Here is a 42,171-nt window from a genome sequence, read left to right on the forward strand (position 1 = left end):
GGGGGGGGGGAGGATTTTATAGCTATTAGTCTATGAGGTTTTAATACTCGAGGTGGATTTAGAATAGATTTTATTGAGCAATACTTTACCCACTGAAAATGTGAAGGGAATTCTCCTTTCAGTCAGTTGTTAAAGGCAGAAAGCATGGACGTATTAAAAAGTAAGTATTTACATCGCTTAACTAAGATAATAGCAATTTCATTTGCCTTTGTCGTCTGTCTAGCTTCTTTTCCTACTTTCAGTCAGTCTGATTTAAGTGATTTTGATGAACTTGCCAGTGGGGCTAATTTAGCTCGAGTTTCACAAGATGGCAGTGATAGTTCATTAAGCTTATATCAGTCTGGTAGCGCTAATCGTTTTCAATCTCAACAATTCGGTTTTAATAATTCAATAAATGTTAATCAGCAAGGCTCGCATCATATTGCAGGCCTTAGGCAGTCTGGTGCCAATATTGAGGCTGAAATCTTGCAGATGGGTTTTGGAAATGCGGTTGTTTCGTTGCAACGCGGAGAAAATTTATACCTCGATGTGATGCAAACAGGAACTGGGAACCTAGCTTTAATTAAGCAAAGTGGTTACGACAATTCGATAGAGATCCAGCAGCACGGGTCTGGAAACGCAGTGGGTGTACTTCAATGGGGAAACTCACAAGATGTTGTGATCACCCAAAGATAATTTATCTAACTAAACGTATAGGGAAAGACAATAATGAAACATTCAAAATTAGCTTTATTAATTTCAGCTGTACTATTTGCTTCAACTAGTGCGCATGCTAGTGATGGTAACATGGCAACTGTGGACCAAGTTGGTAATGATAATTCTGTCATGATTACGCAGCAAGTCAATAGCGAGTCAAATGCAGCAACAGTATCACAATCTGGTGATGAGAATTCTGCAGAAGTGACTCAAGCTGATACTTCAAATACTGCAGCTTTTATTACTCAAGTGGGTAATGGGAATGAAGGGGCAATCTCTCAGCATAATTCAACCGCTACAGCATCAGCGACTATTGATACTGAAGGTAGTTTGAATAAAGCGAATATAGTGCAGAAATATTACAATGCCCAAGCTGCAGAAGCGGCAGTAAATCAAGTGGGTGACAGTAATATTGCAACTATTACGCAAGAAAATGCCGATGGCGCATCATCGACCATCAATCAGTTAGGTGATGGTGATACTGCAGAAATTAACAATTATGTGTCTGACTTTGCCGATGCCACCATTAATCAGTCTGTTGGCACTGGTAATGATGCCTACATTGAGCAGGATAATTCAGATGGTGCAGAAGCGACCATATCGCAGGCTGGAGCTGGCAATACAGGTAGCATATTTCAGCAAACAAATACGCTAACAGATAATGCTTTGGAAGAGACAGTCGCGGTAATTGATCAATCTGGCGATAATAACTGGGCAGATATTGTACAAACAGGCTTGTCGAATGATGCTGCAGTGATGCAAATGGGCAATGGTAACGAGGCATTTGTTACTCAATCTAATTTGAATAATGAGGCTGATGTTAACCAGTCTGGTGATAGCGGTTTGGCTACTGTGATGCAAAGTGGTGTTAATGGTCAAGCTACTGTGGAGCAATCAGACTTTAACCAAACTACAACCGTAACTCAGTCTGGTGACGGTCAAATGGCATTTGTTAATCAAAGTAATGCCAATAATACTGCCACGGTTACCCAAAGCGATATGAGTAACTTAGCGACAGTCAATCAAGCTGGTAGCGGTGATACTGCAACTGTTGTTCAAGCAGGTATTTCAAACGAGGCATTGGTTACTCAATTGCCTGATAGCGTAACAAATACAGTATCTGTATACCAAACTGGTGATGATAACTATGCTGGTGCAAAAACAGGATATAACGCCAACAACACTATTACTATTACTCAAACCGGTAATAGAAACTCTGTGACTGATAACGACAATGCAACTAATTCTTATGGGACCGGTTTTGGTGCGGGTGCATGGGGAAGCAATAATGTTGTCAATGTGACGCAAACTGGTGATGATAATAGCGCTTATGCCGACGGTGCAAGTACTGGCTCAATGGTTGATATTGTACAGGTAGGCAGCTTGAACGAAGCTATTGGAGAGTCTTGGTTTGGTTCAACTAATGACCTTGATATTAGCCAAACGGGCACAGAGCACTTTGCTGATGTTTATATCATTGGCAGTACAAATGTTGTTGCAGTAACACAAACTGATATGGGCAATACTTCGTCAGTGACCACCTTTGGTGATGGTAACTCTGTGACCATTAATCAAGGCGCAGTGATGATGCCATAGTAGTACAAAAGTATATTTAAAATAATTTAAACACTCTTTTGGCTAATAGTATATGTCAGGTTGGCTTGCTAACCTGACTTTATACAATTTCTACAGGTTTGTTTAAGTAATAACATGGAGTGAAGGGTGATGTTTAAAGTTATCAATTGGATGATCGTTTCTCGTTCGCAATTGCTTGTTGACCTACTTGATTGTCGTTGGCCCCAAGAGTTTTTGGTCAAGCTAGCTAAAGCAACTCCAGCAACTATGAGTACTAAATTAAATTCACATGAAATCTCTTTAGTGGTGTTTGATTTAGCTACCATAGATTTACAACAAGCTTATCAATTACAGCGTTTAATCGAACGCGAACACAGCTCGGTGAAAACGGTATTTATTAATTTCCCCAAACAAGTTGATGCAAAATTTTTGATCCACCCAGCTACAACGTTTGGTGTATTTTACAGTGATGCTGAACTTACCGCTATTAGCAGTGGATTTAACGAAATACTTAAAGGTCGCAGCATTATACCCCATGATTTACATAAATCAGTCACTGGTGATGAAGCTGACGATGATAGTGAGCATTTAACCATACGTGAAAGAGAAGTACTTCAAGCGTTACTGGCTGGCAGTACAAATTTGGATATCGCCAATCAATTGTTTGTCAGCGAGAGTACAATTAAAACTCATTTATATCGCGCTTTCAGAAAAATTGGGGTATCCAGTCGCGGTCAAGCAATAGCTTGGGCACAGACTCACATGCATGAGGTTAGAGTATGAAAAGCATCTTATTGATGTTTTTTCTGTTCATCTTTTCAAGTCATGTCATTGCCGCTGGTAATTCAGTAACAAAACCTTTAGTTACTGAATCAAGGTTATCTACAGAGTCAACACTAGATATTAAATCAACTTTAGTGACTGAACCTTCTTTAAAGCAAATCAGCACTAAAAATAAACCGCCAATAGATCAAAGCCACGCAGAAAAGCTTAAGAATGCCAAAGAGCCAACAACGTCAGCGACAGATAAGAATATTCAAAAAGCTCCCAAAACTAAGCCTATTAATATTAATGATGCCGTCCCTAAGGATGAAGCTGATTTAATTGATGGGTTAATCTTAAACCGTGCGATGACCCGACTCGGCCATCGCTTTTACCGTGAATTTGTCGCGGCATACAGAGATATTGGTGGCGAGTCTAAACATACCGGGCTCACCGTTATTGAACAAGCTACAGCAAGAAGTGGTAGCAAAATATTAATACAACAAAACAGAAAAACCGTTTTTGTGACTTTTGTGTCGCCTATTAGTCGGAATATAGATGACCAAGCCAATTATGCCGCTAAACGCGTTAACTCTGCGGTAGTTAAGCAAAATGAACAAGCCGTTTTAGGAGCGTTGTTTGACCCAGATCTCGCACCTGACGAATTCTAAGCATGGAAAGCCAAAATGAAAAAAATAACATTTACTTCAATATTGCTCATTCTTTCAGTTGATTGCTTTGCCACTCAACTTATTTATCAACCAGTAAACCCAGCCTTTGGTGGCAGCTATTTAAATGGCTCATATCTACTGGCTAATGCAGCTGCGCAAAATGACCATGAAAGTAGTGGTGGCTCAGGTTATGTGGCCCCAACAGCATTAGAACGTCTCTCAAGTTCGTTACAGTCTCGGTTGATGAGCCAACTTTTTAATGATGCCGCCAATGGGGGGGAAGGTTATCTATTAACTGATGATTTTGAAATTAATGTCGTTAATGAAGACGGCTCATTGATTGTTCATATTACCGACGTATTAACCGGTGAAACCACCATTATTGAAGTTGGCGGTATTGTTGATGACAGTGTCGGGGGTTAATAATGAAAAAATTAATTATTAGCTTGTGCCTACTATCTTTAACAGCTTGCTCATCAATTGATGAAGAATTTGAAAATATAGATGCCACTTCAAGTTTAATGCCTAAAGGTGAAACTTATTACGATCTAACCAGTTTACCTTTTCCACAAGGTGCGATGGTTGCTGCAGTATATGATTTTCGCGATCAAACAGGACAATACAAGCCCATTCCATCAAGTAACTTTTCAACGGCAGTGCCACAATCCGGTACGGCATTTTTAGCCCAGTCACTTAATGATTCAGCATGGTTTATACCCGTTGAGCGTGAAGGACTGCAAAACCTATTAACAGAACGTAAAATTTTACGGGCAGGACTTAAAGGTGATGCCAGTAAATTACCGCAACTTAATAGTGCGCAGGTATTAATGGAAGGTGGCATTGTTGCCTATGACACAAATATTAAAACGGGCGGTGCTGGAGCACGGTATTTAGGCATTGGCGCTTCAGGTCAATACCGAGTCGATAGCATTACCGTTAATTTACGCGCTGTGGATATTCGAACTGGCCGATTACTCAGTAGTGTTACCACCACCAAATCGGTGATATCAAAAGAAATTACCGCGGGTGTATTTAAGTTTATTGATGCACAAGATTTGTTAGAGGCTGAAGCGGGTTATACTTCCAATGAGCCTGTGAGTTTATGCGTAGTCGCAGCCATTGAGAGCGCTGTTGTGCATCTTATTGCCGATGGCATTTGGAAAGGGGCTTGGAGGCTAGGGGATGCCACTACAGGTTTGCAAAATACTACCTTGCAAAAGTATTGGTTAGAAGCCCATAAAGAAGCGCAAGTCAGTGCCAGAATTAAGCGTGGCTAATTATCCGTCCTGAATAAATAGCCCCTAATTAACAGTCCCTTATGTTTCAATCACGATAAAGGTGCCAATGGCGCCTTTTATGTTTTCTGGGGGTAAACTTCTAGATACACAGACGCAGCCTTTAAGGCGATAACCACATAAGCAGCTTAGCTTTCATTATGTGGTGATCAAAAAGATGCCTAAGAAGTCTAATTGCATAAGGTTTAAAGGTAACCACCAAGAAATATAGCGCTTTTTTTAGCGACTTCAATGTTAATTGCTGGGGATACTTCAAATAAATCCCCTTTAGCATTGATAACAATGATGTGATAATGCCTAGATAAACTCTAAGTAAGTGAGCGTTGCTATAGTTAATCGAGCTGTCAAAATTGGCTTGATAGTGCCAACAACATTCAACAGTGATTAATAGCAAAGTGTTAAACTTGCTTGGCTTAAGTGACAAATGCAGCAGTAGCTATTATATAGTTAAGCAAGCGCTTAGTTGGCTGCTTGATTAGCGCATTCAACAATGATTTTCACTACTTCGATTATAATAACCAAAAGGATGATCAATCATGGCTGAAGAAACCATTTTCAGTAAAATTATACGCCGAGAAATTCCTGCCGACATTTTGTTTCAGGATGAGCTCGTCACCGCTTTTCGCGATATAAACCCACAGGCACCAACACATATTCTGATTATTCCAAACCATTTGATCCCCACAGCCAATGATGTAAAAGCATCTGACGAACTGGCATTAGGGCGAATGATGACAGTTGCGGCAAAGCTGGCTGATGAAGCGGGTATTGCACAAGATGGTTACCGCTTAATCATGAACTGTAATAAACACGGTGGCCAAGAGGTTTACCATATCCATATGCATCTACTTGGCGGTAAGTCACTTGGGCCAATGCTAAGTCGGTTGGATTAATACTAATAACATGAAAATAAACAGTGATTTTTTTCCGTTAACCGGCGTAGCAAGCCGATTTGTTAATCAGCTTGCCCATTGCCGTCGATTGAATATTAGTGCGTTAGAAGCCAGTGAACATCACGTATTACTGGAGTTGCCTTATAGCCAAGATATCATTGGTGACCCAGATACTGGGGTGATACACGGCGGTGTGGTGACTACGATCATTGATACCGCATCCGGCACTTCTGTTGTATGCGCTATTTTAGAGAAGTATAAATCCTTAGAAATATCGCCAACCTTAGATTTACGGGTTGACTACATGAAACCGGCTGAGCCAAACAAACCGCTGTATGCATTTGCAGAATGTTATCGTTTGTCGGCCAATGTGGCGTTTACCCGTGCGATTGCTTATCAAGACAGTATTGATGATCCTATTGCGCATGCTGTTGGCTCATTTATGCGTATTAGTCCAGAAATGGTGGGTGAAGAGTTTAGACAAGCTTTGATGGGCTGCGCTGATGAAGCAAGTGCAGTCAATTCAGCTGCTAATAACCAGCCTGACACTCAAAGTGTTGAAGTTATGCAGGCAGGCAATGCCAGTTTAACTGTGGGCGATATTAATGTTCATGATGTGGTTAAGCGGGCCATTGATTTAAATGACTATAGTTATTTATTAGAGAAAGTCCCTTATACCCAATTTATCGGGATGAGTGTTGATCGCTTTGGTGATGAAATGGTATTTAAGCTGCCAACTAAAGATGACAACATTGGTAATCCTATTCTGCCAGCCATACATGGCGGGGTTATTGCTGGCTTTATGGAAATGTCGGCGATTGTGCAGTTAATGGTATTTATGCAAGCTAAGAAAGTGCCAAAAATTATCGATTTTTCAATTGATTATTTACGTGCGGGTTTACATCAAGATACGTTTGCTGAATGTAAAATTACTCGTCAAGGACGCCGAGTTGCTAATGTTAGCATTAATTGCTGGCAGAAAAATCGTAAGCAGCTAATTGCTACTGCGAGAGCGCATTTCTTGCTTGATCAGTAGAAGTAACACACAGTTGATGCATAGATGAGCAAGCTGTTTGACACTGAGCCGACCATTTATTTTTAATACTTAAAAAAAGGAATTAATGATGACATTAAGAGTAATAATGATATCGCTAGCGTTAATGCTATCAGCCTGTGCTAATCATACCGCGGGAGTCATGGTTAGCTCTAATAGCGAAGTGAGAGTTGATAATAATTCTTTTGCGAGAAAAGTCGCTGTTGAGCAAGTCAATGTCAGAACGCAAGCGGATTTATTGCAAGGTTCTGCATTAATCATTAGCAAGGTGTCAACGGATTTAAGGTTGCAATATAAGTTTACTTGGTTTGATGTTGGTGGCTTTACCATTGAAGATGAAGCAAGCAGCTGGAAGTCATTAAAGCTACATGGCAAACAACAAATGCAGGTTAGCGCCGTTGCCCCTAATGCCAATGCAAGCCGTTTTGAAGTATATGTAAGAGAAGCATTCTCTAACTAAGTGTATCTTTTAAAATATAAAACACGCTTAATTGCGTGTTTTTTGTTTTATAGGCTTAGCTAATCATAAAAATATCTATGTGATAATTTTTTGTACTTAAATAGTTAATAAAAAGTGCCTGTTAGTGCTGTTGCACAGATGAAGGATAGTTTATAATCCGCCGCGCCAAGGGGTGTTTATCGTGTTGATAAACTGAGATGTCTAAAGACAAACCCTTAGAACCTGATCCGGCTCATACCGGCGTAGGAATAGGCTGCATGCTTTGCCGTAAATGTTAGTCATTAACTCAGTCATAAACCAAGTCGTAAACGAAAAACGACACCAATTTAATAACTGATAATTGTAATGACAGTCATGGATGCACATAACTAATTCACTATGCTTGCCGGATCTCAAAATTATAATTTGAGGTCCTATGTCTGTAATAAAATCTAAATCGCCACTAGCGATTGCCATTCTTGCCGTTTTATCCACTTCCGTTGTCGCTCAAACAGAAAATGTTGAACGCGTGGCGCCCGCTGCTGAAAAAATGGAAGTCATAGTGGTTAACGCTGACTTTAGTAATATAGCGCTAGAAAAAGTGCCATCCAGTGTTACCGTCATCGATAGCCAACAATTGCAAGATGAGGGCGCTCAACATTTTGAAGATGTATTAAACTCTATTGCTAATTTTAACTGGTCTGGCGGCAGCTCTCGGCCAAAGTATTTCCAAATTCGTGGTGTGGGTGAGCAAGAAGAATATCAAGGCGCGCCAAATTCTTCTGTTGGCTTCATTGTTGATGATATCGATTTATCTGGGATCGGCATGGTGTCGAGCATGTACGATATGCAACAGGTTGAAGTTCTTCGTGGCCCACAAGGTACACAATATGGCGCCAATGCGTTAGCGGGTCTTATATACCTTAAAAGTAACGATCCCACCGATGTGTTTGAACATGGCGCACAAGTCTCTCTTGGTGACGATGACTTACAAACCTTCTCCGGTTTTAGCTCTGGCCCAATAACTGACTCTGGTAAGCTACTTTATCGGGTGTCTTTAGAGCAACATTCGCAAAATGGTTACCGCGACAATACTTATCTAGAGCGTGAAGATACCAATGGCCGTGATGAATTCACCGCCCGTGCTAAATTGCGTTGGTATGCTGCAGATGATGTGCAACTGGATTTAACCTTTTTACATGCTAATTTTGATAATGGCTATGATGCCTGGACGTTAGATAATAATGGCTTTGAAACTATTACCGATAAGCCTGGTGTTGATGCGCAAAAGACCACTGGTGCTGGCTTAAAAGCCACATTCAGCAGTTTTGAAAAGTTCGAACTCACCTCGTTAACTTCATTTGCACAAACCGATCATCACCATAATTATGACGGCGATTGGGCCAACCCTGATTACTGGGATTCGAAACAATGCAGCATTTATGATGATGACTGGAACGTGATTGGGACTGAGCCATGTGTTTATGATTACACCTGGGATAAACAGGGTGAGCGTAAAACCGTGTCACAGGAACTTCGTATCAGCTCAAACGAAGCTGGCCGAATTTTTAACGATTCGACTGATTGGTTAATGGGCTTATATGGCATGAACCTTCAAGAGGATAATGACTTATATTCTGAATACAATGGCTGGCCAGATGAAGTGCTGCAATCGGAATATGAAGCGACCAACTATGCTATTTTTGCTCAAACCGATACCCAGTTTAGTAATGGTTATGTATTTTCAGCTGGGGTTCGTTTAGAGCGCCGAGAAAGTGAATATTCAGACAGTAATGGTGATAAATTCTCACCTAGCGAAAACATGTGGGGTGGTCATTTAGCGCTATCTAAACCCATAAACCAAGACCATAATACCTATCTGCGTATTGCTCGCGGTTACAAAGCGGGTGGCTTTAACATGAGTTTGCCAGCTGAATTAGCCGATAAAAAAGAGTTTGATACTGAAATCTTATATAACTACGAGTTAGGGCTCAAATCTTCGTGGTTACAAGGTCAATTAGATACCAACTTGGCATTCTTCTATATGGATCGACGCGATCAGCAAGTGGCGGCATCACAACAAGACCCTGATGATCAGCAGCGCTTCATTCTATTTACCGAAAATGCAGGTAGTGCTGAAAACTACGGCGCCGAAATCGACTTTACCTACTATGCCACCGATAACATTCAATTCTACGGTAGTGCAGGTTGGTTAGAAGCCACCTATGGTGATTATCAATACAAGGATAAATATGGCAATGTCGTAGATTTAACAGGTCGAGAGCAAGCCCATGCGCCAAAATTTACTTATAGCGCAGGCATGAGCTATGTCAGTGATTCTGGCTGGTTTACCAATTTAAATGCTAGCGGTAAAAGTGATTTTTACTACTCTGATAGTAACGAATCAAAGTCAGACGCTTATACTATTTTCAATGCTCGAGTGGGTTATGAAACACAAATGTGGTCAGCGTATTTATGGGGCCGCAACTTATTTGACGAGCAATATGGCACCAGAGGCTTCTACTTTGGTAATGAACCAGACTTAGATTGGGCCGATAAGCAATATGTACGTTTCGGCGATCCACGTCAGCTAGGTATTACCTTAAACGTCAAGTTTATGTAGCTTGACTGCAAACTATGTTAATTAAAGGGGGCTGTTAACCTGTTGGGTTACAGTTGATTTATTTAATAATAACAATACTTAACACTAAATTGCCGTCATGTTTTGAAAAGTTTTTTACCTTAAACTTTGATAGACTATGACGGTATTTTTATCACGATTAAGGAATTTCCATGAAATTGACTGCCGAAATCAGCATGTATCCATTTAATGAAAACTATTTAGACCCGATAAAGTGGTTTATTGGCCGAGTAGATAGCTACCCTAATATTGAACGTAAAACCAATGCGATGGCGACTCAGGTGTGCGGTGAATACGCAGATGTGATGGCCATGCTAGCAACCGAAATGGAAGCGGCCCATCAAAAATGGGGCAAAGCAGTATTTGTATGTAAATTTATTGGTGGCGAGCTTGATTTAAGCCACACCGAATAACCTGTAAATTCATCATAGTAATGAAATAGTAGCCAACGTTATGTTATCTGAGATCGTTCAATCAATACAAATTGCCATTACTGAAGTGTCTGTAATGACAGGCTGGGAAGCTGTTGCAGTGATTCTGGCAATTGCGTATTTGATATTAGCCATGAAAACCAATATTTGGTGTTGGGCGGCAGCCTTTGCCAGTACTGCCATATACACAGTGCTGTTTTGGAATGTGTCATTGTTGATGGAATCAGTGCTAAATGTATATTACATGGCGATGGCGATTTATGGCTTTTGGCTGTGGCGCTATGGTGCTGACAGTCGTCATCAAACTGAACTGCCAATTATTAGTTGGTCTCTAAACAAACACTTAGTGATTATTGCCGTTACTAGTGGTGTATCCTTGATTGTGGGCTACTTAATGGCCACAAATACAAGTGCTTCGTTTCCATATCTTGATGCATTAACAACCTGTTTTGCGGTGATGACTACTTATCTAGTGGCGAAAAAGGTAATAGAAAATTGGTATTACTGGATGGTGATTAATTCGCTATCAATTTACTTATACCTTCAAAAAGGTTTAATGCTAACTTCTGGTTTACTTATCCTGTATTTATTTATGGCTGTCAGCGGTTACTTTATGTGGCGTAAAAAAATGCTGCAAAATCATGCACCAGATGATGCAGCCTTAGCAAGCTAATGGCTATTTAGATAATGAGTCACTTTAACCCATGGCAATGGCTACCTGCGGATATTAAACGCCAATTACCGAATATATTAGCCGATAAGATTGAAGCAGATTGTCATGGGGTTAAAGTGTTATCTGATGGATTAAGTAACCAAAACTTCCATATAGCCTTAAGTGATAGCGATTGGGTATTACGGGTTAATCAAGATAATGCCCCGTGGTGTGAACGAGACAACGAAGTGAGCAGTTGGCGCTTGGTTGAAGCCATTAATCGGGCGCCTAAATTAATTTGGCTTAGTGATGATAAACGCTTTTACCTAAGTCAGTTTATACCTGAAAATAATCACTTATGGTCAAATTATGTCGCCGAGTTTAGTTTTTATGATAACAAGCGCCCACAGCAGTCGGTGTTTGCGGCGCTAGACCCTGTTGCTCACCTACTGGGGTTATTAACCCCGCTATCAAAATTACCTTTGCCGACGAAACAAATTACCATGACTCAGCAATGGCAAGTTTATGTAAACTCATTATCTGACTTAGGCAACTCAATTGCTGATGCAAGCGTCGCAAACAAAGGCGATGCTGATGAAACTCAGGCGTTAGTGACATGGCAGCAGCTTTATCGAAAATTAACCAGTAAATATGCCCAAATGGCTATTTGGCTTGAACAACTAGAAACCTGCGTGATTTCGCCGCAGTTCTGTCACCGAGATTTGTCGCCGTATAATTTACTGTTTGATGGTAAACAACTTAAGTGTATTGATTTTGAATATTGCGCTGCCAGTCATCCGCTGTTTGATTTAGTCGCCGTGGTGGTGACGCATCAATTAACTCAAGAGCAAGTAAAACAACTGACGGAAAAATATCTACAACATCAGCTGAATTTGACTTATGATTGTACTGACTACCTTGCTGAAATGGCTCATTGCTTTTGGCTATTTGCCGCAGCTTGGGCTTTAATGATGGCAGCTAACCAGCAATTATCTCCTCAGCAATATTTTAACTTATTCAACAAATACCTATCTTTAGTGCCATAAGGCTATTATTCTTAACTTATGCTGTTTGTAGGGGAGAATGACCGTTGAAAAAGCCATTAATTCCAATATTACTTGTTATCTTTTTAGCAGGATGTTCCACCAAATTTAGTTACTTCTTTCTCGACTGGGCCATTGAGTGGCGCGTTGATGAATATGTAGAATTAGATAAATCTCAACAAGCTCAATTTGATAAGCTGCTAGATAAGTTTTTGCTTTGGCATCAACAGCAAGAATTGGCTCGCTATAGCGAGCAGCTGCAGCAACTTTCCGACAATATTAATAAACACACGCTCACCATTGAAATTTGGGAGCAACAAGTTACTGCAGCTAAAGCCCATTGGTTTCGTGTTTTTGAATTTTTACTACCCGATTTACTACCTATTATTACTAGCTTAAGCGATCAACAAGTTAAATCTATTATTACTCAGCTTAAACTTGATAATGATGAATTAAATGCCAAGTATGCAGGAAAAAACCAACTAGAATTAGTCGCCGATGCCAACAAAAGAACCATCAATCGGGTTGATGATTGGTTAGGAAGCACCACAGCAGAACAAGAAGTGTTAATTAAAGCGTTTAATCAACAGCGTTTAGCAACCCTTGATATGTGGCTAGAGTATCGACTTGAATGGTTACGTCAGTTTGAAACTGCGCTGAGTCAACGAGATGATACAGCCTTACTTGAGCAGAGAATGCGGTTATTAATGACCCAGCCAGATGAATTAAAATCGGCAATCTATCAGCAAAATGCAGATAGAAATACTCGATTATTTGGTCAGTTAATGATTGAAATTAATCACAGTTTATCCAGCAAGCAGCGCCGTCATTTAAACAAAAAAATAGTCACGTTAATTGAGGATTTACAAGATCTGTCTGACGATGTGGAGCGTTAATTTATAGCTGATGTAAATAGATGAAATAAAACTTGTTATTCCAAGGTCTAATGATGTAATTATCGCAGCAAGGTTAAGGAATTATCATGGTGAACCTATATCAGCAATTTTTAAGTTTATTAAGGCACATTGAAGGCATAGCACCACTGGCTTTGCGACTTTATTTAGCCCCAGTATTAATGCAAGCAGGTTATAACAAGTTATCTAATTTTAGTGACACAGCGGCTTGGTTTGGTAATCCTGATTGGGGTTTAGGTTTACCTATGCCTGAAGTCATGACAGCATTAGCTGCGGGGACAGAGTTGTTTGGTGGGGTGTTACTACTGATAGGCTTAGCTACACGTTTAGTGGCCATCCCTATGATGGTAACCATGTTAGTTGCGGCGTTTGCGGTGCACATTAATAATGGCTGGTTGGCCATTGCTGATGCCAGTTCCTGGCTTGCTAACGATAATGTCACCGCTTCTGCTGAAAAGCTTGCTGCGGCTAAAGCACTTTTACAGCAACATGGTAATTACGAATGGCTCACAAGCTCAGGCAACTTTGTTATTTTAAATAATGGTATTGAGTTTGCCATAACCTATTTCATAATGTTGCTTGCGCTGTTATTTATGGGCGGAGGCCGATATACCAGCGTGGATCACTTTATTGCCAAGCGTGCTAGCTAGCGATTAATAACCTCATCTAACAATTTATCATGACATGTAAAAATCCCACTTTAATGTGGGATTTTTGTTAATATTCTTGAGAGATTAATTATCGGCGTGGACATGTGTCTGCGCAATGAAAAGACAGGGATTTTGCAATTGGACGCTTCAGAATTATTACTTACTCGCCAGTCAACACCTCGTTTAACAACGCCTGCGCCGAATGAACAACAATTGGACTTCATTCTTAATGCTGCTGCCAGAGTGCCAGATCACGGCGCTTTAACCCCTTGGGAATTTATTATCGCCACTGATGCAGGGTTAGAGACCTTAGCAGAGATATTTGTTACGGCGGCTAAGTCTAAAGGGGCGGATGAAACCTTTTTAACCAAAGTGAAAGGGATGCCACACCGAGCGCCAATGGTCATTACTGTCGTCGCCAAAAGTCAGTCACATCCTAAAGTGCCATTATTAGAGCAGCAGTTAGCCGCGGGCTGCGCCACCATGGCAATGCAACAAGCAGCGTTTTCTTTAGGATTGGGCGCAGTTTGGCGTACTGGTGACTTTGCTTTTAACGCGATGGTTAATCAAGGTTTGGGTATTGCCGCTGAAGATCAAATCGTGGGCTTTTTGTATATCGGCACCCCTGCGGTTAAAGCGCCGCTTAAACCGTTAAAACCAGGCCGACAATTCGCTCGATATTTATAACCTGTTTCTATGAAGTGGGCTTATCAACTTAATTGCTGAGCTCGAGAACAGTGCTAATTATAAAGGCGATCAAAAGCGTTAATAAAAATATAGTGACTCCAGTTGTGGAATCACTATATTTAATATTTTTAAATAAAAATGTTTGAGTTACCTAGGTCGGTGACTTTGCTCGTTATAATTAAATGTCTTAGTCGCTTGGGTCTAATGCATCTAACGGCAGCAAGTTCTGATATAAGTAATAGCCTAACGGGCCTAAAAATAGGCTTATTGTTCCCCATAGATAACGTTTAACGTTATCGATCTTTGCTGCTGTGTTAATCGCGCGGTAGCAAAACATAATATGCAATACGATTAACAGTGGTATGAGCACAAGCACCAAATCCATTTGTTCCATGTCTACATCCTTGGTCACTGCATGAGAGGATTACCTAAGCTTAATCCTATTTTGGAGATTAGCTGCTTAATCACTATAAAATCCATCTTATAGTTGACTTAACATAGCGCATTTACAGTACTTTTATCAATCATATATATGAATAACTATACAAAAGATTGATCTGTTGTTGCTAATATAAGCAGTTAGTAATATATCGACGCTATTTGAGGTAATGTTGCTGGGTTAAATCATCTAACCAGAGAGAGTGTTTTTTCATAACCATTTTAAATAAATCACTTTCTAGATGGATTTTGAGCCATTGTTTTACATTTTTATATGGGCTTTGCTGGAACCAGAGCTTATTAACATGTGCAAATTGTCTTACAAACGGAAAAATAGCGTAGTCAGCCATCGAGGGTGAGTCTGACAACAGTTGTTTATTATCAGACAGCTTTTCTTCTAAAATTTCAATGAATTCACAGGCTTTAATGCGGTAATACTCTTCAGGATACTCAAGGTGTCTATCAGCATACTTGTATTTGTCTAGCCAAGGTTTAAATTGAAAATCATTCAATTCAATCAGATCAATTGCTGCTTTATCGGTTATAGAGCAGACTAAGCTTACATAAGCACTGTTGCATAAATATTCAGTATCAGCACAAGAATAATGACTTAATACATACTTGAAGATATCAATGCTTTCGTCTAATACTTTAGGACGATTAATTTGCGGATCATTCAGTACTAATACTGGTACTGTGCCTTTTGGCGACAGCTTTAGCATTTCTGCAGGTTTATTACGTAACTCAATTTCTCTTAATTCAGGATTTAACGAACTTAAATGCAAGCCTATACGCGCTCTCATCGCATAAGGGCAGCGCCTGAAGGTATAAAGAATAGCGGAAGACATATATAACTAGACCTTGTTATCGTGAAGTAAACAATGAGTGAGCTTATTCTATGTTTTTTATCTGTGGGTGTGTGAACTTTTTGCTTAGGTTGTCGGTTGGTTTTGCGGGTTTGTTGAAACATATGTGTTTACTGACACGAACTGAAGACGCTGCATTACGCCTAGCTATGGTTGTGTGATTAAGTTACAATTTCGCGCCATAATTTGAGGTTGATCACTCTTTTGTGCTTATTTGTCCTTAATCGTTATTAATTGCACTGGAAATTAAGTTCCAGCTAGCGGAGATATTCATGTCACAAGTTGTCGTTTGCGCGTTATATAAGTTTGTTGCTTTACCGCATTTTGAATCAATAAAAGCGCCATTATTAGCCCATATGGAGCAACAAGAAATTAAAGGCACTTTATTACTGGCCAGTGAAGGTATTAACGGCACAGTAGCAGGCTCGCAACAAAGTATTGATAGCCTGTTAGCCTGGTTGGCGTCACAAGATGGCTTAAATGAAATTGTGTATAAATTATCCTTTGACGACAACATGCCATTTTACCGCACCAAAGTGAAACTCAAGAAAGAAATTGTCACTATGGGGGTTGAAGGGATTGATCCAAGGGAAGTGGTAGGGACATACGTTAAACCAAAAGATTGGAACAAACTGATCTCAGATCCTGAGGTGTTATTAGTCGATACCCGTAACGATTATGAAGTACAAATCGGCACCTTCAAAAATGCAGTTAACCCTGTAACTGAAACCTTCAGAGAGTTTCCTCAATACGTCAAAGAAAACCTCGATCCAACTAAGCACAAAAAAGTCGCCATGTTCTGTACCGGTGGCATTCGCTGTGAAAAATCCACCGCTTACCTTAAAGAGCAGGGTTTTGATGAGGTGTATCACCTTGAAGGCGGGATTTTAAAATACCTTGAAGAAGTGAACCAAGAGCAAAGCCTGTGGCAAGGTGAGTGTTTTGTATTTGATAATCGGGTGGCGGTAAATCATGATTTAGATAAAGGTATTTACGATCAATGTAATGCTTGCCGCATGCCAATCACACAAGAAGAAATGCAGACCCCAGCTTTTGTTCAAGGCGTCAGTTGTCCACACTGTATCGATAAAATTTCAGATGAGCAGCGTCAACGTTTTATTGAACGTGAAAGACAGGTTCAACTGGCTAAACAGCGTGGCGAAGCCCATATAGGTAGTGACGTTAAACAAGTTATTCAGCAAAGACGTCAACATAAAGAAAGCGTGAAGCTAGCCCAAAATGAAGCTAAATAATTAGAGTCACTAAAGGTCGATTAAGCCAGTTTGATGAAAGCATCCATTGTCATGTGGGTGCTTTTTGTATTGATTTTAGCTTTTTGAGGCCGATGTTATTTTTACTGTGCCTAAACAAGTCATTATTATAAATGAAACAGGTTGCTGGATTTAGCAGCGAAAGATTTGTTATTGCTAAAGTGAATAACAAATCTTAATCAGCTTATGTTATTTTTAGCATTGATCTAGAAATATAAAGTTGGAAGTTAATGTTTATTGGTTTTGATTACGGCAGTGCAAACTGCTCAGTGGGTATCGAGCAAGATGGTCAGGTGACACTTATTCCGATTAATGGTGATAGTTGTTTCTTATCTTCAACCTTATATGCCATGGATAGAGAACTTATCGCTGAAGCTGTTTATCACCGCATTGCGGATGAGTTAAAACCACAATATGGCCACTTGCGTTCATCGCAATTAAGCCGCGCCAGACAAGTCCGCCATGAGTTGGATATTTACCCAGACGAGCAAGTGGTATTTGTTGGTCCAGAAGCAATTGAAGCCTATTTGGAATTACCCGATGAAGGTTTTTACGTCCGGTCACCAAAATCATTTTTAGGCGCTAGTGGTTTAAGGGTCGATCAAGTGGCGTTATTTGAAGATATTGTCACCTTAATGATGCTTGAAGTGATGTCTCGGGCTAAAGCAGTAATTAAAGAGCCGATCACCAAAGCTGTCATTGGCCGACCTGTTAACTTTCAAGGTGTTGGCGGTGAGGAAAGTAATCAGCAAGCACAAGCTATTTTAGAAACAGCGGCTAAAAGAGCAGGCTTTGAACAAGTAAGCTTTTTATTTGAACCTATGGCTGCTGCGATGGATTATGAAGCGTCAATGACGTCCCACAAAACCGTACTAGTGGTTGATGTTGGCGGCGGCACCACCGATTGCTCTATGGTAAAAATGGGCCCAGAGTTACAACATAAAACCGATCGTAGTGATGATGTGCTTGGCCATAGTGGTCAGCGTGTTGGCGGTAACGATCTTGATATTGCCGTTGCCATGAACTGTTTTATGCCGCATTTAGGCCTAGGCTCTACATTAAAAAATAACCTTACAGTACCGCGACAACCATTTTGGAATGGCGTTGCTGTTAATGACATTAGTGCTCAGCGAGAATTTGGCTCTATTGCGACGGCTAAATTAATTGACGAACTCATTAAAGATGCCGAGCAACCAGCGCTTCTTAAACGACTTAAATCATTACGCTTGCATCAAATGAGCTATCAATTTGTTCGTCAAGCAGAGCAGTGCAAAATTGGCCTGTCACAGCAGACAGATTTTGATACAGATTTATCCTTTATTGAAGCGAACTTTGAGATTAATGTCTTACAGGATGCCTTTGAAGCTGCAGTTCAGCAACCTGTTAGCAAATTAATCACTATTATGAAGCAAGCTGTTGAGTCAGCAAGCGCCGAGCCTGATGTGGTTTATGTCACTGGCGGCACCGCAAAAAGTCCGGTGATCCACGAATGTATTTCAAGCCAATTTAGTGAAGCAGAAATTATTGTCGGCGACCATTTTGGCAGTGTAACCAGTGGTTTAGTGCGTTGGGCGGGTAAAGTTTTTCAGCACTAATTTTTTTAGCTGTGATTTAACTGTAAGCATTTAAGCATAAGCCAGTTACAACAGGTGTTATTAATCGTGTTGTAGCCAGTAAGGATAAACATCAATATGGTTCGAGCAATGATTCAAAACACGCCGGTAAATAAAATAACTGCAATGGCCTTAGTGCTAGGGACTAGCTTATTAACCATGAGTTGCAGTGACGATGTTGGCAAGGTGAGTTTAGGGATGTTTACCACCAAAGACATTAAACTTAATAAGATGGTTGACCCACTAGTACCTGGGGTAACTTGTCATGTTGCCAGTATCGAAGCGGATTTAAGCTTTTCAGATCCATCCGATTCATCTATTTCATGTCGTCAAACCGGTGAAATTACCTCGCAAATGATCGACGCTATTGATAAGTCGGCATCAGGTGAGATTGTATTTAAAAAGTCTAAAAGTATTTTCTTTAAAACTATGAAAATCAGACGTATTTTAGATGCAGAAAATCAAACTCTGATGTATGTGTCTTATTCGACCAAGGAAACATCGGGTAGTTACAAACACAGCTTATCGACGGTGCCATTATGGGGCACTAAAGCTTATCAACAGCCACAAGCGGCGTACTAGTTTTTAAGCTAACTCACACGATTATTAGCATGAGGAGGGTAAATGGATTGTCCTTATTGTAAACAACAGCTTCATGTTGACGCACTAAAGTGTGGCCATTGCTTAGAATATATATCTGATCATATTTGTCCAGATTGCCACAGCAGCTTGCCTAAAGACGCTGTGGTCTGCCGCCATTGTCATTATCGATTCAGCCAAATTTCAATCAGTGCGACTGAATTAACCATGGCATTTAAAGCCGAATTATTGGCATCGGTTTTATTTCGATTTAGATTGTTGCCCCAAGAAATTGAAACTGATGTGGATAAAATTTGCATTAATGCACCGGGGCTATTTCGTTTATGGAATAACACCGATGAAGTACCGTGGAATAAAGTTGCCGGATTTAATTATCGCAGCGGCATTATTTGGGATCGCATCGAAATTGAAACCCGCGGTCAAAAGCCCAGTGTCATTTTGGGCTTGTCAAAGCAAAATAGTGAGCAGTTACGAAAATTACTGCAATCTATTGTGAATGCTAATTAAATAATCTAGATGGATTACGATAAAAAATTTATGCTTCAAGCATTAAAGCTATCTCAGTCAGCTTTGCCTCAATGCCAGCCCAATCCGCCTGTGGGCTGCGTTCTTGTTCGCGATGAACAAGTTATTTCTCAAGGTTACACCCAAAAGATCGGTGGTAACCATGCTGAAATAGAAGCGCTAAATGCGTGTGTGGGTGATTTGAGCACAGTGACAGCCTACGTAACCCTAGAACCTTGCTCATTTGTTGGTAGAACTCCGGCTTGTGCTTCTGCTTTAGTTAAATCAGGTATAAAAAGAGTAGTCGTCGCATGTTTAGATCCTGACCCAAGGAATAGTGGAAAGGGTATCCAGATGCTGATGAATAAACGAATAGAAGTAGATATTGGTGTCGCTTCTAAAGAAGTAAGTGAGTTTTTAAAACCTTATCTTGGAAGGTCATAATTCATTTATGAGAATCTAATATTTTAGACTTTAGCTATATGTGGTTATGTATATACAGCACACATATGACCCTCATGACAGTCAATGGGTTAGCCATTGACTGTCGCGTTACAAATATAAAAGTCATTGCTCGTTAAACAATAGGCTCAAGCACATTGTTATTTGCTGTATCGTGTTGTTCAGCTTTCCGCAGCATAACCGCAATCAGTTTTGAACACAGTAGAGCGACACCAATCATCACGACCGCCATGATAGTTAACATTTGAAAATAGTCACCATACATGTTTTGGGCGATGTCTTGGGTCAAGACTTGTCCTTTTTCAAGGGCAATATGAGTTGATAGCACTGCGCCCACAATCCCACTTAAAGCGATTCCCACTGAAAATAGGCTAACAGAAAAGTTTTCAATATGTGCGGGGGCAACAGACAAAATAAATGCCACTACCATTGAGCCGACAATCACTTCAGCAAGCGCTTGAAAAAAGTGCACTGCAAAAAAGACTTCAGGTCTAATGGTGACATCTGGGCCGATGTTTGAGATGAAATAGGTTAATATCCCAAATGCGATAGCTGTCATCACAAACGCCACCGACACCTTGGTTGCAGTCGACAGGTTAATGCCTTTTTTCTCTAAGGCAGAAAAAGCCATGGCGACCACAGGACCGCCAACCATACACCAGAGTGGGTTCATCGCCATTGCCGCTTCTGGTTGCAGTGGAATAAAGCCAAACAAATTGCCGCTCAGGGTATTAATGGCAACAATGTTCATTGATGTCATCATTTGTCCGTAATACACGAAAAAGCAGGTCGTTAAAAAAGTGGCAATTAAAATGGTGCCCATTCTAAGTTTTTCTGCGTGACCTACCTGAAACATCAAAGCAATGAAGTAACCAATTGCCATTAAGCCAATGGCATAAACGATATTTTGTCCAATTTCCATATTTGAGAACATGAAAAACACTAGGCCAACCATGGCGAAAGAAATAACAGCAAAGCCAAACCAGGCTTTAATTGATAGTGATTTTTGATCGATAGGTTTTCCTAAAGCTGAAAAAGGCTTTTTGAGCACCACAAGAACGAATAGGGCAACAGCTGCTAATATGGCAGAAAGCATGAAACCGCCAGTAAAACCAATATACAGAATTAACATCGGGAACAAATACTGCCCAGCAAAGGCGCCAATATTATTGACCGAGTAATTGATTGGGAAACCTTGTTCAAACTCTTTTTGAGAGTTAAATGTTCTTCTATAAAGGCTCGGGTAAGATGGCGACATTAACCCGCGGCCATAACTAGCGAGTGCTATACCAGCCATTGCGGTAGGGACATGTAATGAGGATGCGCCCACGACCAGTAGAATATAACCGGTAACAAATGCAGCATAACTAATGGTGAGTGAGCGATAAGCACCGAGTAATTTATCGGCGATAAAACCGCCTGCAATAGCAAATAATGGCCCGATAGCGGCGAATGCGCCGACAACCATCATGGTCTCGGATTCACCGTAATTGAGTTCTTCTAGAAAAAAGCGCGTAAGGCTGACGAGCACGCCATAAAAAGATAAGCCAAAAAGCATTTGGCAGACCATCATCGACTTGTTGAGTTTATTCCACATTTTTTAGGCCCTGATATTTGTATGTCGCTAACGACAATTGCCCACGAGCACTGTGACTCATGAGAGAAAGGTCGTTGTTCACACCTTGATTGCAGCAAGGGAATTGAGGGAAATTAGCAATTGTTTGATGAACTTCTGAATCGCTTATGTAGGACGCGACCCTACAAAAAGGGCTAAGGATTTTGATGCTGACGATCCAAAGTGATTGGCTTAAAATAGCGTATAGGTTGATTAATTCAGCAGTGACGCCATGGGGGCATTATAAAACAGTCACATAAGCTATTTTCATTGAGATATTTACTGACGATAAATCAGCTTGATGCCATAAAGCCGCACAGCACAGAGCACCTAGGGTATTGAAGCAAGCTTAGATATTTGTTTGATTAAATTAATAGGCTTTACACGTCTGGATGATTTTTCAGCGCATTTTGCACCAGTAAATAGGCGCGCCAGTAATTAAATATGCCACCTAGAAAGAACAGGATACTGCCCAGCATATATTGCCAAGCAAGAAAGTTGAGAATAAGCAGGTGATCATTTGGCGATTCAAAAGCCCACAGATAAGGGATAGAGGCCATACCATAGAGAACTGAGCCGACAATAAAGGTGATTGCTGTTAGGTTCATCAATTGCAGTAATTGCACCGATTCAGCCTTGATAATCAGTAACACATTGGCTGCAGCGCCAAGCACAAACAATGTGCTGCCAATGATAAACAACCAAGTGCCGAGGATCAGATCATCAACCGCAGGGAAATAAGATATTCGGCCAAAAACAAAACATAGGGTACCCAGCAGATAACTGATACCTGCAAAATATTCTAATTTTAAATCAATCCCGTGGGATAGCTGGCTTTTCCAATGTCGCCTGATCTCAGCCATATCGTGAACATTAACCGCTAAGTAAATCAGTGAAGCGGCAAGAAAAAACCAACCGCCAATATGGGCATATTCAGCCCGACTTGGGAAAAAAAAGAAACTGCCAATAACAAAAAGAATACCACCGACTTTATAAGCTATCGCATTAATGGTTTCCCAGCGAAACTGTGCTCTAAGTTCTTTCTTATTTGCAGTCAAATTAAGAATACGTCGACGATTTGAAAAAATATGCGGCATGTTATTTTTGTCTCAGTTTAAGGAGGTTTTTGTTTTAGTTTTGCTCATAATCTACAAGCACATCAATAAATGTGTTTTACTGACGTTTGTTTAACCTAGGTGCCTAAGCGTCTAAATTAACACTTCGATTTAAAAATTCTGCTACAACTGCCAAAGGATGATAAACCACAGCTGTGAATAAGTGAAATATTCAACTCCACATCAGCCTAATTATAATCGCTAGTTACATTTATTGTTAAAACGAGTTGTCGCGACAAGAGTTGGCGGTTTGGATACAAGAAACCCTTGATAAATGGATAAAACTGGATTGATGTTCGTATTATGCACAATCAAGGTGTCCTAGCAGAGGATGATTGGCACTTAATCGCTTGGAATAATGCCTTAACTTATAGTCCAATATTTTCAGAAAATATAGTAGATAAATTTTCGCAAATTAGTAGTGAAACCTTTCTAATCATCGGCACTAGGGATAGAACAGGCCCTGGCCGAGGTTGGTTAAAAAAAGGTGTTAATAGAAAACTTGGAGATGACCAAAACCTTGGCAAACAAGCTCAGGCAATGATTAAAGGTTCAAGCCTTATTGAGTTGGAAGGTTTAGGTCACATGCCAAAATATGAAAATTATAAAGCTTTTCATGCGGCATTTACTCAAGTGATTGATGAATAGTTTACTTTGTTAATTAGGGTGACTTATCTATTTTAGCCATTCAAAACATTAAAAAGGCCGAACATATTACACTGTTCGGCCTTTTTATTATCGATTATTTGTGTTGTTGATAAGCTCTAAATCAGGGCTTAGCGCTTAGATTCAACCTCGTTATAACGCTCAAATGCTGCGGTTAAGTCGCCTATAAGATCATCGGGATCTTCAAGGCCAATATGTAGGCGAATAAGCGGCTTGCTGGTGTCCCATGTGGTGGCAGATCTAATTTTATCAATGCCAAAGACACCGAGAATTAAACTTTCATAACCACCCCAAGAAAAGCCCATTTTGAAATGACGCATGTTTTCTACAAAAGCGGTCACAGAGGCTAAGTTGCCTTGTTTGAGTACGAATGAGAATAAGCCATTACCGCCACTGAAATCTCGCTGGTAAAACTCATGGCCCGGACAAGTTTCAAACCCAGGGTGGCGCAGGTGGTCTACTTCAGGTCTGGAGGCTAACCAATTAGCGACCTTTAAGGCATTTTTGTCATGTTGGGCCATTCTGACGCCTAAGGTGCGTAAACCTCTTGCGGCAAGATAAACATCATCTGGTGAAGTAGTTTGACCCATGATGTAACTGTTTTCACGCAGTTGTTCCCAGCAGGCTTCATTAGCGGTTGCTGTGCCCATCATCACATCAGAGTGACCAACAATGTATTTAGTGGCAGCTTGAATTGAAATATCAACGCCCATCTCAAATGGACGACAATTGATAGGCGAAGCCCAAGTGTTATCGAGCATGACGACCATATCATGTTCGTGTGCGATACGACTTAAAGTGGGAACATCTTGAATTTCCATGGTGATAGAGCCTGGTGATTCAAGGAATAACACCTTGGTGTTGGGCTTAATCAGCGCTTTAATCCCTTCACCAATTAACGGATCGTAATAGGTGGTTTCAATGCCAAAGCCAGCTAACAGCTTATTACATAAATCGCGGGTGGGTTCGTAAGCATTATCAACCATTAATAAATGGTCACCACTTTTTAAAAATGACAGTAACGCGCTGCTTATTGCTCCCGCACCTGACGGATACAAGGCGGTACCTACGCCACCTTCAAGTTCACTGATGGCTTGCTGAAATGAAAAATGCGTTGGGGTGCCACGGCGACCATAAAACATTTCGCCATTGGTTTTATTTTTAATGGCAAAACGCATGTCATCCATGGTGTCAAACACTACGGTTGAGGCGCGAAACACCGGTGGGTTAATAATCCCTTTGGTGTATTTTTTGTCTCTGCCGACACTGACGATTTGCGTGGCTAATTTGTCTTGCTGATTGCTCATAGATTCATTCCCAACTGGCACAACGGATGTTATGAATTATTGTTTTAGCCATCCTAACATCTATACGGCTAAAATAAAGGTTATTTTGAGTCTGCTAAGGGGAATATCAGCACGAACTTAACCCCACTGCCATCGGCTAGATTCTCAGCCTTAATGCTGCCTTGGTGAAACTCAGTCACTAATCTTGCAATGTACAAACCTAGCCCTAGATGCGGCTTGGCTTGCACGCCTTGTGGACGTATTGACACCATAGATTCAAAGATTTGCGCTGTCATGTCTGCAGGCAATAATGGCCCTTGGTTAGCCAGTTCGATAATCGCAGTTTTAGCGGTGCGTTTAAGTGTCAGCCTAATAGGATCATCAGTACTGAACTCAATGGCGTTATTAATCAGTTTATCCATCAGCTGCGCTATGTATTCAGGTACACCGAACATGATCATTGGGCCATCATCAATGTCTAGGGTAAATTGAGTTTCAGGGTAGGTATATTGATAACCTTGCATGCAGCCGCTAATGACTTCTGTTAAAGAAAACTGGCTTTGCTCTGCATGGGATAAACTGGCTTCTAAGCGGGTTGCTTCACTTAAGTTGTTTAAGATTAAATGCAAACGGCTGACACCTTCTTGAGCGCGAGCGACGTATTTTTCACTGCCAGGCTCAAGTTGTTGCAAGCTTAAATGCTCAAGGGATGAACGCACTACGGCAACTGGGGTACGTAGTTCGTGTGACAGCCTCGATGACATGTTCTCTAAGTAGTGGGTGTATTGACCTAAACGGCCAACAATATTGGCAAAGCTGCGAGATAAATCGCCAATTTCATCACGGGTTTTAGAGGGGACAATTTGTTGTCTCACTCGGCCTTGGCTATCGATAGCTTGTTCAGATTGATCTCTGAGTTTGCGAATGCGGCTTGAAATGCTGGATGCAAAGATAAACAGCGCCAAGGTGCCCATACTCATGATGGTTAAAATCACATTAAACAGTTTTTCTAGCGCGCGGTTACGCAGGGTACGAATTCCGTGGGTGGTTTCTTCAGCAATGACGGCGCCCATAACTTTATCATCAATCCAGATAGGACTGGCCGCGGCTAATACCACCGCTTTACTGTCAGGGGTTAAGCGCCAGGTTGAGCCTTGTTTTCCATTAAGGGCTTGTTGAATATGGCTGCCACTTAACTCGGTTGAGTCTTGCAATGAATCGACAAAATCCTGCGGCGGTTTAGTGAGGATTTTATAATATAGCGGCAATAGGTAATCAGTTTTAAATTGCCCCCAAATGCTAGGCTCACGGGTGTCATCTAAGCTTGATGACCAAAGATTATTGCTGGCGCGAATGTCACCCGATTTAGCTAATACCCGACCATGATTATCAACCACCCAAATACGCGAGCTGTTATGACTCATACCTTTGATAATATTTTCAATTTCAGGTGATGGCACTAACACTGTGCCTAAATGCGCCACAGAATCGATAGCTGAGGTACCGATAATAGTATTCACTGTACGGGTTTGGCTGTCATCAACATTGTAAATGGCGAACCCGAGTTTACTGCCTAGCATATTTAGCGGCATTCTAAATTCAATGTTATAACCACTATCGGTGGCAAGCCATTGCCCTTGAATGCGAATTTCTGGTGTTACGGGCATTGATTGAGTTGGATCTTGTGGCAGCTCAAAGGCACTTAACCAACCGTCTTGAGTGTTGGCGACAATATAACGCTTAAATTGGCCATCAGGTGTTTGAGTGGCAATCACTAAATGATCGTTTTTATCTACCCGTAAGCTATTTTTACTACGATAGACCAGATGCTTATCGGCAACCTCAAAAAATCCATATAAATAGCCGGCGTATTTACCCACCATGTGACTAAAGTGAATATCAACGACTTGGTTTTCATTACGATTAAAAATCACGTGATCAGTGCCATAATTGATCACTCTATGCTGATATTGCTGCCAATCAGTCAGTTTACCATCAAGTTGAATTGGCCCCGAAAGTGGATAGGCGTATAAGTCGCGGCCTTTTTCAACCTGACTTAAAAAACTGGCTTGGTGATTAAACAGTTTCGGGCGTTCATGCAATGCGGTGGCTAAGGCTTGAGTGGTGCCCACCAAGGTTTTTTCTTGGCCGTGGCGCAGGTATTTTTCCATTTCCCACACGTATTCATAGCCAAGCCAAGGTAAGCACAGCAAAAATAGCGATAAGATAACGACTTTAGCGCGCAGCCCTATGGGAATATTAAACATTAACTGACACTGTCCCAGCGGTAACCCATGCCATACACGGTATCGATGCAATTAAAGTCTTTATCTGCGCTTAAAAACTTTTTACGAATACGTTTAACGTGGGAGGTAATGGTACTGTCATCGACAAATATTTTAGCTTCTTGCATTAAGTCTTGGCGACTTCGCACATGACCTGGATGTTTTGCCATCGCGTGCACCATCCAAAACTCTGTCACGGTCAACTCTATAGGTTGCTGCTGCCAGTACACCTGAATACGGTTGCCATCAATGGTGAGCTTGCCGTGTTCAATCAGGTTATCTTCAACGATGGCTGCGCCAATCAGTTCTGAGCGTCTAAATAAAGCGGCAATACGAGCAATTAAGTGCGGAAAGCTGACATCTTTTGATAGGTAATCATCAGCGCCTAATCTAAGGCCGCAAACGGTATCAAAGTCACTGTCTCGGGCGGTTAAAAAGATAATCGGTAAACTGCTAGACATAGATCGCAGCGACTGACATAAGGTAAAGCCGCCATCTATTTCGGTCTCAAGGCCAATATCAATAATGGCTAGGTCAGGTAAACGGGCATTAAAAGCCAACATGGCAGCAGGGCGGTTGGCATAACCCTGCACGCTATAGCCTTGTTGTTGCAGTAACTCTTTATAGTTTTCTCTAATGGCTACTTCATCTTCTACAATCGCAATTCTTTTCATATCACCATCTTTGTTTTGTCTTATATGGCTGACTATACATTATTTTTATGGCCAAAAAAGCGCTCCCTAGCAATTGCCATATTGTTGCCACATTTCATCGCTACATTGCCACTTTTACGCCCCTTAATTGCCATTTCAATGCTGTTTAATAGTTTCATCGAATGAGCAAACGCACTTCATTCAAATTTAATTATTAATCTGAAATAAAGGACAACACCATGAAAAAGCAATTAATCGCCATCGCAATCATCAGCAGTTTATCGATCGCCAACATCACTCACTTACACGCAGAAGAAATGAAACCAGCGATTGATCCAACCATTGATTCAAGTGATGTTTTAGCACAAACACCAGAAAGAGAGCACACAGAAGAGTTAGTCGGCTTGTCATCTGGGGCCATATTAGGCGCTGTGGTAGGCGGACCTGTTGGCGCCATCGTTGGCAGCTTTGTTGGGGTACTTATTGGTAAGACTGTGGGTGATGATTCTGAGATTGAAACTCAAAATGAGTTACTCGCCAAGCAACAACAGGCACTCGAGCTGCAAACTTATGAACTTACGGCGCTACATGAAAAGCAACAGTCTTTGGCGGAGGTCAATGATGAATATATACAAGTGCAGACGCAATTAGCCGATTTGCGCCATGCTCAAGAGCAAAAAATGCAAGAGCTGGCCATCGGGCTAAATGTGCAATTCAAAACCGGCTCAGCGACTATCGAGCCTCATTTTGAACAACAACTCGATGATGTTGCTTATGTGATGGCATTATCACCAGATTTGATGTTGGATTTAACCGGTTACGCTGACCGCCGCGGTGACAGTAAATTTAACCAAGCACTATCAGAGCAGCGTTTAATAGCAGTGACCAAGTATTTAGCTAATCAAGGCATAGCTGATGAACGCTTACATGCCAAAGCCTATGGCGCGACAGCGCCTTTACATGAGCAACAAAATTTTGAAAACGACTTTTTTGATCGCCGCGTGACTTTAAAAATTATCCCTGTGGGTGAAGCTTTAGCCGCTAATTAATATGACGAAAATTCAGTGTAAACCTTGGACTGGTGAGAATGCTGGTTTTGAGGTTTACGCTAATTTCATGGAGAGAAAACAATGAATATTAGTGTTAATCGTCATAGGGTGCATTACCTTTGCTCGAGCTTAATTTTACTGGGTTTAGTGATTTTGAATGTGCTATTTCCAGTATATGCAATGCCAACAAGTAAAGCAGATGGGCGCTCTGCTGAGATAACCCAGGGTGTGCTTGAATATATACAAGAGGGTGAAATCCACTATAGCTTGCCTTTATCCACCGATGTGTCAATGAAAGTATCTGGCTGGGTTAATCGCGTTAAGGTTAAGCAAACCTTTACCAATAACACCCAAGGCTTTATAAACGGTAAGTATCATTTTCCGTTATCCCACAATGGAGCGGTGGATCAAATGCGGTTAGTCATTGGCGAGCGTATTATTGAAGGCGAAGTACAACCAAAATTACAAGCCAAAGCCACCTTTGAAAAAGCCAAAGCTGCAGGTAAACGTGCCAGTTTAGTGAGTCAGCAAAGGGTGAATATTTTTACCACAGAAGTGGCGAATTTAGCCCCTAACGAGACTTTAACTGTTGAGATAAGTTATCAAGAAAAACTTAATTATAAAGAGGGTCAGTTTAGTTTACGGTTTCCAATGACCATTACGCCGCGTTATTCGCCAACAGCTTTATCAGAGCAAGTTTTAGTCGGTAATAGTGCTAGCAGTCAGAGTTCTAGTGAAAGTCCTAGTCGGCAACAGCGCCATAACCATTTGGGCATATTTGATTCTATTGCTGAAATGCTACCTGAGATGCTAACCGGCTTTAATTTGAATAACTTTGCAGAAGGGGCTGTAACTGATGATGCCTCTTCGGATTCTGCTGGTAATATCATGGTTAATATTAATGTCGAATTAAATACAGGTTTTGAACTTGGTGCGGTAACCAGTCCGTATCACAAAATTAAAGCAGCGCCAGTGGTAGGCAAGCAACAATGGATGGTAGAACTTGATCGCGCTGTGGTCGCCAATCAAGATTTTGTATTGAATTGGAAGCCTGTTGATGCAGCTAAATCGCATGCTGCAAATCATGCTGAAGTTGCGTTGCCGCTGCCATCAATGTTCATTCAACAAGGATTAACTCATCAATCAGCTGAACTTAGGTCAGCTAAAAATAGTATCAACAATCAAGATTATTACGGCTTAGTGATGTTAACGCCGCCACAAGTTAAAACGTATAACGGGGTCACTCCTCGGGAGTTAATCTTGGTTATTGATACCTCTGGCTCTATGGAAGGGGACTCTATAGTGCAGGCCAAACAGGCTTTACTGTCTGCGCTTGCAGGTTTAAGAACGAAAGATAAGTTTAATATTATTGGATTTAATCATCAGTTAACAAAACTATCTGCATCATCTTTGAAAGTTAACAGCCGTAATATTGCTAAAGCCAATCAATTTGTCCAAGGATTACAAGCCAATGGCGGCACTGAAATTAGCATGGCGCTTTCTGCCTCTTTGCTAATTCAAGATCAAAGCAATCAAATCGGGAGTGAAAATGCGCTACGTCAGGTGATATTTATTACAGACGGCGCGGTGGCTAACGAGCAAGGTTTATTTAAGCAAATAGAAGCCGACTTAGGTCAAAGTCGATTATTCACTGTCGGGATAGGCTCGGCCCCGAATACGCACTTTATGGAGCGCGCAGCCATGTTTGGCCGTGGCATTTACACCTACATTGGTAAAACGGCTGAGGTAAAACAAAAAATCGAAGGGTTACTGCAAAAGATTGAGCAACCAGTGGCAACAGATGTAAAAGTCACTTATCAAGACGGCACAATTCCTGATCATTGGCCTGCAAGAATCCCTGATTTATATACTGATGAACCAATCTTAGTCAGCTTTAAATCTCCGGCATACAATCAGCAAGATATTGTTATATCAGGCGAGACTCAGGGCGAATATTGGCAACTACAGATACCTAATCCACACCAGACTCGTCATTTAGATAATTCAGACATTGAGGCCCCAGGGTTAGATCTTATCTGGGCTAATGCGCAAATCAATGCCATTGAAGCCACCCAAACTAGGGCGAACAGTGAAAGAATAAAACAGCAAGTTAAAGCATTAGGAATGAAGTATCACCTGGTGACCTCACAAACAAGTCTAGTGGCGGTCGATAAAACCCCAGTTAATTTTACCCCTGAATTTAACGCTGATTATCAAGTTAAGCCACATTTACCAAAGGGATTACAAAAAGCAGGTGTCTTACCGCAAACAGCAACATCGAGCCGTTTGAATATACTCATTGGATTAAGCTTTTTATTGATTGCGCTTTTGCATGGACTTTGGCTTAAGCAGTGTCTTCCTGGTCAGCGGTTAACCATACCTAAGCATAAATAAGGAGCGCTGCGTTGATAAGTTTAAAAATGCTCATCCCTGGTTGTTTAGCCGTCTTAGGAGTCAGTTTTTTATCACATGGAGCCTATATGCAAGTTAAAGCGAATTTTGCGCAATATTTAATTGAGCAAGCATGGAATAAAACCTTGCAAGACCAAACACCCCATAAGCCTTGGAGCTGGGCTGATACGCATCCAGTTGGCAAGTTAATGCTTTATGCAGATAAAGAAACAGATGTTTATCCTGTAGGGGATCCTATGTTTGTGCTAGCGGGGGCTTCGGGCCGAAATTTGGCGTTTGGCCCAAGCTTGATGCTTAAAGGTGCAGGGGTTGGAGAGGTTGGTAATACAATCATTGCTGGCCACAGAGACACCCATTTTTCACACTTAAAAAATGTTAAAAAAGGCGACATCGTAGAATTAGAAACCGCAATTGGGCAAATACAAAGTTACTTAATAACCGGCATCGATATAGTACATGAAACGCAAACAGAGATACTCGATATGACGGCGGATAATCAGCTAACATTGATAACCTGTTACCCGTTTGAAGACTTGTCTGCAAGCAGTGATTACCGTTACGTGGTAACGGCAAAACAAGTAAATCACAGTTAGTTGTTTTAATTGGACGGTTTAATTTAACTCGCTACTTAATCGCTTTAACTATATAGGCATGACTCTATTACGCCCTAATCTTTTTGCTTGATATAACAACTGGTCAGCAGCCTCAATTAGCTGACTAGTTGTTTGATTTTCTTGCCACTGCACCACACCAAATGACGCATTGACATTATCAATTCGAGTGTCACTGCGCCTGTCTTTGACCCTGAGTTTTTCAATGGAGCGTCTCATGGCTTCGGCTAATTGTCTGGCGATCCTTAATTGGCTATTTGGGACGATAATGGCAAACTCTTCACCGCCAAAACGGTATAACTTTACCCCTTCTCGACAAGATTCCTGTAGCCGTTTGGCTACCACTCTAAGTACTAAGTCCCCAAGCTGGTGGCCATAAGTATCATTAAATAGTTTAAAGTTATCAATGTCAGCCATAATCAAGCAGCAGCCTTGGGGCGATTGTGCAATAACCGCATTAATATCGTCATTAAAGGCGCGACGATTTAACGTTTCGGTGAGTGCATCATACAAAACATCTTTTTCTGTTTTAGCCAGCTTTTGTTTTAAAATATTAATCTCGGACTGCGCTTTATTGAGTTGTTCAGTAAAACTCTTGCTACTTGATTGAATACGCGAAGATTCTTTAACCATACTGCGCACCACAGTGACCAATTGTTCCAGTGAAAAATCTTGGTTTTCAAACTCAGTTAATTTACGGACATTTTTTTGTATTTGAGATTGAAAAGTACGGGTGTCATGATGGGTATCTTTGATTGATTGAGATAACTCGCACACCATAGCATCAAGATTTTGACGCATAGTTCTGACATCTAACTCAACAGGATCGGCGATATGTTCTCGATACAGTAACTCACTTGAAACGGGTGAATATTGTTGATTTAGCTTAATATTTTCATCAAGTGCCAGATTTAGCTTAGGATTGGTTTCGCTAACATAGGCATACCAAAGTGCATAATTGGTTGGTGTTGTTGGAATGCTGTGTTTTAGCATTAAAGGTACGGCTTTTTTTAGATGAAGCGCGGCCGTTTTCAATAAGTCGTTAGACATTCAATCCCTCAACAAAATAGGTAATAAAGCGAATGAACCAATTAGGTTTATCAATGAAATATAACAATTAATTAATGTGATAGATATTTTGTTAGTAAGTTTTTTGATAAACAGGCAAACCTTAAATAAAGTTTGCCCGTTTATTGATTGAAGATAAGATATTTTGCCGTGATTAAAAATGTAGTTGTTTAAAAGCGGTAGGACACTGCAAACATAGGGCCGGTGAAACCATAGTTTATGTTGTAATCTAGGGTACGATATTCTTCATCTAAAATACTTCTAGATTGTTCAATATCAACATCGACATCATAATAGTTATACGCCAGTGCTAATTGCCAGTTATCGCTAATTTTCGCCTGCACGCCAGCCCTGATGTCGACTAACGAACCTTTAAAATTATCATATTTGATCGCAAAATATTGAACATGGGCGCCAAATGTCCAACCAGGATAAAATTCATAGTTACCATATAAGCCGATATTAGGCAGAGGCGCAGTGATTGCGTTATCAACAACTTTTGGAGTAAAGGTCGTCGTATCACACAAACTATTGGGGTCACTGTGACCTTCACATAAACTAATATTGCCTTCGAAAATGGTTTCAACAAACATGGTGTGAATACCAATCGATGCGCCGACAAAATATTGTTCACCTTGCCAAATATCATAACCATAACCTAAACGGAGAATATCGATATTTAACGTGGTGGAAATAGTGGCACTACCATCAATAAGGTAATTCTGATCATTATCGCCAAATTCAGGGATTTCAATATCAAACCCCAGTTGTGGGGTTTCAGCATCTCGATGTAGAGATTTCCAATCAAGGTAAATATTATGACGGTCTTTGAAGTGATAGCGGAATTCGAAAAAAGGTAGAAATTGATCTTCTGTTAAAAGTAAGTCGTCTTCAAAATCAAGCAAATAGTAATTACCTGTATCTCTGGCACTTTTAACTAACATGGTGGAATCTGTATTGGCATAAAAAGCCCCGAGAGTAAATTTATACTCGTCAGCAGACACACTGTTAGATATACATAGGGCTGTCAATAGACCGATAGGGACTCGCTTTAACATTATTTCTCCGCACTCTATGGGGCTCATTTGGGGTAATAAATGAGGGTCGTGCATTATTATTTTTTTAGTTTTACTAGGCTAATATCTTAGCGCTGAAATATATTAGCATTATGTAAGCAAATGTGAAGTTTTTGTTGCTAAAGCGGTGGTTTTTTTGATCTAGTACAGGTTAACAAGCGTATTGGGCTAAAAACAAACGAAAGTCGCATTAAACCAGCTTGTTTAATGCGCATTTATAACCATACCTGATAATAACTACATCGTAGAGGGGCGCAGAATTGCTGTGGCTGATTGACAAGATTAAAAAGTAAAAGAGACTAATTCAGCACATAGGCATTAATCAAAATACATGCCCAAGTGATCCCACATAGGGCTAGGCTCATAAATACTGCTGCAGAGGCAGTATCTTTGGCTTGGCCACTTAAGGGATGAATTTCATCACTAATGCGATCCACTACAGCTTCAATTGCAGAGTTAACTAATTCGGTGATCAGAACAATAAATAAAGTCATGATTAACAGCAACTTTTCAATAAGGCTGACATCGACCATAATAGCCACTGGCAGTAAAATCCCCGCTAAAATCAGTTCTTGTCTGAATGCTGCTTCGTTAACCCATGCACTTTTAAGCCCTTTAAATGAAAAACCTGTCGCACGTAAGACACGTTTTAATCCATGATTGTTTTCAGGTTTCATATTGGCTGACTTAGTCCCTAAATGGTTTGGTGGATGATGGTCCAATTGATGACAAAAGTAGCCAAACATTGGCTAACTTATGGCAGTTTATTGATCATGCACTAAAATTGCTAATCAATTTGTTTAATTATTAGTTTACTTTTACGGCAACAGGATGTTGTTCCAAATACCAGCAAGGATGCAGCTATGTCTATTTTTTTTCAAAAACTATTGCTACGCCAGTGTCAGCTCTGTCGTTGATAGTATTTATATTGGCTGATTTTATAAGGCGTAATATATCAATCATCATGACAGTATTGAGTCTCTTTGCGCCCCCCATATTGTTTGCTGCAGATAAGCCAGCAATCCAACTTGCTACCAAAATCACTGAAGGAATTGATATTAATCAATATTATGTCAGTGAAAAGTTAGATGGTGTACGTGGTTATTGGACTGGGGACAAAATGCTTTCACGTTCAGGTCGAGAGTTCATTTTACCGCAATGGTTCGTGGCAGATTTTCCCAAGCAGGTTTTAGAAGGGGAGTTATGGCTAGGAAGAGCAAGCTTTGAAGCCATGTCAGGGCTTGCACGAAAAAATATCCCAGACAGTGAAATGTGGCGGCAAGTGAAGTTTATGCTGTTTGACTTACCTGAACATGGGGGCATGTTTCGTGACAGATACATAGCACTGCAACAGCTGGCCAAGCAGTCTAAATATCTGCAAGTCATACCCCAAGAAACGATAACCTCTGACACCATGCTGTATAAAAAACTGGATTTAGTCGTGAGTGCCCAAGGTGAAGGGCTAATGCTTCATCGCAAGCAAGCTTTTTATAAAGTAGGTCGCAGCCAAGATATTATGAAATTAAAACCCAAATATGATGCTGAAGCCATTGTTATTAAGCATATTGAAGGCAAGGGGAAATATACCGGTATGCTAGGGGCAATAGTTGTCAGCATGCCCGATGGGCTTGAGTTTAAAGTCGGTAGCGGCTTTAGCGATGAACAAAGGCGTAAGCCGCCCCAAATAGGCGCAACGATAACTTATCAGTACTTAGGTCTAACCAAAAATGGTGTGCCACGATTCGCTCATTTTTTAAGAGAAAGACCTAAAATGTGATAGACATAAAAACAATTTTTAATACGCTGAAAAAGGAACTTATGTGAATACAATTAACTCGGTACTATTCGTATGCCTAGGTAACATCTGCCATGAAATAAAATTAATTTAAAAACAACTGCTTACGCTGATATTGAATGCCTTCCCCAAAAATTCCCAAAAACTAAATTTTTAATTCTTGCCAGTCACTTCCCCTTAAATCATTGTATCTGTCAGTCATTCCTTGGTCGCTATGACCGCACAACACTTTAGTGTCGATACCTTGCTCCCTATATAGACGTTCAGATAGTGAGCGAATTTCATGGAACGTGGCAGGTGTGCCTTGCCAGTTTATATTGGCACTTATGCGTGCGCGTTGAAATGATCTAGATACCGTATCTGGGTGAAGTGGGGAGCCTAGTTTAGATGTTGTGCGTTGAATATGATGGTGCAACACAAAGTCTGATTCTAGTCCAATATCTGCCATAGTAATTGCTTGACCTATGCTTATATTTATTTTTTTTAAAGTTAAATCAGTAGGTATTTTTATCATTTTCCCTGTCTTAATCTGAAAAACGAATAGCATATTATCTTCTAAGTATGAGTAAGGGGCATGTTCAACCAGGCTTGCAAAGGAACCCATGCTATTATTTATATCAATGAAATAATTCGGATTATTTTTATAGGCTATCATCTTCTCGTCAAAATCAACTCCTTTAGATCTTCTTAATAAACAAAGATCTGTGCGTCTTTGCCCTGTGGTCAGTGCAAGAAGATAAGCTACTTTATGAGGTAAGTAATTTTGATGAGTTACAATATTTTCAAATTGAGTGAGTGATAGTCTGGATTTTTTTATCTTAACGGTTGGATTTTTCACTATTTTAGCTGGATTGGATGATGAAACAATTTCACCTGCACCAGCGGCTTCTCGAAATAAGTCGGAATAGACACTTCTAATTGACTGTGCCATTCGATTTTTACCTTCTGAAACGTAGGTATCAAGAAATGTTTTAATTGTTTTTGCGGATATGCAGTCTAGTCGAAGGTCACCATGAACCTTGCTAATTACGTTAAGAATATTTTTGCGACTTCTCCATGTGTTTGGTTTTAGGTTTCCATTTTTAATTTTACCAAACTGAATTTTGACGTAAATTTCAATCCATTGATTCAATTTTAACGTCTTGGACGCAAGTGATGGAGACTCATAGATATCTAGAATTTTGTTATCAACTATTTGCGGGTATATCAGCGAATTAAGTCTTCTAGCCGTATTTATAGCTTCGTTAACATTACTTCCAAGTGACCGAAATTGAGTGATTTTTCCAAACTCTTTAAGGTCATGACGGGGATCTTTATATTGGCAACTAAAACCTGTTTTCGATCTATTATCTTTCTTAATATAAAGGTTATCGACACCATGCTGATTTAAATTGTTTCTGCTCATAAGTACAAATTCATAAAGAAATATTAACTATCATTTTGACAATAAATATGTTAAAAATCATGAATATGTTATGGCTTCGCAAGAAGATATTCTTGAAGGTTGTTACTTAAAACTTTTATGTCCAGCCAGTAAAAATAGCCATTTTTACTGTGACGACTGGAGTTTATTTGTGAGCTTTTGGTAGTCTAAGTCTCTTGGATTCATGTATACATCTCTTGCTGTATTAGATTTTTTACTATGCCCGCCGATGTCTTCAGCTTTCTCTACTTTGGGTGATAAATCGACAAGTTCATTGACTGTAGAGTGATCTTTCTTTGATGCTGTTATAGAACTATTTTTAGCTTTTTCCTCTTTTTCTTCTGCATCATTCTCTCTCATAGCTAAACTTCTAACTTCATAGAGTGTTGGGTGTGAGCCTTTAAGCCATGCAGTCTTAATTCGTTTAATATGTTTAGTAAACATTCTACTCAGTGTTACATGTTTAATAGAAGCACCTCGTTTTAATGCTCCATGATTTTTAATTTGATGAATCAAAAATACTGATTCTGTAACGGTGCAGAACCTTTTTATTTCAACAATGAGTTGTCCTAAAGTTTTGTTTAAAGTTTTATTGAATTGATGAAATGGAATTTTGACTATGCTTGATGTTTTTTGACATAAACCAACTAAACATTGATCTTCTTCGTCTAAGTAGCCATGAGGAATAAGATTATTATCTTTTAAATAATCTCTTTGTTTTCCATTACTTCTCATGAATTCAGCAGCTTTAAAATCCCAATCTTTACTTTTTTGATTTTCAATTAAAACAAGATCTTGCGGGCGCAACGCTGTGATGAGTCCCAGTTGGATTGTTAAGGCGTTCGGTTTACTTTCTTTGTCTATTTCAGGTAGAACAGTTGATAATACTTCTGAACTGAGTCGGCTTCTCGTAGTTATGTGCTTTGGCACGAATGTAGCTTCAATCACGGCTGAAGTTACCTCTAATAATCCATTCCGCTTACCAAATTTAAGTAATAGGTTGTACATTGTTCGAAGTTTTTTTGCTGTATTTAATTGATCTTTGTCAATGTACTCGTTTAAGTGAGTTTGGATGTTTGATGTGTTTAAATACTCAATAGGAAGTGGGCCCCATTTTAAGTGTATTTTTTTTAATAAGCACTTATGTTGTTTTCGTGTATTTTTACTGTTAGTTGATTCTTCAGTATAAGAAATCATTTTTACAGCCAGTTCGTCAATAAAATCAACTTTATCTGGCGAGACAATAATATAAGAAGGTTTTGTAAATCCGGAATTTTTTGCAAAAATTAAATGTTCATCTTCCTCTTTTATTTCAGATCTACTATTTGATTCTGCAGCTAATACAGCTTTGTGTAATTCAATCATCTCCAGATATTTTGTTATTGCTTCTACTCTATTAGATCCTAGCGAGATGGTTTTCTTCTCATATTTTGGGAAGCTCTTGAAATTATGGAATAAATTTACACCTTCGTAATATTCACCATGAATCAAATTTTTATTCTTTTTCATATAAAGACCTATGGGAAGGTAAGAATTTTCTGGTTTGCGGTTACATCCCATTCAAGGATAGCCTTTTTGCTATATTATTAGTTTTAATTTTCTGGCTTAGAAATCACTAACAATGTCTTTAAGTAGGCTCATATTTTGTCCTAAGCTATTTGCTTATCAAAAAAAAGATTATGCTTGCTTTTTAGCTTCTGCAGATAACTTCATGTTTAAGTGGTTGTATAAAATGGTATTTATTGGTCTGTTTTTTGTATATTTAATTAAATCAGCCAGTGTTTGCATTTAAAAAATTACTGGCTGAATTTTAATTTGTCCAAGTCAAGGGGGGGGAATAGCGGGACTAAATGTTAGACATATAATCTTTTGCTTTTTGTATAATCTTGTCTGAAGTCTGGGAAGGGGAGTCTATAGATTGAGTTTGGCGCTTTAATTGCTTTGTCTCTTCTTTCTTAATTGGTTCTACATAGGTTGTGTTTTCAGTGACATAATATCTACCTCCTTCCAACATAGCTTGTGGATATAAACGATTTTCACGAACCCACCTAGTCACTCGTTTACTTGAATAAGCCCCCGTGTAATTGTGTTCCCACCATTCTTTGAGTGTCATTTTTTTCATCATAAATCTCAATGTTGTATCTAAAGTACTCAACATTATTCACGAATCAATTTTAATCTTTAAATAGTGGGTTATGCCTTGTTTTAAATTAATTAGCTTAAGGTTCGTTCATTAAAGTGCTTAGTGATTTAATCATTGTTTTTATTGCCTTTTCTATTTGATGATATTCTTCGTATGATGATGATACAGCCAACAATCAGTAAAACTAGCGGTACGATAAACTCCATCGCATGACTCCTTATTTTTAGATAAATTTAAAGAATATGTATTGGCACTTAGTCCAACAGCTTGCTGGGCTGACTTGTGTATCGTATTTTTTGTCATAAGCATATAAACCCAATTGAAATTTCAAATGCATAACGACTATGGGTACAAGGTAGATGCCGTTATTGAGTGTGAAATACAGATAGGTGCAAATGATTGAGACGAGCAACATGAAAATATAGGGTGTTAGCTTCGCTAATAATTGTTCTGACATATGATTAAAATCCACTGTCAAAATCATTGTCGAAACTAGAGTCACAACTGCTATCAAAACTACTCTCGAAACTACTTTCAAAACTAGAGTCACAAGATGAGAACGAGTCATCAAAACTGAGGCTCGTTGTCGTTTCGGTTACGCCGTATGGGTTACCATTAATATCTACTTGTGAGCCTGAAATCATTGGCGTACCGTCGATATTCGTAATGGGTTGAGCCGAGTTTAATTTAGTCATGAGTTATCCTTTTTCATCGATTATAATTTTTGTTCTCTATACAAGTTAATGAAAAAATGCTAAAAAGCAAACTTGTTTGACTGCAACGCTCAGCAACAAAAAGTTTGTTAAATCCTGCTTGTTTCCTTTTCTATTATTTTCACTTTTTCGCACAAAAAAATTAATTACTCCTCATTACTCATACGCTTTTATTCGATAGAATTCGCTGTTAAACAGCAAAACTCGGCACGATTTTTTGCGACAAAACGGCTTGTGATAACAAGCTTTCAAAGCGCGTATTTGGGCGTTGACGAAGTCATCGTTCAAAGGAGCACGCGCATGTACAGCTGGTCTGTACTAACCGTATTTTAGTTTTGCCCTAGCAAAATTTAGGCGTTAATTTGGGACAAATTAATGGCTAAACCTTAAGTCTTTTCGTAAGAAAAGCTAAGCGGCGTATGAGGGGATAAATGTGGCACACATCCCTCTATCGACAGCGGCAGAAATGCGGTTAGTACAGAGCGTAGCTCGGTGCATGCGCGGCTTATGTCTTGAAGTGCTAGAACGGAGTTCGTAAGCCAGCGATGATGACGAGTCATCAGAGTGGGCGGGCGCTTCATGGCATATGAGTGAATTGCGCAGCAAGTTGCTTATAAGGCAAAGCCTGGCTTGGTAGCGATGCTCATCGCTATTTTCATCCGGACAGGGATAAATCAGCTTCACGGCATGAATCACGAGACATGTGGTGATAATTTGCAGTCCCTGGCACTACCTATTGATATCAATAATTCAAAGAATACGGATATCACTATGCACACACATCAAGCGTTACAGAATGCGATTAACGTAAGCGTTTATGAGGCAGGCGATAAGGCTGAAAAGTTTCAGCCTTATCTGTTTATTCCTATGCGTTATTTCTGCGGCGCTAACAATAATCAAACGGGCAAAGCTCGAAGGGAACTCACCATCAAAATAGTGGCCAGGTTTGGGGTGACGTCACCGACGATTATTGCCTGGCTTTACGGTATTTCTCAACGCCAGGCACTAGAGCATCTAAACAAGCTCATGAAGGAGAAATTACTGAATCTGGTAATCACTCATCGGTCTGTAGATAATCGCGTCTATGTACTCGATTATGCGGGGGCAAAATACGCTGAAGAATTACTGTCAGTGGCAGTGTATTTTCGCTCTGGTGACAACCCATCATTAAGAGTCAATCTGAATACCGTGATGCACGACTTGATGATGCAGTATATCCAGATGCGAGGCGTGCATAACAAGAGTAAGAATGGTGAGGATAATGTGTTTTGGCACACTATGGTGACAGAGCCAGAGTTTAAAAGGCTGTTTAAGTCTCATGATGTGAGAAACGTCGATGGCATTGTGCTGGAAGTGTCTGGCAGCATTACAGCGATTGAAATGGAGCATTCATTTAAGACCAAGGCGGCAAGGCAAACCATTCTCTTAAAATGGCTTTACGGCCTCAATAATGGCTATTACGACAAGATAATGCTGTTCTCTCAATCTTTGCAGATATTTAGTGATATTAAGCGACTGCATAACCAACTATTCGAAGAGATGGTGACTCGAGTAGATAAAAAGACCCGTAAAACTCTTTTAACATCACAAGACGTCACGCTATTACAAAGCAAAATCATATATCGAACCGTATTATGCGGTGAATTAGAAAGCGTTTTTTATCAATAGATTTTAACTGCTACAAAAACGAGAAAGACACCCTAAGGGTGTCTTTCAAGGTAAAGCCTTTCAGGCATTACGAGAGGAGTGAGGTAGATTCAACACATTGGAGGAATCACCAGAGATAAATTTTATCCATAAAAAGAACTCCGTTTCACTGCAGCCGAGGCATCCATGTTTCCCTCCGCAATAATAAGTAAGCCTGAAGCTAGAGAAATTAAGCTAGTTAAGTAGGATAAGAGTAGAAAAACTTCAACTAATCACCTGATGACAAGTAATAGATAATAGAAAAAAGTACGCACAACAGGCAAATAGTGGCCCAAATTAAACCTAGATCAATATGCTCCATGCAACCTCTTAACAATCCTTGTTAATCGTCTCGAAAGTATAGTCTGGAATGTTGATTAAGGTAAATTATGAAAACAGTAACTCGTTTATGCCCCGA

Annotated in this window: 41 protein-coding genes, 1 pseudogene and 1 riboswitch; of the genes and pseudogenes, 28 read left to right on the forward strand and 14 right to left on the reverse strand. The window is 40.1% G+C overall.

Annotated elements, in window-relative coordinates:
- The first annotated feature begins 144 nt into the window (after positions 1-144).
- The 17 genes and pseudogenes from BCU91_RS14690 (at position 145) to BCU91_RS14765 (ending at position 14,403) form a co-directional block, all read left to right on the forward strand.
- Positions 145-675: a curlin gene (locus BCU91_RS14690; protein WP_102531777.1), complete on the forward strand. Its 531-nt coding sequence runs from the start codon at positions 145-147 to the stop codon at positions 673-675.
- Between the two features lie 33 nt (positions 676-708).
- Positions 709-2,292: a curlin gene (locus BCU91_RS14695; protein ID WP_102476408.1), complete on the forward strand. Its 1,584-nt coding sequence runs from the start codon at positions 709-711 to the stop codon at positions 2,290-2,292.
- A gap of 129 nt (positions 2,293-2,421) precedes the next feature.
- Positions 2,422-3,054 carry a LuxR C-terminal-related transcriptional regulator gene (locus BCU91_RS14700; RefSeq protein WP_102439587.1) on the forward strand — a complete coding sequence of 211 codons (633 nt, stop codon included), beginning with the start codon at positions 2,422-2,424 and terminating at the stop codon, positions 3,052-3,054.
- On the forward strand, positions 3,051-3,704 hold the full coding sequence (locus BCU91_RS14705; RefSeq protein ID WP_241901032.1) for a curli production assembly/transport protein CsgE: 654 nt from the start codon (positions 3,051-3,053) through the stop codon (positions 3,702-3,704). The genes BCU91_RS14700 and BCU91_RS14705 overlap by 4 nt, the downstream gene beginning before the upstream one ends.
- Positions 3,705-3,719: 15 nt before the next feature.
- Complete coding sequence (locus tag BCU91_RS14710) at positions 3,720-4,127, forward strand: curli assembly protein CsgF (protein WP_102439588.1); 408 nt, start codon at positions 3,720-3,722, stop codon at positions 4,125-4,127.
- A gap of 2 nt (positions 4,128-4,129) precedes the next feature.
- On the forward strand, positions 4,130-4,981 hold the full coding sequence (locus BCU91_RS14715) for a CsgG/HfaB family protein (protein WP_076536135.1): 852 nt from the start codon (positions 4,130-4,132) through the stop codon (positions 4,979-4,981).
- Positions 4,982-5,535: 554 nt separating this feature from the next.
- Positions 5,536-5,892, forward strand: a complete 357-nt coding sequence (hinT, locus tag BCU91_RS14720; protein ID WP_102439590.1) for a purine nucleoside phosphoramidase — start codon at positions 5,536-5,538, stop codon at positions 5,890-5,892.
- Positions 5,893-5,902: 10 nt separating this feature from the next.
- A pseudogene (locus BCU91_RS20725) lies at positions 5,903-6,286 on the forward strand (PaaI family thioesterase); the annotation flags it as partial.
- 171 nt (positions 6,287-6,457) lie between these two features.
- Complete coding sequence (locus tag BCU91_RS20730) at positions 6,458-6,928, forward strand: PaaI family thioesterase (RefSeq protein WP_347230783.1); 471 nt, start codon at positions 6,458-6,460, stop codon at positions 6,926-6,928.
- An 88-nt stretch (positions 6,929-7,016) separates the two neighbouring features.
- The gene (locus BCU91_RS14730; RefSeq protein ID WP_102531778.1) at positions 7,017-7,406 is read left to right on the forward strand and encodes a YcfL family protein; all 390 of its coding nucleotides are present in this window, start codon (positions 7,017-7,019) and stop codon (positions 7,404-7,406) included.
- A gap of 158 nt (positions 7,407-7,564) precedes the next feature.
- Positions 7,565-7,673, forward strand: a riboswitch (TPP riboswitch).
- A 148-nt stretch (positions 7,674-7,821) separates the two neighbouring features.
- Positions 7,822-10,008: a TonB-dependent receptor gene (locus BCU91_RS14735; protein ID WP_102531779.1), complete on the forward strand. Its 2,187-nt coding sequence runs from the start codon at positions 7,822-7,824 to the stop codon at positions 10,006-10,008.
- A 170-nt stretch (positions 10,009-10,178) separates the two neighbouring features.
- Positions 10,179-10,439 (forward strand): hypothetical protein, encoded by a 261-nt coding sequence (locus BCU91_RS14740; RefSeq protein ID WP_076536145.1) that lies wholly within the window; start codon positions 10,179-10,181, stop codon positions 10,437-10,439.
- A 40-nt stretch (positions 10,440-10,479) separates the two neighbouring features.
- On the forward strand, positions 10,480-11,130 hold the full coding sequence (gene pnuC, locus BCU91_RS14745) for a nicotinamide riboside transporter PnuC (RefSeq protein ID WP_102439594.1): 651 nt from the start codon (positions 10,480-10,482) through the stop codon (positions 11,128-11,130).
- A gap of 14 nt (positions 11,131-11,144) precedes the next feature.
- Complete coding sequence (locus BCU91_RS14750; RefSeq protein WP_102531780.1) at positions 11,145-12,155, forward strand: phosphotransferase; 1,011 nt, start codon at positions 11,145-11,147, stop codon at positions 12,153-12,155.
- A 44-nt stretch (positions 12,156-12,199) separates the two neighbouring features.
- Complete coding sequence (locus BCU91_RS14755; protein WP_102531781.1) at positions 12,200-13,048, forward strand: DUF6279 family lipoprotein; 849 nt, start codon at positions 12,200-12,202, stop codon at positions 13,046-13,048.
- Between the two features lie 80 nt (positions 13,049-13,128).
- Positions 13,129-13,716, forward strand: coding sequence for a DoxX family protein (locus BCU91_RS14760; RefSeq protein ID WP_102531782.1), 588 nt, complete (start codon positions 13,129-13,131; stop codon positions 13,714-13,716).
- 138 nt (positions 13,717-13,854) lie between these two features.
- Complete coding sequence (locus BCU91_RS14765) at positions 13,855-14,403, forward strand: NAD(P)H nitroreductase (protein ID WP_102439615.1); 549 nt, start codon at positions 13,855-13,857, stop codon at positions 14,401-14,403.
- Positions 14,404-14,590: 187 nt separating this feature from the next.
- Here BCU91_RS14765 and BCU91_RS14770 read toward each other — a convergent pair whose 3' ends face one another.
- Positions 14,591-14,797, reverse strand: a complete 207-nt coding sequence (locus BCU91_RS14770) for a hypothetical protein (RefSeq protein ID WP_076536156.1) — start codon at positions 14,795-14,797, stop codon at positions 14,591-14,593.
- A gap of 202 nt (positions 14,798-14,999) precedes the next feature.
- Positions 15,000-15,689: a glutathione S-transferase gene (locus BCU91_RS14775; RefSeq protein WP_102439598.1), complete on the reverse strand. Its 690-nt coding sequence runs from the start codon at positions 15,687-15,689 to the stop codon at positions 15,000-15,002.
- Positions 15,690-15,979: 290 nt separating this feature from the next.
- On the opposite strand from BCU91_RS14775, the gene BCU91_RS14780 reads away from it, so the two are divergent.
- The 5 genes from BCU91_RS14780 (at position 15,980) to BCU91_RS14800 (ending at position 20,139) form a co-directional block, all read left to right on the forward strand.
- Positions 15,980-16,960 carry a rhodanese-related sulfurtransferase gene (locus BCU91_RS14780; RefSeq protein ID WP_102439599.1) on the forward strand — a complete coding sequence of 327 codons (981 nt, stop codon included), beginning with the start codon at positions 15,980-15,982 and terminating at the stop codon, positions 16,958-16,960.
- 248 nt (positions 16,961-17,208) lie between these two features.
- Complete coding sequence (yegD, locus tag BCU91_RS14785) at positions 17,209-18,573, forward strand: molecular chaperone (protein ID WP_102531783.1); 1,365 nt, start codon at positions 17,209-17,211, stop codon at positions 18,571-18,573.
- Positions 18,574-18,717: 144 nt separating this feature from the next.
- The gene (locus BCU91_RS14790) at positions 18,718-19,173 is read left to right on the forward strand and encodes a CreA family protein (protein WP_102439616.1); all 456 of its coding nucleotides are present in this window, start codon (positions 18,718-18,720) and stop codon (positions 19,171-19,173) included.
- 42 nt (positions 19,174-19,215) lie between these two features.
- Entirely contained in the window at positions 19,216-19,698 is a 483-nt protein-coding gene (locus tag BCU91_RS14795) for a zinc ribbon domain-containing protein (protein WP_102519996.1), read from the forward strand.
- A 9-nt stretch (positions 19,699-19,707) separates the two neighbouring features.
- Complete coding sequence (locus tag BCU91_RS14800) at positions 19,708-20,139, forward strand: bifunctional diaminohydroxyphosphoribosylaminopyrimidine deaminase/5-amino-6-(5-phosphoribosylamino)uracil reductase RibD (RefSeq protein WP_102476399.1); 432 nt, start codon at positions 19,708-19,710, stop codon at positions 20,137-20,139.
- 133 nt (positions 20,140-20,272) lie between these two features.
- Here BCU91_RS14800 and BCU91_RS14805 read toward each other — a convergent pair whose 3' ends face one another.
- Positions 20,273-21,754, reverse strand: a complete 1,482-nt coding sequence (locus BCU91_RS14805) for an MFS transporter (RefSeq protein ID WP_102531784.1) — start codon at positions 21,752-21,754, stop codon at positions 20,273-20,275.
- 398 nt (positions 21,755-22,152) lie between these two features.
- Entirely contained in the window at positions 22,153-22,869 is a 717-nt protein-coding gene (locus BCU91_RS14810; protein WP_102531785.1) for a YrhK family protein, read from the reverse strand.
- Positions 22,870-23,190: 321 nt separating this feature from the next.
- Between BCU91_RS14810 and BCU91_RS14815 the strand changes: the two genes are divergently transcribed.
- The gene (locus BCU91_RS14815; protein ID WP_198590480.1) at positions 23,191-23,535 is read left to right on the forward strand and encodes a hypothetical protein; all 345 of its coding nucleotides are present in this window, start codon (positions 23,191-23,193) and stop codon (positions 23,533-23,535) included.
- 128 nt (positions 23,536-23,663) lie between these two features.
- Here BCU91_RS14815 and BCU91_RS14820 read toward each other — a convergent pair whose 3' ends face one another.
- From BCU91_RS14820 to pdsR, 3 genes are all read right to left on the reverse strand, one after another.
- A complete protein-coding gene (locus BCU91_RS14820) occupies positions 23,664-24,860 on the reverse strand; it encodes a cystathionine beta-lyase (RefSeq protein WP_102531793.1) in 1,197 nt (398 codons plus the stop codon).
- An 80-nt stretch (positions 24,861-24,940) separates the two neighbouring features.
- On the reverse strand, positions 24,941-27,106 hold the full coding sequence (gene pdsS, locus BCU91_RS14825; RefSeq protein ID WP_102520000.1) for a proteobacterial dedicated sortase system histidine kinase: 2,166 nt from the start codon (positions 27,104-27,106) through the stop codon (positions 24,941-24,943).
- Positions 27,106-27,798 (reverse strand): proteobacterial dedicated sortase system response regulator, encoded by a 693-nt coding sequence (pdsR, locus tag BCU91_RS14830; protein WP_102439606.1) that lies wholly within the window; start codon positions 27,796-27,798, stop codon positions 27,106-27,108. The genes pdsS and pdsR overlap by 1 nt, the downstream gene beginning before the upstream one ends.
- A gap of 218 nt (positions 27,799-28,016) precedes the next feature.
- Here pdsR and pdsO point away from each other — a divergent pair, with 218 nt between their 5' ends.
- The 3 genes from pdsO to BCU91_RS14845 all read left to right on the forward strand — a co-directional run bounded on the left by pdsO (position 28,017) and on the right by BCU91_RS14845 (position 31,831).
- Entirely contained in the window at positions 28,017-28,826 is an 810-nt protein-coding gene (gene pdsO, locus BCU91_RS14835) for a sortase-associated OmpA-like protein PdsO (protein WP_102531786.1), read from the forward strand.
- An 81-nt stretch (positions 28,827-28,907) separates the two neighbouring features.
- A complete protein-coding gene (locus tag BCU91_RS14840) occupies positions 28,908-31,220 on the forward strand; it encodes a marine proteobacterial sortase target protein (protein ID WP_102531787.1) in 2,313 nt (770 codons plus the stop codon).
- Between the two features lie 26 nt (positions 31,221-31,246).
- Entirely contained in the window at positions 31,247-31,831 is a 585-nt protein-coding gene (locus tag BCU91_RS14845; RefSeq protein WP_102476395.1) for a class GN sortase, read from the forward strand.
- 48 nt (positions 31,832-31,879) lie between these two features.
- On the opposite strand, the gene BCU91_RS14850 is transcribed toward BCU91_RS14845, so the two are convergent.
- From BCU91_RS14850 to BCU91_RS14860, 3 genes are all read right to left on the reverse strand, one after another.
- Positions 31,880-32,899, reverse strand: coding sequence for a GGDEF domain-containing protein (locus BCU91_RS14850; protein ID WP_102439610.1), 1,020 nt, complete (start codon positions 32,897-32,899; stop codon positions 31,880-31,882).
- A 188-nt stretch (positions 32,900-33,087) separates the two neighbouring features.
- The gene (locus BCU91_RS14855; RefSeq protein ID WP_241901034.1) at positions 33,088-33,975 is read right to left on the reverse strand and encodes a hypothetical protein; all 888 of its coding nucleotides are present in this window, start codon (positions 33,973-33,975) and stop codon (positions 33,088-33,090) included.
- A 317-nt stretch (positions 33,976-34,292) separates the two neighbouring features.
- Positions 34,293-34,670 (reverse strand): diacylglycerol kinase, encoded by a 378-nt coding sequence (locus BCU91_RS14860; RefSeq protein ID WP_102439618.1) that lies wholly within the window; start codon positions 34,668-34,670, stop codon positions 34,293-34,295.
- Positions 34,671-34,957: 287 nt separating this feature from the next.
- On the opposite strand from BCU91_RS14860, the gene BCU91_RS14865 reads away from it, so the two are divergent.
- Positions 34,958-35,770 (forward strand): DNA ligase, encoded by an 813-nt coding sequence (locus BCU91_RS14865; protein WP_102531788.1) that lies wholly within the window; start codon positions 34,958-34,960, stop codon positions 35,768-35,770.
- A gap of 163 nt (positions 35,771-35,933) precedes the next feature.
- On the opposite strand, the gene BCU91_RS14870 is transcribed toward BCU91_RS14865, so the two are convergent.
- The 4 genes from BCU91_RS14870 to BCU91_RS14885 all read right to left on the reverse strand — a co-directional run bounded on the left by BCU91_RS14870 (position 35,934) and on the right by BCU91_RS14885 (position 40,049).
- Positions 35,934-37,193: a tyrosine-type recombinase/integrase gene (locus BCU91_RS14870; RefSeq protein WP_102531789.1), complete on the reverse strand. Its 1,260-nt coding sequence runs from the start codon at positions 37,191-37,193 to the stop codon at positions 35,934-35,936.
- Between the two features lie 144 nt (positions 37,194-37,337).
- Positions 37,338-38,720, reverse strand: a complete 1,383-nt coding sequence (locus BCU91_RS14875) for a hypothetical protein (protein WP_133126614.1) — start codon at positions 38,718-38,720, stop codon at positions 37,338-37,340.
- 337 nt (positions 38,721-39,057) lie between these two features.
- Positions 39,058-39,336, reverse strand: coding sequence for an excisionase (locus BCU91_RS14880; RefSeq protein WP_157936296.1), 279 nt, complete (start codon positions 39,334-39,336; stop codon positions 39,058-39,060).
- A gap of 479 nt (positions 39,337-39,815) precedes the next feature.
- Positions 39,816-40,049: a hypothetical protein gene (locus tag BCU91_RS14885; protein WP_102531792.1), complete on the reverse strand. Its 234-nt coding sequence runs from the start codon at positions 40,047-40,049 to the stop codon at positions 39,816-39,818.
- A 789-nt stretch (positions 40,050-40,838) separates the two neighbouring features.
- Between BCU91_RS14885 and BCU91_RS14890 the strand changes: the two genes are divergently transcribed.
- Positions 40,839-41,735 carry a hypothetical protein gene (locus BCU91_RS14890; RefSeq protein WP_241904093.1) on the forward strand — a complete coding sequence of 299 codons (897 nt, stop codon included), beginning with the start codon at positions 40,839-40,841 and terminating at the stop codon, positions 41,733-41,735.
- Positions 41,736-42,171: the final 436 nt, after the last annotated feature.

It is taken from the genome of Shewanella sp. 10N.286.52.B9 (genome assembly GCF_002873635.1).
GTDB lineage: Bacteria > Pseudomonadota > Gammaproteobacteria > Enterobacterales > Shewanellaceae > Shewanella.

Coding starts and splice junctions, on each gene's coding strand:
- BCU91_RS14690 (WP_102531777.1), top strand. CDS start 145: ATGGACGTATTAAAAAGTAAGTATTTACATCGCTTAACTAAGATAATA.
- BCU91_RS14695 (WP_102476408.1), top strand. CDS start 709: ATGAAACATTCAAAATTAGCTTTATTAATTTCAGCTGTACTATTTGCT.
- BCU91_RS14700 (WP_102439587.1), top strand. CDS start 2,422: ATGTTTAAAGTTATCAATTGGATGATCGTTTCTCGTTCGCAATTGCTT.
- BCU91_RS14705 (WP_241901032.1), top strand. CDS start 3,051: ATGAAAAGCATCTTATTGATGTTTTTTCTGTTCATCTTTTCAAGTCAT.
- BCU91_RS14710 (WP_102439588.1), top strand. CDS start 3,720: ATGAAAAAAATAACATTTACTTCAATATTGCTCATTCTTTCAGTTGAT.
- BCU91_RS14715 (WP_076536135.1), top strand. CDS start 4,130: ATGAAAAAATTAATTATTAGCTTGTGCCTACTATCTTTAACAGCTTGC.
- hinT (WP_102439590.1), top strand. CDS start 5,536: ATGGCTGAAGAAACCATTTTCAGTAAAATTATACGCCGAGAAATTCCT.
- BCU91_RS20730 (WP_347230783.1), top strand. CDS start 6,458: ATGCAGGCAGGCAATGCCAGTTTAACTGTGGGCGATATTAATGTTCAT.
- BCU91_RS14730 (WP_102531778.1), top strand. CDS start 7,017: ATGACATTAAGAGTAATAATGATATCGCTAGCGTTAATGCTATCAGCC.
- BCU91_RS14735 (WP_102531779.1), top strand. CDS start 7,822: ATGTCTGTAATAAAATCTAAATCGCCACTAGCGATTGCCATTCTTGCC.
- BCU91_RS14740 (WP_076536145.1), top strand. CDS start 10,179: ATGAAATTGACTGCCGAAATCAGCATGTATCCATTTAATGAAAACTAT.
- pnuC (WP_102439594.1), top strand. CDS start 10,480: ATGTTATCTGAGATCGTTCAATCAATACAAATTGCCATTACTGAAGTG.
- BCU91_RS14750 (WP_102531780.1), top strand. CDS start 11,145: ATGAGTCACTTTAACCCATGGCAATGGCTACCTGCGGATATTAAACGC.
- BCU91_RS14770 (WP_076536156.1), bottom strand. CDS start 14,797: ATGGAACAAATGGATTTGGTGCTTGTGCTCATACCACTGTTAATCGTA.
- BCU91_RS14775 (WP_102439598.1), bottom strand. CDS start 15,689: ATGTCTTCCGCTATTCTTTATACCTTCAGGCGCTGCCCTTATGCGATG.
- BCU91_RS14780 (WP_102439599.1), top strand. CDS start 15,980: ATGTCACAAGTTGTCGTTTGCGCGTTATATAAGTTTGTTGCTTTACCG.
- yegD (WP_102531783.1), top strand. CDS start 17,209: ATGTTTATTGGTTTTGATTACGGCAGTGCAAACTGCTCAGTGGGTATC.
- BCU91_RS14790 (WP_102439616.1), top strand. CDS start 18,718: ATGGCCTTAGTGCTAGGGACTAGCTTATTAACCATGAGTTGCAGTGAC.
- BCU91_RS14795 (WP_102519996.1), top strand. CDS start 19,216: ATGGATTGTCCTTATTGTAAACAACAGCTTCATGTTGACGCACTAAAG.
- BCU91_RS14800 (WP_102476399.1), top strand. CDS start 19,708: ATGGATTACGATAAAAAATTTATGCTTCAAGCATTAAAGCTATCTCAG.
- BCU91_RS14805 (WP_102531784.1), bottom strand. CDS start 21,754: ATGTGGAATAAACTCAACAAGTCGATGATGGTCTGCCAAATGCTTTTT.
- BCU91_RS14810 (WP_102531785.1), bottom strand. CDS start 22,869: ATGCCGCATATTTTTTCAAATCGTCGACGTATTCTTAATTTGACTGCA.
- BCU91_RS14815 (WP_198590480.1), top strand. CDS start 23,191: ATGCACAATCAAGGTGTCCTAGCAGAGGATGATTGGCACTTAATCGCT.
- BCU91_RS14820 (WP_102531793.1), bottom strand. CDS start 24,860: ATGAGCAATCAGCAAGACAAATTAGCCACGCAAATCGTCAGTGTCGGC.
- pdsS (WP_102520000.1), bottom strand. CDS start 27,106: ATGTTTAATATTCCCATAGGGCTGCGCGCTAAAGTCGTTATCTTATCG.
- pdsR (WP_102439606.1), bottom strand. CDS start 27,798: ATGAAAAGAATTGCGATTGTAGAAGATGAAGTAGCCATTAGAGAAAAC.
- pdsO (WP_102531786.1), top strand. CDS start 28,017: ATGAAAAAGCAATTAATCGCCATCGCAATCATCAGCAGTTTATCGATC.
- BCU91_RS14840 (WP_102531787.1), top strand. CDS start 28,908: ATGAATATTAGTGTTAATCGTCATAGGGTGCATTACCTTTGCTCGAGC.
- BCU91_RS14845 (WP_102476395.1), top strand. CDS start 31,247: ATGCTCATCCCTGGTTGTTTAGCCGTCTTAGGAGTCAGTTTTTTATCA.
- BCU91_RS14850 (WP_102439610.1), bottom strand. CDS start 32,899: ATGTCTAACGACTTATTGAAAACGGCCGCGCTTCATCTAAAAAAAGCC.
- BCU91_RS14855 (WP_241901034.1), bottom strand. CDS start 33,975: ATGTTAAAGCGAGTCCCTATCGGTCTATTGACAGCCCTATGTATATCT.
- BCU91_RS14860 (WP_102439618.1), bottom strand. CDS start 34,670: ATGAAACCTGAAAACAATCATGGATTAAAACGTGTCTTACGTGCGACA.
- BCU91_RS14865 (WP_102531788.1), top strand. CDS start 34,958: ATGACAGTATTGAGTCTCTTTGCGCCCCCCATATTGTTTGCTGCAGAT.
- BCU91_RS14870 (WP_102531789.1), bottom strand. CDS start 37,193: ATGAGCAGAAACAATTTAAATCAGCATGGTGTCGATAACCTTTATATT.
- BCU91_RS14875 (WP_133126614.1), bottom strand. CDS start 38,720: ATGAAAAAGAATAAAAATTTGATTCATGGTGAATATTACGAAGGTGTA.
- BCU91_RS14880 (WP_157936296.1), bottom strand. CDS start 39,336: ATGATGAAAAAAATGACACTCAAAGAATGGTGGGAACACAATTACACG.
- BCU91_RS14885 (WP_102531792.1), bottom strand. CDS start 40,049: ATGACTAAATTAAACTCGGCTCAACCCATTACGAATATCGACGGTACG.
- BCU91_RS14890 (WP_241904093.1), top strand. CDS start 40,839: ATGCACACACATCAAGCGTTACAGAATGCGATTAACGTAAGCGTTTAT.